The organism is Alteribacillus sp. HJP-4, from assembly GCF_042139015.1.
Classification (GTDB): Bacteria; Bacillota; Bacilli; order Bacillales; family Marinococcaceae; genus JBHIKY01.
In genome coordinates this window covers 1-54,787 of sequence record NZ_JBHIKY010000026.1, presented here as the reverse complement: position 1 = coordinate 54,787, position 54,787 = coordinate 1, and the positions used below count along the sequence as shown (strand labels likewise).

Genomic DNA, 54,787 nt, shown 5'->3' with positions numbered 1-54,787 from the left:
GGCTTCCCGCGCTCGACTTGCATGTATTAGGCACGCCGCCAGCGTTCGTCCTGAGCCAGGATCAAACTCTCCAATAAATAGTAGAGTACTGACTCTTCTTGCTTTGTCCATCTGAATTAGATGGGGGATGTTACTTTAATTAAACGCTTGACTTTCATTCAATTTTCAAAGGACAATCTGTGCTGCCGCTCAATTGGCGACTTTCTTATATTAACACCTGCCAAAATGAGTGTCAATATTATTTTTTATTTACATCCAATAAATTTTTAGAATGGAAATAGTTGTTTTTGAACAACGGATAATAATATATCATCGTTTTAGTAATCGCACAATAGAAAAAACGCAATTTCCTCCCGGAAAATTCAATACCGATAATTCAGAATTTCCGGACATAATATTTTCTGGTAAAACAGACCGTCAACCGCAGCAAAAAACTAATCAGCAGCCTGACAAGCAAGCCGGGAGTATAAAGATTTTTTCATCTTGATATCAATAAAGAAGGCCCGGCACATGGCCGGACCTTCTTTATTATGGATGAAGCTATTCATTGGATTGTTTACGCATCTGCGGGAATAACAATACATCTCTGATTGATGGAGAATTTGTTAAAAGCATCACCAGTCTGTCAATTCCAATACCCAGGCCTCCAGTTGGGGGAAGGCCGTATTCCATCGATTCAAGATAATCGGTGTCCATCATGTGCGCTTCATCATCGCCCTGCTCCCGCTCTTTTACCTGCGCTTCAAAACGTTCTCTCTGATCGACTGGATCATTCAACTCCGTAAAGGCATTTGCATGTTCACGCCCGACAATAAATAGTTCAAAGCGGTCTGTGAAGCGTCCGTCTTCTGTGCTCTTTTTCGCCAACGGAGATATTGCAATAGGATGTCCGTATACAAACGTTGGCTGGATAAGCTTGTCTTCAACGAAATGCTCGAAGAATTCATTCACTACATGCCCAAATGTCATAGAATCTTTGACAGGGACATTATGTGTCTTAGCAAGAGTCCGCGCCTCTTCATCGGTCATCTCACTCCAGAAGTCAACTCCGGTCTCTTCTTTGACGGCATCTACCATGTGAACACGCCGCCACGCTGGAGTCAGATCAACATCTTCTTCGGCATACTTAATTTTTGTGGTGCCGAGAACTTCCTGGGAAATATGAGCAATCAGATTTTCTGTAAGATCCATGATATCTTTATAATCAGCATATGCTTCGTAAAGTTCAATCATCGTAAATTCAGGGTTGTGTCTTGTAGAAATACCTTCATTTCTAAACACTCGTCCAATTTCATAGACTTTTTCCATGCCGCCGACAATTAACCTTTTTAAATGAAGTTCAATAGCAATCCTAATGTATAACTCCATATCTAAAGCATTATGATGTGTGATAAATGGCTTGGCAGAAGCTCCACCCGGTATGGTATGAAGCATTGGCGTTTCCACCTCCAGGTAGCCCTGGTCATCAAGGTACCGGCGCATTGATTGGAGGATCCGGCTTCTAACGACAAATGTGTCCCGGACTTCTGGATTTACGATGAGATCGAGATAGCGCTGGCGGTAGCGCTGCTCAACATCCTTTAAGCCATGAAACTTATCTGGAAGCGGACGAAGTGCTTTTGAGAGCATCTCAAACTCAGACACTTTTACGGAAAGCTCCCCCACTTTTGTACGGAATGCGGACCCCTTTACCCCGACAATGTCACCTATATCCACACTTTGAAAAATTTCATATGGCTTCTCGCCAACCTGATCTTTTCGTACATAAATCTGAATTTGGCCGCTTAAATCCTGAATGTGGGCAAAGCCTGCTTTTCCTTTTCCCCGTTTTGTCATTACTCTTCCGGCAAGGACAACGTTGGTTTCTTTTTCTTCAAGATCTTCTTTACTGTCTGCTTCAAATTCTTCATTCATACGTTGGGCACTGTGCGTGCGTTCAAATTTCTGTCCGAACGGATCAATGCCTTCATCAAGAAGCGCCTGCATTTTTTCGCGCCGGACGGAAATCTGGTCATTGTATTCTTGTTCCTCGCTCACGTGTAACCAACTCCTTTTTCGTTGATTTTTATTTTTACAAACGTCAGTGAACATGTAAAGGGACTGACCCTTTTAAACTTTAGGGGCAGCCCCGCATACATATCAGACGGTAACTTTCTCTTCCTCGCGAGCCTCTAGACTCTCCACAAAATCATACAGTGCTTCTGCCACATCGTCGCGGGTGTCGAGGCGGTTAATTAAGTCACGGGCTTTAGAATTACCGCGCATTCCTTTTAGATACCAGCCTGCGTGCTTTCTCATTTCCCTCACGGCAACCGTTTCTCCTTTCAGAGCAATGAGACGGTCCATATGAATCATGCACACATCGATTTTTTCCCGATTGCCTGGCTCCGGTGCAAGCTCACCTGATTCTAGAAAACGGATGGTGCGGTACAGCATCCATGGATTACCGAGGGCGGCCCGGCCGATCATAACGCCGTCAACTCCGGTTTGATCGAGCATTCTTTTCGCATCCTGCGGTGTTTTAACGTCTCCGTTTCCGATGACAGGAATGTTTACCTTTTCCTTTACTTCCTTAATGATATCCCAGTCTGCTGTTCCCTCATACATTTGGAGACGGGTACGCCCGTGCAGAGCTACAGCCTTCCCGCCTGCAGATTCGATTGCCTGGGCGTTTTCGACCGCAAGGATATTGTCTTCGTCCCATCCCATTCTCATTTTTACGGTGACCGGTTTATCTACAGCTTTTACGGCGACAGACACCATTTCATAAATCTTGTCCGGGTTCAGCAGCCATCTGGCGCCTGCATCACATTTCGTAATCTTCGGAACGGGACAGCCCATATTAATATCAATAATATCTGCATTCGTCTGCTGGTCCACCACGCGGGCAGCTGCCGCCATTGTATCCTTGCTGCCGCCGAAGATCTGCAGGCTTAAAGGCTTTTCCCTTTCGTCCACATACAGCATTTGAAGGGACTTTTCATTTTTGTTTAAAATAGCTTTATCGCTGACCATTTCGGCACATACGAGTCCTGCACCGAATTCTTTGGCTATCAGACGGAAAGCCGGATTGCATACTCCAGCCATCGGGGCAAGCACGACTGGGTTTTTCATTTGAATATCACCGATTTTAAGCATCATTTCCACCTCCAGCTTTTATGATTGTAAATCTCTCGTGCTGATTTGCAGAGCACGTGCTGCTTTATCAAGAAAAACCTTATCAGGTACACGGCTGCCGCGCTCGACCTGGCCGAGCACTGTCACAGAGATGCCCATTTTCTCAGCAAGGCTGACTTGTGTGAAGCCTTTTAATTTCCGAAAAGACCGAAGCCTTCTTGAGTAGAGCGGTTCTTCCATATGTGCACACCTTCTTTTTCATTATCTGGCAAGGCGTTAGTAATATCTTCGATGGTTCGTTGAAAGAGCGGATGCATCGTTTGAGGCGCAATCTCGCAAAAAGGAACGAGCACAAACGCTCGTTCGTGCATACGGGGATGAGGGATTGATAATTCGCTCATCTCAATATTTTCATCATTGTAGAGCAAAATGTCAAGGTCTATTGTCCGCGGACCCCATTTTCTTGTGCGGACGCGGTCCAGATTTTCTTCAATTTGCTGTATGAGTTCCAGCAGAGGCAGCGGACTCATGTCTGCCTGCATTTCGACGACCATATTTAAAAATGCTGCTTGATCGGTGACTCCGACCGGCTCTGTTTCATAGATTGACGAAAGCTTCGATAGTCTGAGCAGATCTTTCTCTTCAAGCATTTTTAATGCTTCACGTAAATAATATTCCCGGTCCCCAATGTTGGAACCGAGAGCGATATAGACAGAATGAGTCATTGTCTTCCCCTCACGATTTCAATTGCTACGTGATCGTAATGGCCGGGGATCGGCGGGTCCGGCTTGATGACTTTTACGTTGACACGCTTCAATATGGAAAAGTTTTTAAAAAGATTTGCCGCCACTCCTTCAGCAATCGTTTCCACAAGATCATACTGCTCTTTTTCTACAACATCCTTAACGGCCTCGTAGGCTTCCGCGTAATTAATGCTTTTTTCAATATTGTCCTCTGCCGCAGCTTCTCGTAAATCGGCTTCCATGACAATGTCTACTCTGAAGCGCTGCCCCAGTTTGTTTTCTTCAGAAAAAACACCGTGGTATGCATAAAATTCCATACCCTGCATATGAATCTTATCCAACAGTTTTCACCTTCCCTTTGCCCAGCATGGCATCCATCATTTTCACGGTCCGGCTCATTTCAAGTACATCATGGACGCGGACGATGCTGCAGCCCCGCTCTATTCCAAGACTGACTGTAGCACCAGTTCCTTCCAGCCGGTCGTTCACTGGAAGATCGAGCGTTTTTGCTACAATGGATTTTCTTGAAGTCCCGAGCAGGACGGGATAACCGAGTGAAGTGAATTCTTCCAGACGCCGCATGGCCTCCAGATTTTGTTCATACGTTTTCGCAAAGCCGATACCCGGATCAAGGATAATACGGTTATTCTTCACTCCCGCTGCATGGCAGATGGCAATGCTTTCTTTCATATCATTTATCATGTCAGTCATTAAATCGCCATATTCTGTATTTTCCCGATTGTGCATTAAAATAATCGGGACATCGAAGGCTGCAGCCACATGGGCCATTTCCGGGTCTGCTTTCGCTCCCCACACGTCATTTATAATGGATGCGCCTGCTTCAATGGCCTGTTTGGCCGTTTCGGCTTTATAAGTGTCTATGGAAATTGGCACCTCCACCTGCTTTGCAAGTTCTTTAATGACAGGTACAACGCGGCGCAGTTCTTCTTTCAGGTCAACCTCCACTGCTCCAGGCCTCGTGGATTCTCCCCCGATATCAATAATATCCGCTCCAGCCCGGACCATCTCCTTTGCATGCTTCAGTGCTTCCTCGAGCTGGACGTACCTCCCTCCATCTGAAAAAGAGTCCGGGGTGGCATTTAGTATTCCCATAACATATGTTTTCTTTGAAAAATCAAGAATCCGGCTTCCCCAACTCATGACTTCACTATTCATTGTGATTCTCCCTTTCCTTTTCCTCTATTTCATCCATACTGAACAGCTTTGTTCTGTATTGTCTGTATTTTTTTAGCAATTGTGCTGCAGCTGAGTCATGCATTGTCCCTTCCCATGTTTTATCATCCACCGAAGAAAGCCGGACGATTTCCTGAATCGAATTAGTTACAAAAGCTTCCTCAGCATCAAACAAAGCATCAGGTGAGAATAAACCCTCCCGGACAGTCCAACCTTGAAGCACGGCGAGCCGAATTATCAGAGCTCTCGTGATCCCAGGCAGAATTCCGGTGTCAAGAGAAGGCGTGAAGAGAGTCTTGTTTTTCACCCAGAAAAGGTTGGAAACCACCCCTTCGGCCAGGAAGCCGCCGCTTGTTAAGAACAGGCCCTCTGTGTCAGGATCCGCCCCTATTTCTCTTTTTCCCATAATACTGTTTAAATAGTGATGTGATTTTAATCGGACGTTTGTTTCAGGAGTGTTTCTTTTCACTTGCAGCAGCCTGGCTTTTTTGACTGCTTCTCTGCCTGCAGGCTCTGGGAGCGGCTTCATATAAATTATTACAGTCGGCTGTGTATACTTTTCGACCGTCAGGCCGAGCTCCCCAGGACCGGCTGAAACATTATACCGCACATAGGCATTCGTCCAGCCATTTGCCCGCATCAGCTCCCTCAGCTCTTTTAATACCAGGCCGCGATCGTAGCTCCACATGATGTTCAGCTCTTCGAGGCCTGACTCCAGCCGTCTGAAATGATCATCCAAGAGAAAAGGGTGCCCTTCATAGATACGGAATGTTTCAAACAGTCCAAGCCCGTACATAAATCCATGTTCGAATACAGAAAGGCGAGCATCGCCCGCCTTTTTTATCTCACCGTTTATATTTACATACATCTCTTAAACTCCCTGTGGTGCACGGTAAGCGGCAATAAAATTACGAAGAAGTTTTTTGCCTTCGCCGGTCATGATCGATTCAGGGTGAAATTGGACACCCTCCACAGGAAGGGATTTATGGCGAATTCCCATTATCTCACCTTCATCGGTGTAAGAAGTAATGTCAAAGCAGTCCGGCAGCGTCGGCCTTTCCACTATGAGTGAATGGTAGCGAGTAGCCGTAAAAGGCTGCGGCAGCTCGTTGTACACGGTCTTTCCATCATGGTGGATTTCGGAGGTTTTTCCGTGCATCAAACGCTCTGAGCGGATAACATTTCCTCCAAATACCTGCGCTATTGACTGATGGCCGAGACAGACACCGAATATCGGAATTTTTCCTGCGAAAACGCGGATTGCTTCAAGACTTATACCCGCTTCATTCGGCGTACATGGACCTGGGGAAACCATCAAAAAGTCCGGTGCCATTGCTTCAATTTCCTCTATGGTAATTTCATCGTTTCTGCGTACGACAAGCTCCTCGCCCATTTCACCCAAATATTGAACGAGATTGTACGTAAACGAATCATAATTATCAATCATTAAAATCATTATTAACTCCTCCTCAGCTCTGCTGTTTTTGAAAAATAAACTCTGCTTCACTCGACTCTTTTGCTTTCCAGAGCGCCCTGGCTTTTCGAAGCGACTCTTCATATTCCGCTGCTGGTTTTGAATCAATGACAATCCCTGCCCCTGCCTGGACGTAGGCCGCCCGTTCCTTTGCGATCATCGTACGAATGACAATGTTGAGCTCAAGGTCGCCATCAAAGCCAATCCAGCCGATAGAGCCTGTATACAGCCCTCTTCGCACCGGCTCTAATTCTTCAATAATTTCCATCGTGCGGATTTTAGGGGCCCCGGTAATCGTGCCGCCTGGAAATGCTGCTTTTATCATATCATATCCATCCACCTGATCGGCAAGTATTCCTTTCACATTGGAGACAATGTGCATCACATGGGAATATTTTTCTGTGACCATCAGCTCGTCAACTTCTACTGATCCATACTTACATACCCGGCCGAGATCGTTTCGCTCAAGATCGACAAGCATAATGTGCTCAGCCCGTTCCTTTTCTGTTCCAAACAGTTCCTTTTCAAGGGCCGTATCTTCCGCCTCTGTTTTCCCGCGCGGCCGAGTGCCTGCAATTGGCCTGGTCGAAGCTTCAGCGCCTCGCTTTTTTACGAGAAGCTCCGGAGAACCATTAATAATCTGCTGCCAGGGGGTGTGAATATACCCCATGTATGGAGATGGATTAAGCTCTCTTAATTTCTCATATATATGCAGCGGAGGGGTTCGGAGCGGTTCACTCTCACGGACAGACAGGTTTACTTGAAAAACATCTCCGCTGCGAATGTAGTGCTGAACCTTTTCAACTGCCCGGGAGAAGGCTGCTTGGGAAAACGATGGCTTCATTTTATTTTGATTGGCTATGGAAGTATTCTCTTCGCTGTTCCAGCACCACTCAAACGCTCGAGGCTCGAGCCATTTTTTTTTCCATTCCTCCGCACGCAGGAGGGCCTCTGCTTTTCTGCCTTTTGCGTGATGAATAAGAATCCAAAGCGTTTCTTTCAAATGGTCATATACAAAAACTTCCTGAAACGCAAGAAAACAAAAGTCAGGTGTATCGAGGTCATCCTCTGCGAGATGGGGGAGACGTTCATTACGACGGACGTAATCATAGCTGAAAAAACCAATAAGCCCACTTTGAAAATCAGGAAGGGCCGGCTTGGCGGTGATGGTGTATGGCGAAAGCCAGGTCTTCATTTCTTCAAGGGGCTCTCCTCGTTTTTCAAACTGGCCTGCTGCCGTTTCAATGAACAGCGAATCATCCTTCCCCCGCAATTCTGCAAATGGACAGAAAGCAGCTATGCTGTAGCGCCCTCTCTGTCCGCTTTCTAAAATCGCATGGCGACTCTCTCCCTGGCTTAAGGAGCGATAAGCATAGAAAAAATCGTCTGCGTTATATGTAAAGGAAACCCCTGTAATTTCATAGGATGCGGCACGATCCGGCAAAGGGCAAAAATTCTTTGGCATGTTCTGTCCCTCCTGATGACTGCTTGTACACAATATCCTATCATGCGTTCTTAAATACTACCAGAAAGTAAAAAAGACTACCCTGAGAAGTCAGGGCAGTCCGGGTTTTAATTACTCATCATCTTCAAATTGATACAGCGGCGTGCTGAGGTAACGTTCTCCGTTACTAGGGATAACGGCGATGACTTTTTTGCCTTTACCAAGCTTCTTCGCTTCTTCGAGTGCCGCATATATGGCTGACCCGGAAGAAATACCGCCTAGGATACCTTCTTCTTTTGCAGCACGGCGGGCATATTCGAACGACTGCTCGGTTGTCACAGTAACCACTTCATCATAAATATCAGTATCTAAAATTTCAGGCACAAAACCGGCACCGATCCCTTGAATTTTATGCGGTCCTTTTTGGCCACCGCTCAGTACAGGAGAATCAGCAGGCTCTAATGCAATAATTTTTAAATTTGGATAATGCTCCTTCAAAAGGCCTCCGGCACCAGTTATGGTACCGCCTGTTCCGATCCCGGAAATAAAAGCATCAATTTGTCCGTCCACCTGCTCCAGGAGTTCACGTCCGGTCGTTTCCCGGTGAATAGCAGGATTAGCTTCATTTTCAAATTGCTGGGGCACGAAATAGCCGTTTTCTTTAGCTAATTCATTTGCTTTTGCAATGGCACCGCCCATTCCCGCGGGTCCTGGAGTAAGTACAAGCTCGGCACCAAAAGCACGCAGTAGATTGCGGCGTTCCAGACTCATCGTTTCAGGCATGACGAGAATAGAACGGTATCCTTTAGCGGCCGCTACCATAGCGAGGCCGATTCCTGTGTTCCCGCTTGTCGGCTCTATTAATGTATCGCCGGGCTTTAATTTACCATCACGCTCTGCCGCTTCGATCATTGCTTTGGCGATTCTGTCTTTTACACTGCTGCCAGGATTCATAAATTCAAGCTTTAAATAAACATCAGCATCATTTTCTCCTGTTAAACGATTCAGTTTCACAAGTGGAGTGTTGCCAATAAGCTCAGTAATATTGTTTGCTACTCTCATCAATCGCTTCTCCCTTCGAAATCCCTAGTAATTTTATTGGTTTTGTTGTTAATATACTACCAATGATTCAGAAAAGTGTCAATAAAGTGAGCTGGTTCTTTCTTATTGGACGCTATTCTCTAAACTTCTCGCTTCTTCTAAAATATCCTGCAAATCGTTTTTTGAAAAATGATATTTTTCATTGCAAAAATGACATTGCGTTTCGGCTCCGCCATCTTTTTCAATCATATCGAGTATTTCATCACTTCCCAGGGAAACGAGGGCCGCTGCCACCCGTTCAGCAGAGCAGTGGCAGGAAAATGCAACCGGCTGGGTCGATAACACCTTCACTTCCTCGCCCAGCACCACTGCGAGGATTTCTTCAGGTGTCTTTCCCTTTTCGATCAGCTTTGAAACAGGGGGCATATGTTCAATTTGGTGTTCAAGTCTGTTGATTAACTCATCATCCGCACCCGGAAGGAGCTGCAATATAAAGCCGCCCGCTGCTTTAATTGTGTTGTCCGGGTTTACCAGCACGCCAAGTCCGACAGAGGACGGCACCTGTTCAGAGGAAACAAAATAATAAGTGAAATCCTCCCCAAGCTCCCCTGAAACAATCGGTACACTTCCTGTGAAATGATCCTTCATACCCAGGTCTTTTACTACAGACAGATAACCTTCTGTACCGACCGCTTTTGCTACATCGAGCTTTCCCATTTCATTCAAGTCAAAATGCACCTGCATATTATGAGCGTAGCCTCTTGTGTTGCCAGTAGAATCGCTGTCCACAATAATCGGCCCCATCTCGCCGCCGCCTTCTATTTTTATCGTAAGCTTATCCTCACCCTTCAGCATGGCTCCCATCATTGAACCTGCTGTCATCGCTCTTCCTAGAGCCGCAGCTGCAGTCGGCCAGGCCTGGTGCCTGTGCACAGCTTCATTTACCATCTCAGTCGATTGAATTGCATAAGCTCTTACCTTTGACTCGTAGGCTGTTGCTTTCACAAGATAGTCATTCATTTTACTACTTCCTTTCATCCTTACTTATTTTTTTCGTAAATTATACTCAATCCATGGAGTGTCATGTAAGCATCCACTTTATCGATCGTCTCCGAGGCTTTTGAAATAAACGGTGCGATTCCGCCTGTCGCAATTACAAAGGCATTCTCGCCAACCTGCTTTTTTATACGGCGGATGATCCCGTCCACCATAGCGGCGTGGCCGTAGTATATCCCTGAATGCATCGCATCAATCGTATTTCTTCCAATCAATCCTGCCGGTTTCTTTAGTTCCACCCGCGGCAGCTTTGCCGCCTGCTCATATAACGCTTCGGCTGAAATATTTAATCCAGGGGAGATAATCCCCCCAATATATTGATTGTTGCCATCAACATAACAAAATGTGGTCGCTGTGCCAAAATCAACAATAATGAACGGCCCATTCTGCTCCTGAAGAGCCGCAACCGCATTGACGATTCGATCCGCTCCGACTTCGCGCGGGTTTTCATAGCGGATATTCAGGCCCGTTTTTATTCCGGGTCCGATAATTAACGGATCACAGCCCAGGTATTTTTTGCATGCCTGTTTTACAGGAAACACCAGCGGCGGTACAACAGAGGATATGATTACACCCTCCACGGAATCTTTTGAGACTTGCGCACTTTGCAAAAGCGACAGCAGCTGGAGCCCGAAGTCATCCTCCGTTTTGCCGCGGTCTGCGGCCGTACGCCAGGAGCTGACCAGCTTCTTCTCTTTATATAATCCTGAGGAAATATTTGTATTACCAATATTCATGACAAATATCATACGATGAAGCCTCCTTTTTGGCAACTGATCGGCTTTTAAAAGAGTATAAGCGCCGCTCTGGCAGAAAAAGCCCAGTGGACGGAAAAAGAAATTCTGAACGGCAGCTGGAAGGTAAATATGCCACTCATCTCTGTATCAGCATATTCACTGATAAAGAAAAGGGATGCCGGTGTGAAGGCATCCCAAGTTCTTATTATGGTTCGTTATTTTCTATCGCTGTCATCAGAAGAGCTGTTATTATCTGTATCTGTCCGGTCGTTTGCAGTATCACTGGTGTCCGTTTCTGAAGAACGATCTTCCGGATTCTTTTCTTCCTCCGGAGCGGCAGGCTGGTCAGAATCAGATTTAGATTGAATGTTCACTTTCACATCATCATCCTTGCGGACCGTCTGCACTTCGTCATCACTTTTTGTAGTGTGATGGTCGTCCGGTAGTTTTCCATCCTCTACGAGTGACTGAATCTGCTCAGCATCCAAGGTTTCGAGTTCAAGGAGGTTTTGCGCGACCAGCTCGAGTCTATCCTTGTACTGTGTCAGAATCTGCTTACAGCGTGCATACGAATCTTTAACAATCCGTTGAACTTCCTGGTCGATTTCGTAGGCAATCGCATCACTGTAATTCTGTTCATTTTGAATATCACGTCCAAGAAATACCTGTCCGCCGGAATTCGAGCCGAACTGAAGCGGCCCCAGCTTTTCGCTCATTCCATATTCAGTCACCATTTTACGGGCAATAGCAGTGGCACGCTGGAAGTCATTATGGGCCCCGGTGCTCACCTCATTAAACATTACTTCCTCTGCCACACGGCCGCCAAGCAGTCCGACAATCTTGTCGAGAAGCTCAGGCTTTGTCATGAAGTAACGATCTTCTCTCGGCAGCATCACGGCATAACCGCCTGCCTGTCCACGGGGGACAATGGTTACCTTGTGCACCATATCCGCATTTTTAAGCTTAACCCCAACGACAGTGTGTCCAGCTTCATGGTGAGCCACAATACCTTTTTCTTTTTCAGATATAACACGGCTTTTCTTGGCAGGCCCGGCAATGACACGGTCAATGGCTTCCTCCACATGAACCATTCTGACCTTATCCATATCAGAGCGCGCTGCTACTAGAGCCGCTTCGTTCAACAGATTCTCAAGATCCGCCCCGGAAAATCCAGGGGTCCTCTGGGCAATCGCCTTCAGATTAACGTCATCGGCCAATGGCTTGTTGCGGGAATGTACGCCAAGAATTTCTTCACGGCCTTTCACATCCGGGCGGCCAACCATGATCTGGCGGTCAAAACGGCCAGGACGGAGCAGCGCAGGGTCGAGAACATCGGAACGGTTTGTTGCAGCGATAATGATAATTCCTTCGTTTTCGCTGAAGCCGTCCATTTCAACGAGAAGCTGGTTCAGGGTCTGCTCCCTTTCATCATGTCCTCCGCCTAAGCCGGCTCCACGCTGGCGGCCGACCGCATCAATTTCATCGATAAAAATGATACATGGAGCATTTTTCTTTGCGTTTTCAAATAAATCACGCACACGGGAGGCCCCGACCCCGACGAACATTTCAACAAAGTCCGACCCGCTGATCGAGAAGAAAGGCACGCCTGCTTCTCCGGCCACAGCACGGGCAATTAAAGTTTTCCCTGTACCCGGCGGTCCTACGAGCAGCACCCCTTTAGGAATACGGGCTCCGATAGCCGCAAATTTACGGGGATCCTTCAGGAAATCGACAACTTCCATCAGCTCCTGCTTCTCTTCATCGGCCCCTGCAACATCTTTAAAGCGGGCTTTCTTTTTATCTTCCTGAACAAGCTTGGCTTTACTTTTACCAAAGTTCATAACGCGGCTTCCGCCGCCCTGCGCCTGGCTTAACAGGAAGAAGAACAATATAAAGATAATCACAAACGGAATGATGGATGTAAAGAAGGTGACCCATGCACTGGGCTCTTCGGCCGGCTCCGTCTGAAATTCAAGCGGCCCGTCCGGTCCTTCAGCCGTCATTAGTGTTTGTGTTGTGTTTTCTGAAATTGGTAAATATACCTCATAGGTTTCTTCCTCAGATGCGCCAGCTTCCTGGCCTGTAATAAGGTACACTTCCCCTTCAGGCTGCACTGTAACAGATGCTATTTCATTATTTTCCAATTTTGTTAAAAATTCATCTGATGACATCGGTTCCGTTTCATTCTGATCACTGCTCAGAAAACTGATAATACCGATGATCACAAGAAATAATAGTAAATAAAAAACGGTATTTCGAAAAATCCGGTTCATTCGCGACCTCCTCCTGCGAGCATTGACAGCTTAGATAATAGTACCATATTTGTTTTCCTTCTCACAATCATGAACCCTTATAAATTTCTGGCTTTAAGATACCGATATAAGGGAGATTTCGGTACTTTTCTGCGTAGTCCAGTCCGTAGCCGACTACAAATTCGTCCGGGACGGTAAATCCGACCATATCCGGCACAATCTCAACTTTTCTTCCCTCTGGTTTATCAAGCAGCGTTACGATCTTTAATGATTTAGCTCCACGGTGTTTGATCAGGCTGACCAGATAACTGAGAGTTAATCCGCTGTCGATAATGTCTTCAAGGATAATTACATCGCGGCCTTCCACGGTCGTATCGAGGTCCTTGATGATTTTTACCTCACCAGAAGTTACAGTTCCTCTTCCGTAGCTGGACACATCCATAAAATCAATCTCAATATGCGTCTCAATCCGCTTTGTAATATCAGCCATAAACGGCAGGGCTCCTTTGAGCACCCCGATGATCAATGGAAACCGGCCATCGTACTCTTCCGTAAGTGCTTTGCCTAACTGACTGACCTTTTCCTGCAGTTTCTCTTCACTAATAAGTATTCTCTCTATCTCGTTGTGCATAAAGCTTCTTTTACCCTCCCAGGTGCAATATAAAAATCGCCCTATTTCATTATATTCTTTACAGCAGTGATCATGGCTAAACTTTTTGTCGGCGAATCAGGATTGCGGACATGAAAGGTCGACTTTTTAACAAATGGAACCCACAGAATCTGTCCCCCGTTGTCTATGAGGATAGGAGCTGTTTCTCTTTGAGTCCGGTCTATCTTCTCATCGATAAATACCCGGCTGAGCTTCTTTTCTCCACGCATGCCGAGAGGATGCATCCGATCTCCCGGTCTTTTTGTTCTTAGCATGAGCGGCCCGGTGATATCTTCCGGTGAATATATGAACGTATCCATATTCGCACTTTTATTGAATGGCGCGTACCAGCCGTTCTCAAAAAAATAGTTATCAAAAACTGCTGTTCCAGGCAGCTCCAGTTTAACAGCAGAGGCTTCCGCTGCCGGCTGGTTACCTGGTAATGCTTCGGCAAAAGTACCTTTATTATATGAACGGATAAACTGAAGGGCACCCGGGAGATCAAGCCGCGCAGAAGGGTTGTCTTCGTTTAATAGAGATATAATTTTATCGATATGTAAAACAGACGTATTGTTCTGTTTTGCACAAAGATACCCTAATAGTAGATGAATCACCCTTCTTTGTAAAGGGAGGGCAAGCTCCATTAATGCGCTCACGGAAAACGTCACGGAATGTTCATCTTCTTCCGTAATGAGCATGCCGAGCTGATGCCTGGCCTGCTCTTCTATGTATACCCTATCGGCCTTTGTCCATTCATAGTATTGCTGAAAAGCTTCATGAGCATTCGGATTTTCTTTTGTAATGAATGGAAGGGCGTTCTGCCTGAAGCGATTCCGTGTATATTTTTGTGATTGATTGCTTTCATCCGTTTCAAATGGGACGCGGTGTTCTCTGCAATAATCATAAATCTCTTTTTTCTGCATAGAAAGCAGTGGCCGGATCAATCTTCCCGCTCCAAAACACCGCTGTTCAGCGATGCCCGGATCACCTAAAAGCGCGCGGCCGCCTGCCTGCTTCATTAACATAGTCTCTATTTGATCATCGGCATGATGGCCTGTGGCAAGCACGGTATATCCTTGTTCCCTCATTACCCGTTCGAAGAATTCATAGCGAAGCCGCCGTGCTTGATCCTGCAGAGAACCGCCTTCTTTTTCCATTACTCCGAGAAGTGGAAGGACCGTTTCAAAGTAGGGAATTTCATGCTGCTCACACCAGCCGCGGACAAGATCCGCTTCCTGAGCAGCTTTTTTCCGCAGTCCATGGTTCGCATGTGCTGCTGCAAGCGGAATGTTGTCTGCTTTTAGCGTTTCATGTAGGATATTCAGCAGAGCCATGGAATCTGGTCCGCCTGAAACCGCCGCCAATACAGCATCCCCAGAATTTATCAGGTGTCTATTCCGAAGCCTTCGTTCAATCTGTTTCATAACGCTGCCCTACTCCCTTACCAAATGAAAATATCGACAGGGCAAATACTAGCCCTGCAGCAATCGAGCCTGCCTGCAGCAAGGTTTCGACTCCAAGCTCCAGACCCTGCAAATAATCTTCTTCCACAAAAGCAAGCATCGTCGAATAAGCCCGGCCGCCGGGAACGAGCGGAATGATGCCGGGAATCGTAAACATCGTGACAGGCACACGGATCCACTTCGCAAGCCAGTGCGAAGTAAAAGCAGCTGCAAATGCTGCTGTTGCTGCCGCAAACACGTCTGTAAAGTCGTAGATCGGAAGAGTGCTGTAAATAAACCAGGCAAGAACGCCAATCAGGCCGCCCCACCAGAGCAGGCGCAGTGGAATATTAAAAATAATGCCGAAAGTAGCTGTCGCAACAAAGCATAGAAACAATTCAAGGATTATCAATCATAACACCCCTAATATAGAAACACACGCACTTAACAATGCAGAATAATTAAGACAACCTAATAACAGCCTGGACGCTTTCTATAAGTAACAGCTTGAGAGGGAAAGCAGCGTACATGGTAGAGTTATCCGGACACTGGTTCCGCTACCAGCCGTATGAAGATCAGTTTCTCTTCTTATTCAGCAAATAGCATACCCTATGTCCGCCAACTCAAAAAGAGCAATATTGATAGAATAACGGATCTCTTGTCCACACACAGCGCTATGGAAAAGCCGTTGCACCCCACTCATTGGAAGCCGCAGACACCCATATAGAATTTTTGCGACGCACAACTTATCTATTTTTTTATCTTTATACGATAAAAAGTGACAAAGAAACAGCCACACCTGCAGCAATTGATAAGGAGGTAACACCTGCTTCGGCCCCCCTGGCAACACCTGCGACCAGGTCTCCAGACATTAAGTCACGGACTGAGTTTGTTAAAGGCACACCAGGAACAAGCGGAATAATAGTTCCTATCATTACTTGGTCTATATTTGTCCCAATTCCTGTTTGCACCATCACGAGTGCTATCAGGCCGCCGCTTAAAGCAGCCAAAAACTCTGAAAAAAACTTAACCTTCAGGTAACGCTGATAGAGAACCAGGGTGACTGTTGTAATCAATCCGCCGATAAAGGCAGGGAGCATATCAAACACACTTCCCCCGATTAAATAGGAAAAAGCACCGCCACCCATCCCGGAAGCTAAATATATAAGCCAGAGCGGGTAATTCATCGGTGATTTTTCTATTTCCCGAAGCTTGTCTCTCACGCTTTCTATATGAAGTTCTCCGTTTACAAATTCACGGGAAACTTGATTGACCTCCGTAACTTTGCTGAGATCCTGATACCTCTCAATTACACGAATCATCTGCATGATATCGTGTCCTTCTTCTGTCTTGTAGGACAAAAAAATACCTGTGGTCGTCACAAAACTATTAACCTTGCGCATCCCGGCTGCCTGAGCCATTCTTTTCATTGTATCCTCTACACGGTATGTCTCTGCTCCATAACGAAGCATCAGCTTCCCGCCCAGCAGACACACTTCCATAACTTCTTCTGCTCTGCCCATCGGCCACACACCTTTTCTTTCGTTACAGCCATTGTCCCATAAAGTATAGAACAGATGAGAGCAAGAGAAAAGAGGCAGTTAAAATAATTTCTAATTTATAGGAGGCTTCCTTTATTTTTTTATTTTTCGTTGGCCTCACCCTCTGGCGGACATGTGTGTTTGATCGCACCGACACAGGCTCCTTCGACTGTCGCGGCTGCTTTTGCTGCTTTCTTTCAATTGCATCCATCACATCTCTGCGCATCAATTGGGCATTCGAATAATGACCTTTTAATGCCGAAACAAGTATTTTTCTAAATGGAGCAAGTGCGGGAGCGCTGTCGATTTTACGTACTAGAAATTCGAAACTGGAAGCAGCCGGACGATCGAACCTCTTCGGATACGCCGTTTGAATAAAAATCATGGCAGCAGCAAATAAGTCATAGGAAGGCTCTGCTTTTCTGTCCCCCAGCCCCCAGTAGCCGCGATCATAAAATTCGGTATATTCTTTAATGCCCCTGCCCAGTTTTGTCGTCCCTCCCACGTCAAACCAGCGTACGCGCGGCGGCGGCCCGGTAACCATCAAATTTTCCGGCTTTAAATCACCAAAAATCCACCCTTCCCGGTGAAGCCGATCCAGGTCGCCAAGCAGCTGAACAAGCAGGACGGGTGCCCATTCCTTGCCTTTTCTGCTGAGAAAATCCAATATAAATTCACCTTTTAAATATTCCATACAAAAAAATGGATACACTTCCCCGTTCACTTCTATATCATCAACATCCAGCAGAGAAGGCCCGAGGACGTTCCCGCGGACCTGGCTGAAATGCTTTAATACATTCACTTCGGATGTCAGGGAGGCTTTATTGCCCCCAATTTTCACGGCAGCTTGTCCGTGTTGAGTTTCTGCAAGGTAAACAGAGCCGGTGGCTCCATTGCCCAGCTTCTTAATTACCCGGTATGGATTTTTATTCCATTTCCCAAGCCATTTCATTCCCGGCATAAAATTAGGTGCCTGATTCTTCAATGAAGACGCCATCCTCTCCATCACCTAGCAAGCGTTTTTTTCTGCCATCCTTTTCGAAGGAAGAAAGTGCAGCCTTCAATGCAGGGCCAGTTGGTGTTACTCCCCCCATTTTTATTCGTGAGAAGGCATCCTGAAGGGAAGAAAGGCGCGGAGTCCATGAAATAACTTTTTCCGCATCATTTCTTTTCCCGGGAAATAAATACAAAGAAAAACGGTTATTGCCTGAACGGGAAGTTAAACTGATAGATAAATCATCCAGCGCTTCCTTAACCATTGGAAGTTTAGATTTCATACTCGCACTCGTGTCAACAAGGATTAAGATTTCCAGATCGACTGTTTCACCGAGTTCATCTACGACCTCCATAACTTCCCCGCGTTTGTCCGGAGGCAGGTCCTCCATTTCACGATTTTGACCGAGGATTTGCTGGAGTTCTTTATGAACTACGCCGTGAAGGGTCTGGGTCATCGCTTGTCTTGTGACCATCTGAACCGTGCGGGCTAATTGATTTGCATATACGACCTGGCTGACGCCGCCGCCTGCCATCGCAATTTCCTCTACTTCTCTCATTCCATGGTTCTGGGCTGCTCCCTCCTCTAAAATTCCAATAACGTTGACCGTTATTCCTTTTTCCCGTGCGTAGGACGCCACCGAGGACGGATCTTCACCCTGATTCGAGCATCCATCGGTCAACAGTAAGATTTGTTTCACTTTTCCCGTACTCATTTTATCCTGCTCCCCCCTAATTACTGGTATTATTTTCATTTTTGACGAATGGGTCAAAATATATACCAGCCTGTTTTAGGGGGGCGCCAGGTTATATTTATGCTTTTTTCTTCAGGTTCCCCCGCTGCCTGACCGGGATCGCCGCCCACCTCGGGGTATTCCTCCTGATTCTTGCTGCCAGAATTGTCATGTCATCGGTAATATTTCCGTCCGATACTCTCATCACCTCTTCCAGCAGAAGATCCGCCGCCTCCTGTGGATCATCTGTATCAAGCTGCGAAAGCAACCTTTTAATCCATATCTCTTTATTTTCAATCGGTCCTGGGATCTCCAAAATGCCGTCACTGACCATAATCAGCAGGTCCCCCTCTTTCAGCTGTTCATTGATGACATCCACCTCAGCATGCTCAATCATCCCGATAGGTAAATTTTGGGCTTCTACCTGCTTTATTTTCTTGCCACGGCAGATAAATGTTGGAAGTGAACCGATTTTTATAAAACGCCCCTGCGCTTCCTGTAGATCAATCATGACGAGGTCAAGCGTTGAATACATTTCCTCGGCAGAGCGCAAAGACAGTATTGAGTTAATCGACCGTATGGCCGTCGTTTCATCCATGCCGGATGCTAGAATCGTCTGGAGAAGCTGCAGGGCAGAATTGCTTTCTTGATATGCTTTTTGGCCGCTTCCCATGCCGTCACTTAACGCTACGATATACTTACCGGCACTTATTTCAGTAGCTACATGGCTGTCTCCCGATAACCATCCTCCCCCTTTTGCAACGGATGCCGTGCCAGTATCCACTGTATACGTGCGTGCCGATGCAAATGTAAAGTTCGAATAATCAGACAGCTCTTCGTGCATTTCTTCTTTCTCTACAATAATGTGCTCCTTTAAGACGTCTGAAAGCAGGGGAGCAATGATTTTTTCTGCGCGTTCGGCTCCAGCCTGCTTCGGCACACTCATTTCAATTTCAACACCCCCTTCATTCAGGCGGTAGACTTCAATATGGCCAATGTCCACGCCTACATCATGTAACGCATCATAAATCTGTTCTTCCTGGAGAAAATGCGTTTCTTTGTCTCGCTGAATATCCTTGGCAAAGTTCTCCATAACTTCTGATACTCCCCTGAGCTGATCCGCCACCAGTCTCCTGCTTTCCTGCACCTGCCTTGACACCACTTTTCTAGCCTGGTCCTGCTTGATTTCTTCCTTCATCACCTCCGTCACTCTTTTTGCATAATGACATTGCTCCTTCCAGCTTTTCATCACCGATGAAGTGACCCGCCCTGTTTCTTCTATGTCGTCAAGCATTTGCGTCATGCCATCATATGTCTCCTGAAATTGGTTCACCCAGCACCTTTCCTTGCGAAAACACGTCTGACACGTCTTTTCCGTAATTTTGCTTAATAATTCATCCGTATCCTGCTGCAGCGTAATTTCTTCATGAGGCGCAGGATGCGTTAAGAAGCTTTTCGATAATGTTTTGAAAAGCTGGGAGAATTGATCCACTTTTAAGGAAGTAATATCTTTCATTTTCTGCATGTGTTTTTGCTGTTCACGGGCATATTCCGGCGTACCTGGAATATACCTTTCTATAAAGGCAGTTAACGCCTTTGGAGTGAGGATAAATAAAGCAATGGCCGCGGCAGACTCCGCCAAAGTCAGACTGGCCCCATTCATACCATCTCCATAAAGAGCGATAAGAGCCGTTCCAAGCAGCATACCTATGCTGACACCGATTTTTTTGCCCTCTTTTAATAGGCCGCCAAGTAAACCAGCAAAGGCAAGCAGACTCATTTGATATAAATTGGCTACGGAAGCCAGGCTAAGCACCAGTCCGGTGACTACTCCTACCGGCGCGCCAATCGCAGCCCCGCCAGTGAAGGCAAAAATTAACACGAGATAGCGGGCAAGTATATGTTCCGCCGCCATTCCGTAAATAACCCATCCTATGGCCCCTGTCATTACTGACGCAAGTAATATAATGAAGCAGACGATTTCTTCATGCTTCAAAGGCTGCTTTCGTTTTTTTGTCATCAGTAATGGAAGGCTCTGTAAAAAAATCATCGTCAATATAAAGCTTAATCCGCCCTCCACCCCAGCAATTACCCCTTCGTATGGAGTAATGCTCCCCTGATCAAGCCACCCTGTCCCAAGCCTCGCCCCCGCAGTGGCAAAGAACACAGTCACCGGCAGTGCCCAGGAGGTGCGCCACCCGTACCTGGTGATCCATTCATATAAGAAGATAAATATTGATATAGCTGCTACGATAAAGGCCCCGTGAAAGATAGCTCCGGAGAATGTTCCAACTACCACCCCAGAGGCGGCGATAATTCCTTTATCTCTGCGCCACGCGTAAACCGCTGCAAAGAACGGCAGAGCGAAAGGAAACAATTCAGCCAGCAGCACGGCTCGTCCAAGCAGAATACCAAGCAGAAATATGAGTCCGCCCCAAGCGATAAAGAAAATAGAAACACCTCTGAATAATTGATTTTTTCGATGATTGGCTCTGATCTTCATGTTCTTCCATATTAAAATCGATGTTGCCGTCATATCATTGGTGTGCTTTGCGAGTTCTTTCTGGTACATGCTATCCCACCTGCCCCCATTGATTTGATTTTTATTATAGCGGTCGTGAATCTCAATGTTTGTCAAAATTACCAACAAGGCAAAAAAAAGTCTTCGACTATTTTTGGATGCTCTTAAACCAGTATGGATAAAGGAGAAGAACTAATTCCTGCTATGAAAAGAGAAATTTTCAAGTTATTTTTAAGCGGAATGATGGAAGGTAAAGAAGAATACTGGGGCAGTTTGGACAAACTGGAAAAAAATTCAACTAGTCTTTTCTGTTTTTCTACCTTTCCCGTCGAATGCGTGTCTGGATGTTCGAGGATTGCTGAATGAGAAAAGATCAACCAACTCTTTTTTAAACTTGTAGAGGAGTGGAGGAAATAGAGGAATCAGGGTCCGGAGAACCGGTGGTGGCATACGGCAGTCATTTCTAATAGAAGCCTTAAGCTTCAATCAAAAGCACTCATAATATTGAATCAAGCACAAAAAGGGGCTTTAGCAAAAGCCCCTTTTTATAAAATAAGTAGTATCCTAAATAGAAGATAGCAGGGGACAAGTCCGAAGACTCCAGTGGAAAGAGCAGCGGCTGAAGATCCGCCGGGCGCGGGTTTCGCCCGGTTAGCTGAAGCGCTGCCCACGGAAAGCGAAGGACTTGTCCACTGCTTTTTTTACCATGCAAAAGGGGCGTGTATCATTTATGATACACGCCCCTTGTTTTCAATTAAGAAATGGTAGCGGCGGAGGGAATCGAACCCCCGACCTCACGGGTATGAACCGTACGCTCTAGCCAGCTGAGCTACACCGCCAATTTTTGCGACATTGTTAATTGTATACTGGTTAACCAGCTTAGTCAACTAATTTTTACATTCACTAGTTTGGTCATAGAGAAAGGGCCGCACTGGCAGGGTTACGCACCTATACCAGCCTGGCCCTTTATTTATTGGGACATGCCTTCAGCAAGTTTACTTACGGGAGCGCCCTCCGCGTTTAGAATCCGTTTGCTTGCGTAGTGAAGCAAGACGTTCTTCGCTGTCTTTCATGAAACGGCTCATTTTATCCTCAAAAGAAAGCGGGCGTTGACTACGGCCTGTTCCGCCACGTTTATCGCCTCCACGGGGACGGTCTCCGCGCGGGCGGTCACTGCGTGGACGGTCTCCCTGCGGACGTTCTTCTTTTGGGCGGTCTTGAGCTTTACGGATGGATAGGCCAATTTTGCCGTCATCTTCTACCTTCATAACCTTGACAGTGACTTCATCACCAACGCTTATAAATTCATTAATGTCCTGTACATACTTATCAGCTACTTCGCTGATGTGAACGAGCCCTGTTTTTCCATCCGGCAATTCAACAAACGCTCCAAAATGGGTAATACCCGTCACTTTCCCCTGTAACTTGCTGCCTACTTCGATTGACATGTAAAAAATGCTCCTCCTTGTGTTTCTATCATTAAAATAAAAGATAAAGGTTGACTTAAAAAGGGAATAGGAAAGCAGCTACGCCAAACAGTGATCACATCCGGAAACGTATTCACTCTGTAACAGTCTGATTCACCTGAAACACCTCTTCAAAATCATTCTTATTATACTCGAACAGTAAAAAAAGTGTCAATCAGCGGATTCATCAGGAACTTTATACAATGTTTCCCCCGGCTTTGTTAAATAATAATCTCTTCTGGCTATTTCAGCTATGTAGTCGAGATCATTATAATTTTTTACATCCTGTTTTAATTGTATTTCTTCTGCCTGCATTTGTTCATACTGATTTTCCATTTCGGCCTTTTCACTTTTCTTTGCTTCCATTGTCGACCACTGAGATACAAGAATCACAGTAAACACGATTGCAATCAGGGCAGCTACTGCCGCTAAGGCAGTCATCCTCCGAATAAGGCCGCGCCGCCTTTTTTCAGCATACGCCTCTTGACGCTGCTGTTCGCGCTTTTGTTCCTTAACATAGGGCTTGTTTATCTCAGTAACTTTCTTCTTATTCGATAACAATAATAATCACCCCGGCTTATTTAAAAGTCCACCATTCCTTTACCCTTTTTAGAACCGCATGAAAAGCTTTTCTCAGTCTGATAGTTAAAGATTCAGGAAGGAGGCGTCGAAAAAACGGAGCAAACGGTTGAAGTATCCATTTCATTGGAAGAAGGAGACATGATATTAAAAACCAGATCAATTTTGAAATAACTGTTAATCCTATCATAACGGAGGATGATAACAGTTTCAATACGAATTTCACTGGAATACCGATAAAAACGCGGAATGTATTGATCAGCAGCCTCCGCATCCATTGACCCGTGCGGAAAATAGTCTCCATCCCCCGCAGAAACTTATGCCTCCCATATTTTCGATATACAATAAAACCGGCGAGCAGACCAGGATAAATATATATTCTTATTTCTCCTTCGTTAATTCGAAGCAGCAGATAAAACACGAGCAGTGCCTGCACAACCCAAAAAAGAATGTCCCAGACAAATCTGCTCCAGACAGCTTTTACAAATGAAACTGTAGAACGATGATAAATATCCAGATTCATTCCTATTAATCCGCCGGCCGTCAGCATGGCAATCATTGTTTGAAATTGAACAGACAGACTCACTTGAATAACTTCCCTATAAACCCTTTTGTTTTCATGTTGGTCTGATCAATGTAGACAAGGTCGTCCACTTTGCCTTCAATAGAAACAATTCCCTCGGATACATCGAGATTCTTCATATGCAGGTTATGGCCGCGCACAGATAAAAAACCCATTACTGTTTCGAGCAGAAATTCTTCATTGTCGAAGCTTTCTACTTCTTTTACTCCGGTTATTTCCAGTGTCTTTCGGCCCTTCATAATAATTTCATGGGCGGCCTGGGAACGCTGCTGGTATAATGGCTCTTCTTTATAGTTCATCTCTTCAACACCCTTTCAGGATAGCTTGTTTCATTCTATGTTCCTGAAAGAGAGCTTATTCCTTAAAAGTTGTTACCAGTGCTCTGTAACTCCAAAGCAAGAGGAAAAGGACTCAGTCCAAAATGGGGAGCCTGCATTCATCCTTATTGTCCGCTGTTCACCAATTCTTCTTTTACTACAGTATACATTGATTCTGCTTCTTCTTTTTTCGTTGTATCCTTTAAAGCGTCAATCTTTACTGTAACAAGCTTAGAGCCGAACCGTATGACAAGCTCGTCGCCGACCTGTACCTCTGTCCCGGCTTTTGCGGTATTTCCATTCACCGTTATTCGTCCCTGTGCCGCGACTTCCTTCGCGAGTGTTCTTCGCTTAATTAACCGGGAGACTTTTAGAAATTTATCAATTCTCATTCTTCGTTTCTCCTTTCTACTGTCTGTTTTTTTGCTTCTTCCCAAAGTTCATCCATTTCTTCGAGCGAGACATTTTCGGCTTTTTGTCCTCGGGCTCTCAGGGTTGTTTCTATATATGAAAACCTATCCTTGAACTTTCGGTTGGTCATGTGGAGAGCTTCTTCCGGGTGAATTTTGTAATATCGGCCAAGATTCACAAGCACAAATAGAATATCCCCAAATTCTTTGTTCATTGCTTTCTTGTTGCCGTACTTTATTTCCTCCAGCCACTCGGCAGTTTCCTCCTGCAGTTTTTTCCACATCGGGGCGTCGTCGTCCCAGTCAAACCCCACCTTCGCCGCTTGTTTTTGCAGCTCGTATGCCTTCATTAACGAAGGCATTGAATCAGGTACAGCTGATAATAAGCCCCCAATTTCGACTCCATTCTTTTCCGTTTTCTTGATCGCCTCCCAGTTTTCTATTACCTGCTCAGAGGTTTTCGCTGAAGTATCCCCGAAGACATGCGGGTGTCTGCGAATCATTTTTTCCGTTAAGACTTTGATAACATCGTCAATGGAAAAATAACCGTTATCTTCCCCTATTTGGGCATGCAGCATAACCTGCAGCAGCACGTCACCAAGTTCCTCGATTAGGTGATCATCATCCTCTTCATCAATCGCATCCAGCACTTCATAGGATTCTTCAAGTAAATATCGTTTTAACGATTCATGGGTCTGTTTCTTATCCCACGGGCACCCATTTGGACCTCGCAGCGTTGCAATTACGTTTCGAAGAGAGGAAAACTCCTGATAAAGCTCCGCTTCGTTTTTGACTGGAGGAAGATACAGTGCTGTTACATTGTTCGTTTGCACATTCCTGTCAAGCTCAAACAGCTTGACTCTTGTGAGCTTCTCCTGCTTTGTTCCGGCAGCAGTAACAAGCACAGCTTCATGTTCATCCGGGTATCTTTCCATCAATGTCAGCTTAACATCCGAGGCTATCATCGAATCGTACAGCTGGCTGATAATAACATGCTGTGTCAAAACAGGTTCTTCTTTGCTGAGCGAAGTAGCATCCAGCAGCTGAAACCCATCGTTTGGATCAATCCGGAGTGCTGTAAACATCGGATCGAGAAAACTCTGTCCCCCTAAAACATTCGCTGTGATGACCCCTTTTTCCTGTTCTTTCAATAAAAGCTGAATGGTCGTTTCTGCAGTAAGCGGGTGCCCAGGCACCGCATACAGTATTTCTCCATGCTTCTCAGCTGCAGTTACAAGATTAGTGACGATATCTTCATATACCGCTGGAAAGCTGTCGTGTTTCTCATATAGCTCATCAAAGCTTTCAAATAGTATATTATCTGCTGTTAATTCCTTAACAGCCGGATGATCAGCTGTACGCACATAGCGCAGCCGTTCTTTTTTACATTCTTTATAGATACCCAGCGGCATCTGATCAAGTTCTCCTGCGCCCAGTCCGACGATATTAATGTGAGGCCGGGATTTCTCTGATTTACTCATTGTCACCGTTCCTTTCTCGAAAAAAAGCGTTCCAGTTTTTGTGCCCCAGGAATAAACGCCAGCTCCGTTTCTGTGAATAATGACAAAGCACGCGACATACCTGCGAATATTAAAACCCCCGCTCCAGAGGCTGTCAAGGCTAAAAGAGACTCCCACAATCGTCCTTCCGGCAGCACAGCACTGAAAATAGTAATAATTCCGCTCACCGCCGCAAGCATAATTAGCAGCGCGGCGCCGCTTCTGCCGTACCATGACTTTTTTATGCTTGAAACCAATGATTTCTTCCAAAGATAAGAAACATTCAGAACCGCCGTAAGGAGAAGGCCCGCCACCGTGGCTCCAGCGGCTCCCATTGTTCCCCAGACAGGAATAAGAAGTAAATTGGCGGTTATTTTCAATACCAGCCCTGCAGCGAGATGCAAAGCCGGTTTCCAAAAATAATCATGACTCTGCAGAACCGCGGCGGAGGTCATGGTAACCCCGCTGAACAATAAAGCAGCAGCATGGATTTTTAACACTTCCGTGCCCTCATTATTTTCAAAAAGCATATGATTAGCAGGCTCTGCCACAGCGGCTAATCCAACTGCAGCGGCTCCTCCAATGAGGAGGCTGACACGAAGGATAGACGTTCCATAGTTTTTATACGCTTCTATATTTCCGGAAGTTTTTTCTCTCGTAAGGATGGGCACAATCGCCATTGCAAGAGAAGATGCAATCACACTTCCAAATTGAAGAAGCGGCATGGCCCGGTCAAAAATTCCTTTTTCCAGCTTGGCTGTGGCTGCAGGCAGTCCACTCTGCTGAAGCTCCCGTACCACAGTGAATGCATCTGCCATTTGATATAAAATAAAAACCATGGCACCAGCACAGACGAGCAGGCCCTGCTGAAGCAGAAGCCGGTGTTGAAGTACTTTCGATAAAATGTGCTTATTAAATATTTTGCGAAAGGGGATCTGCTTTTTTTTCAAGGTAAAGATTAATAAAGCAGCTCCTGCAAAAGCTCCTAATAGGGAACCCAGTGCCGCCCCCTGCCCTGCTCCGTATGGCCCTTTTTCTAAAGAAACCGCGAGCGCAGCAAGCAGTAAGATGGCAGCTACACGTATAAATTGTTCCAGTAGATGGGAATAAGCTGTCGGTTTCAAGTCATCCACACCTTGAAAATACCCTCTGCCGCCTGAAAGATACGGCACCACCACAAAGGCCAGAGCAGTAATTTGGAGCGGACCTGTCAGCTGAATATCCCCCATTGCTCCTGCGATCGGACCGGCAAGAAAATACAGACATCCGGACACAAAAAAAGATAAGACTGCAAGCATAATAAAGGCTGCAGCTGCCGTCTCCTGCGCATAATGAATCCCCTTTTTTTCCCGTGCTTCCGCCACCAGCTTCGACAAAATGACTGGAAAGCCATACATCGAAATCATCATCGCCGCTCCGTAAAATGGATATACCTGCTGATAAACGTAATAGCCGATATCACCGGTGATATTTTGATATGGTACCCGGTAAAGAGCGCTTAAAACTTTACCGAGCAGCGCCACTCCTGACACCAGCGCAGCACCCTTTAAGAGATCACGGCTTTTTATGTATTCTTCAGACATGCTTGACTTCCTTTCCACATCTCCCAGTATATCACAGCCAAAACTTCGTAAAAAAATGCTTTTGCCGGCCGCCGGGGGATCCATGGGGAAGGGTTTAGATTCGCTGTGCAGGGCTCATCTCAGAAAGTATAAAAAAACGCCGTTTTCGAGCCCCGGCAGAAATGCAGGGCCAAAAACGGCGGTCGCACGAATTATTGTTCCATTTGTCTTGCCAGGAAGCCGGCTGCAGTCTCCAAAAGCTTGCCGGAAATGACTTCATCGACTTTGTCTTCCTTTGCCACCATAACAACGGCACCAATCGGATCTCCATTTGCAATGATGGGGGCCACAGCAAAGCCTCTCATCATCTCTTTATGATCACTTACGATGTTGTACTCACCCTTTGTGGACTCAACCTTCGACTGGCGCTGATTAATCGCTTCCTCGACAACCTCTCCGATACTTTTATTCGCATAATCTTTTTTCGAACCGCCGGAGACGGCAATATACGTATCTCTGTCGGCTACGAGTACAGGATGGCGCAGGGATTCATACAGTGCTTCAGCGTATTCCTTTGCGAAATCACCTAATTCTGATATGGGGGAGTACTTTTTCAAAATCACTTCTCCGTCGCGGTCGACAAAGATTTCAAGCGGATCTCCTTCACGGATACGGAGGGTGCGGCGGATTTCCTTGGGAATAACCACCCTTCCAAGATCATCAATACGGCGGACAATACCTGTAGCTTTCATCATGCAGATGACTTCCTTTCTTCTCGTGTTTTCTATGATGGGATAGAGACAAATTTAGAAAATAACGCCTCTTTTTTGCTGTTTTTATTATCCGCCGCCAGAAAATAACTATTCATGTTATTTAGAAAAACTTCCCTTTTTTTTATCGAGAGCTGGAAGCTGCGCTTGCCGCCTCATTTTTTGTGGCCGGAAGCCGCTCGATTAATGCACTCAGCAAACGAATAAAATCCTTTTCCTTTAAGCGATTCTGGTGAATGACCAGTTTAATTTTTTGGTCACTTGTTCCGACGCCCACTTCTCTGCCCAGCTCATTCACCAGCTCGAACAGCTTGGCGCCATCCGTATTCTGACTGACTGGTTCACTAATAAGAATGGTGGTTTTGCTGCCTTCCTGCACGATGGACTCCACACCATATTTTCGGCCGAGAATTTTTATTTTGGAAAGCTCGAAAAGCTCCCTTGTTTCTTCTGGATATTCACCAAAACGGTCAATCACCTCATCCTGCAGATCCTGCAGATCTTCCATCGTTTCAAGTCCCTTAAAGCGTTTATACATTTCAATCTTCTGTTTAGAATCACTGATAAAGCTCGCAGGAATATAGGCGTCCACCTTTACATCAAGTTCCATTTCCGCCGGTTTATCCACTGCCTTCGATCCTTTTCTTTCTTCAATTGCTTCTTTGAGCATTTGGGAGTATAGATCAAAACCGACCGATTCAATGTACCCGTGCTGCTCTGCCCCGAGCAGATTACCGGTGCCGCGGATAGACAAATCACGCATCGCAATTTTAAAGCCTGAGCCAAGCTCTGTAAATTCTTTAATTGCCTGAAGACGTTTTTCGGCGACTTCTGTCAGCACTTTGTCGCGTTCGTAGGTAAAATAGGCATAGGCCACCCGATTGGAACGCCCGACTCTTCCACGGATTTGGTAGAGCTGCGACAGCCCCATTTTATCCGCATTGTGTATGATAAGTGTATTTACATTCGGGATGTCGACGCCCGTTTCAATAATGGTCGTCGTAACAAGCACATCCTTATTCCCCTCGAGAAAATCGATCATGACTGATTCGAGCTCTTGTTCATTCATCTGGCCGTGGGCATAGGCCACCTCTGCATCAGGCACAAGCATTTGTATTTGATCGGCCATTCTGCTGATTGTATCGACTCTGTTGTACAGAAAATAGACCTGGCCTCCCCGGCTTAACTCACGCTCCACCGCTTCTTTCATTAACGATGCGTTATAGTCGAGTACATACGTCTGTATGGGGAAGCGGTTTTCCGGCGGTGTTTCAATCACAGATAAATCCCTGACCCCAAGCATGGACATATGAAGCGTTCTTGGGATCGGTGTTGCGGTTAACGTCAGCACATCAATGTTTGATTTAATCTGTTTAATTTTTTCTTTATGAGTCACACCGAAACGCTGCTCTTCATCCACAATCAAAAGACCCAGATCTTTAAAGGTTACATCCTTGGAAAGGACGCGGTGTGTTCCGACAACCAGATCAATGCCGCCTGTTTTCAAGCTTTTAATTGTCTGATTCTGCTGTTTTTTCGTTCGGAACCGGCTTAACAGCCCTATATTGATTGGATGTTCAGCAAAACGTTCCGATATGGTATCAAAGTGCTGCTGCGCCAGAATAGTCGTTGGCACTAAAATAGCAACCTGCTTTCCGTCAAGAATGGCTTTGAATGCTGCCCGGATGGCTACCTCCGTTTTGCCGTACCCAACATCCCCGCAGAGAAGCCGGTCCATCGGACGTTCGCGCTCCATATCTTCTCTGATTTCCTCAATAGATTTCAGCTGATCTTCCGTCTCTTGATAGGGAAAAGAAGAGGCAAAAGCCTGCTCCTCCGCTTCACTACGCGAAAAAGCATGCCCTTTTGAGGCTTCGCGTTCAGCATAGAGTTTTATTAGATCATCCGCAATATCTTCAACAGAAGATTTCACCCGGCGTTTGACCTTCTTCCACTCGCTGCCGCCGAGCTTATAGATTTTTGGTTCTTTTTCCTCTGAACCGACATATTTCTGCACCTGATCAATCTGCTCAACCGGTACGTAAAGCTTGTCGTTCCCGGCATAGGAAACGTTTAAATAATCCTTGTGAATACCGTTTACTTCGAGTGTTTCAATACCTAAATATTTGCCGATCCCGTGGTTTACATGCACAACTAAATCTCCGACCTTGAGTTCGGAGTGAGTTTTTATACGCTCTGCATTGGAAAGCTTCTGCCTGCGCCTTGACCGGTTTACTTTTTTCGTAAACGTTTCCTGTTCAGTGATTACTGCAAGCTTTTCCGTCGTCAGCTCAAATCCATTATTCAAGCTGCCAAGAACAATTGCCGGCCGTTCAACCCGAAATGCGCCGTTTCTGTCAGTTCGATCCGCTTCCACCCCGTAATCATCCAAAATGTGCTGTAGCCGATTTGCCCGTTCCTCATCGCCAACGACAAAAACGATCGTATACCCGCTCTTCTGCCAGCGCTGAATTTCATTTTTTAAAACTGGCATCTGCCCGTGAAACTGCTGCATCGCTTTGCAGGATAAATTGGCAATGTTCTGAGGCTGAAAGGAGGGGATGCTTCGTAAAAATAAAGAAAAATACACCCGCGGCCCGTCATGCTCTTTGAATAATTCATGAAATTCTATAGACAAAGATAAATCGACAGGCACCTCCCCGGTCTCGAGGAGAGTTGTTTTCCATTCCGCTTCTTCTTTATCAAGCCGTTCCGCCATCTCCTGAACTCTGCTTACTTCATCCATAAAAACTATGGAATCACCGCTGAAATAAGAGAGAAGCGTGGCTGGATTTTCATAAAAATATTCCATATATTTATAAATTCCCTGAAACCTGGTCTGTTCATCGAGCTGTTCGATTTCATACTGCAGATGCTCCTGCAGCTTTTCCTTAATGGAGGAATCCTTAACTTTTTTCAAAGACTGGGAGAGTCCTTTTTTCAGCTTGTCCGATGCCCGGGTAAACTGCTCGCTGTACAGAATGGTTTCATAAGCAGGTCCGATCGTTATTTCCTGGAGCTGCTCAAGTGAGCGCTGGTCATCGACTTGAAAAAAACGAAGGGAGTCCACTTCGGTGTCAAACAGCTCTACCCGTACCGGGTGTTCTTCTGTGAGAGGATAAATATCAATAATACCTCCCCGCACACTGTATTCCCCCGGCGCAGAAACCATATCCGCCCTTTGATAGCCGAGAGCAATCAGGGAGGAAAGGAAGCTTTCGACATCTACATCTTCTCCGGTATGCAGGCGAAACTGAGCTTTTTTCCACAATTCCGCCGGAGGAAGCAGTCTTCTAACTCCCGCTACCGGAGCGATAATAATTCCTTTTTTTCCCTGCACGAGATGATCAAGCACTTCTATACGCTGTGCTCTCATTTCCGGACTAGCGATAGCGATTTCCGATGATATTAACTCATTTACAGGATAAAGATAGACATTCTCCCCTTCAAGGTCCACTAAATCTTCATAGAGCTTTTGAGCCTGATAGAGAGTATGTGTGACAACGAGCTGAGACCTCTCTGTCTCCTGGCTGGCTAAAGACATAACAAAAGGCCGCGCCGAACCGCTTAGTCCTGCCACAAGTTGTTCTTTCATATTTTTTTCTATGCCGTCAAGAATGGAACGTACATGATCATTCTTTAAAAGGGCGTTTTGTAATCCCTTCATTTCTTCCTTTCCCCCTTCTCCCGATAACAATGCTTTAGCGCCCTGAACCACCTGCACCAGCAGAAAACAGGGCTGACCTTATCTCTGACGCATGGCAAAGAATTAATCAGACCCAGTTTACCTTTATGTTTAAGCTTACAATACTATTTTTACGTTAATGAATCCAGCGGTCCATACCGTAAAAATCTGGATTGTGTTCAAGTGCTTCTTCGCAATCTTCACATGTGACACGGATATGCACGTTTCCATCAGAGCCGTAATGGATAATCTCCTGCTGCTCTTCATCCGTAAGCTGATCTAAGCCCAGCTGCGGGGACACGAGCAGTTTTTCATCGTCGAGTGCCCCTATGTTTGTGCCGCAATGTCTGCAATAGTAACGGATAGCCATTATCATGCACCTCTTTGTTCATACTAAAACGTTATTCTAGTATGAACGTCAAAAACGGGCACTATACAATCTATTCAGGCATTTTTTTATTATACTCATTCATTACATCGTGAAACGGTAAAGTAAACCAGGCTTCGGCTGCTTTTGCCGCCCGCTCCGCAGCATTCTTAACTTCTGCTTTTTCCTCCGGAGCAAAGGTTCCGAGAACATGAGCCGTTACAGAAATGCCTGGCTCCGGCTTCCCGACTCCGATACGCATTCTCTTGAAATCCTTTGTATTGAGATGGGCGATGAGTGATTTAATCCCGTTATGTCCGCCGTGACCGCCTTTTAAACGAAGACGCAGCACTCCTGGATCCAGGTCTAAATCATCGTAAATTACGAGGAGGTCCTCCGGTGTACACTTATAATAATCAAGCAGCGGCCGGATGGCTTCTCCGGATAAATTCATAAACGTAAGGGGCTTTACGAGAAATATTTTTTCTCCCGCTGCATTTGCTTCTGCGATTAAGCTTTTATGCTTCCCTTCTTTCCATTGGACCCCGAGCTGCTCTGCCAGTAAATTAACAGCTTCAAATCCAACATTATGTCGGGTCCCGGCATACTTGATTCCTGGGTTCCCTAGTCCTGCAACCACCTTCATAGAATTCCTTCCTTCCATCCGGCACATGTTTTCCATAGAATGGATTCATAAGTCAATTTCACAAAAAAAATGCGATGTTCCCTATTTCATTCGACTTTCGCTTCAAGCTAACGCTTGTCAGTAAAGCACTTATGAAGTTGAACCATATACTTTAAAAAAGGCATAACCGTAAACACGGCTATACCTTTTCAGCAGTTATAAATTTAGTCGTTTTTCTCTTCAGAATCATTTTCTTCTTCAGAGTCGCTGTCTTCAGCACCGACTAATTCTGGTTCTGTTTCTTCTTCTTCTTCAGCATCAGGATCTTCTTCCTGTTCTGGAGGAAGTACAGTGACCACTGTTTCTTCCGGTTCATTCGTAAACTCAAAGTCTTTTCCGGATTTTAAGTCACCAATTTGAACGGAGTCACCAATATTCAATTCAGAAATATCCACTGTGATTTCTTCTGGAATATCAGTTGGCAGCGCCCGAACCGTAACGGTGTAGAGCAGGTGAGAAACAATGCCTCCGTCTTTCTCCCCAGGGGCATCCCCGACGAGATTAACGTTAACATCTGCTTCCATTTCAGATTTAAGGTCGACTTCAAAGAAATCAATATGAATGAGGAAGTCCTTTATCGGGTCAACCTGCATATCATGTACGATTACTTTGTGCTTGCCTTTTTGTCCTTCCACGTCAAGCTCAATAATACCGTTACGTCCTACTTCACGAATGGTTTTAATAAAAGTTACGTTCGGCACGGAGACCGGCGTACTTTCCGTTTTCTTCCCGTAAAGAACGGCAGGTATATTTCCGCTTTGGCGCAGCTTTTTAGTTTCTGATCTTCTCAGATCACTGCGTGTCTTGGCTTCTAAAACTGTAGCCATGATTTATTCACCTCTTAATAGATTGTCATCGCAGGGCATTTCATTTTTAACCCACTTGAAACGGGATTTTACCAGTTTGTCATGCAAAAATCAAGCATTTACCATTTTAGCTGTTTATTCGAAAAGTGTGCTGACAGATGTCTGCTCATGCACACGTATAATCGCCTCAGCCATTAAAGGCGCAACTGACAACTGCTTAATCTTGTCAATTTTCTTTTCTTCCGGCAGTACAATTGTGTTTGTCACAGTCAGTTCTTTAATACTTGAATTTTGAATGCGTTCAATCGCCGGTCCAGAGAGCACTGGGTGGGTGCTCGCAGCATACACTTCTTTTGCACCAGACTCGAGAAGGGCATCAGCAGCGAGTGTCATTGTTCCTGCTGTATCAATTATGTCATCAATAATAATCGCGGTCTTATTTTCGACTGTTCCCACAATATTCATCACTTCCGAGACGTTTGGCCGAGGTCTGCGTTTGTCAATAATTGCGATAGGGGCCTTCAGCCGGTCAGCCATTTTACGGGCACGGACCACTCCGCCGTGATCTGGAGAGACGATAACAATGTCATCTAATCCTTTCTCCGCAAAATGCTTTGACAAAATAGGTTCGCCAAGCAGTTGATCGACAGGAATATCGAAAAATCCCTGAATTTGAGTTGCATGAAGATCCAGGCCTAGAATTCGAGTTGCCCCGGCTGTTTCAAGGAGATTTGCTACAAGCTTAGCTGTGATCGGTTCCCGGGACCGCGCTTTTCTATCCTGGCGCGCGTATCCGTAATATGGAATTACGACGTTAATCGTTTCTGCAGAAGCACGTTTCATCGCATCAATCATAATCAGCAGCTCCATTAGATGTTCATTAGCTGGGTCTGAGGTTGATTGTACGAGGAATACGTCACAGCCGCGGATGCTCTCTTCAATGTTTATTTGAACTTCTCCGTCGCTGAAGCGCTTAACTGAACTCTTTCCTATCTCCATCCCGATTTGATTGGTAATTTCTTTGGCTAAACCAGGATTGGAATTTAAGGTAAAGACCTTCAAATATGGATCATCGTACGTTGGCATGAAAATATTCCCTCCGTCAAATAAAATTAATGAGATCAGTCTGGTTACTTTACATAATTTTCTTTATTTGTCTGTCTGGCCCGTGCAATGGATAATGATTTGCCTGGAACATCGTCAGTGATGGTAGAGCCGGCGGCAACATATGCCCCTTCCCCAACCGTCACTGGTGCAATTAAATTCGCGTTACAGCCGACAAATGCATTATCTTCTATTTTTGTTAAATACTTTTGCTTCCCGTCATAATTTACGGTAATCGACCCGCAGCCGAGGTTCACATTGTCACCAACTTCTGCATCGCCGATATAGCTCAGATGAGAGGCTTTGCTTCCTTTGCCAAAGGCAGCTTTCTTTATTTCGACAAAATTACCTATTTTTACATCATCTTCAATTGTAGACGATGGACGGATGTGAGCAAAAGGACCAATTTTTACCGAATTGCCGACCTGACTGTCTGTAATTACAGACTGATGTACTTCTGTCTCGTTGCCGATCTCACTATTGGAAATGTCGGAGTTCTGCCCTATCATACACCTTTCACCAATCTTCACCCGTCCCTGTAGCATCGTTCCGGGGTATAAGACGGTGTCCCTGCCGATTTCGGAATCGGCAGAAATGTATGTATTGTCCGGATCAATGATGCTGACTCCCTGGCGCATCCAGTACTCATTAACTCTTTCTTTAAATGCCTTTTCTGCCTTAGCAAGTGCAACCCTGTCGTTTACCCCGATGGTCTCGGCAAAGTCCGGCGTATGCCATGCAGATAGGGTTTCCCCCTGCTGCTTTAGAATTCCGATTACATCAGGCAGGTAATATTCTCCTTGAACATTATCATTGCCGACACGCTGAAGCGCGTTGAACAGCGTCCTGTTATCAAAGCAGTACGTCCCGGTGTTAATTTCTGAAATCGATCGTTGTTTATCTGTGGCATCTTTATGCTCTACAATGTTTGTCAGATTTCCATTATTCTCGTCCCGGATGATACGGCCATATCCGGATGGATCATTGGCTGTCGCTGTCAAAACGGTCGCTTTTGCGTTAGTTTTTTCATGATGATCCATCAGTGCTTCCATCGTTTCGGCACGAATCAACGGCGTATCCCCGCAGAGCACGACGGTGACGCCATCTTTATCAGCAAGCAGGTCTTTCGCCTGCAAAACGGCATGGCCCGTACCGAGCTGATCTTCCTGCAGCACATAAGATACACGCTCACCAAGATGATCTTTCACCGCATCGGCGCCGTGTCCAATCACTGCAACTACTTCACTCAGGCCCGCTTTCGTCACCTGATCAAAAACGTGTTCCACCATCGGCTTGCCGCCTACCGGATGAAGCACTTTATATAAATCTGATTTCATTCGCGTTCCTTGACCTGCGGCAAGGACAACCGCGTAGCGATTTTTCATTATCCAACCTCCATATCTCCGGTTTTCCCTTACGAATATATCCTAAACAACGGTTTATTTCAAGGCTTCCGTAGAGATTGAACCGGGATAATCTAAGTCCAGAAAAACGAGAACTTCAAAATAATTCAAAAAATGTATGCGATTGCATAATAAACAACGGATAGAATACACAACAGGCCCAGTACGGAAGGAATTTTACGGAACTGGCAAAAAACAAGACGGTCCGCCCGTTAGACGTCCGTCTGTCAAGTAAGTATAATTACAATTTGGTTACGTGTAGAACTCAGGAAGCTCCTGCTTCTTCAAATTCTGGCTTTTCGTATTCTCCCTGACGTTTGTATTCACCCAAAACAGCAGTTTGGATTTTTTCCCGCGTTTGCGATGAAATGGGGTGGGCGATGTCTCTGAACTCCCCGTCCGGAGTTCGTTTGCTTGGCATCGCAACAAACAGGCCATTATTGCCATCGATGACTCGGATGTCGTGTACAACAAACTCTCCATCGATTGTTATTGAAGCGATAGCACGCATGCGACCTTCCGTATTTACCCGGCGGAGTCTTACGTCTGTTACTTCCATTCTTTCACCACCTTTTTCCAGTTAAAAATTCTACTGGCTAATATTTCAACGGCAGGGGGAGTATTTCCTTCTTTCCATTCTAAAAAAAATTAGAAAAATTTAAAAATTACTTAGGACCTCAGTCCGTTATTCTATATGTGTCTTGTTACCATCGGTTTCTATGCATAGAATTTGTCGCAGATTTGTACGGTCACGGTGAAGAACTTTTGTTTCAGCAGTATGCACTCTAGATGCTTCCCGAACCTTCGAGCAGCCGGCATCGGGAATGATTTCTCAGGTCCACTATATCCGCCAGCCACTCGAAATATGCCCTTTTTGGTGGAATAACGAAACTCTTGTCCACCTCTGCAAAAAGAACCTGTTATGGCCTCATATCAACATAACAGGTTCTTGAAATTGTTACTGAATTAGCTGCTTTTTAAGAAGTAAGAGCAATGACTTCAATCTCGATTAACACGTCTTTTGGGAGACGCGCAACCTCTACGCAGGAACGAGCCGGCTGGTGCTCGCTGAAGTACTCGCCGTATATTTCATTGATGACTGGGAACTCCTCCATATTTTTAATAAACACTGTCGCTTTTACTACATTTTCAAGAGAAGATCCTGCTTCCTCGAGCACAGCTTTCAGGTTTTGAAACACCTGGTGAGTTTGTTCCTTAACCCCACCTGCTACTAATTGTCCATCTGCCAGCAGGGGAATCTGTCCTGAGCTGTAGAACATATTATTAACGATGATTCCTTGAGAATAAGGCCCGATGGCTTCTGGTGCTTTATTGGTAAATATTTTTTTCATTTTTGTGTCACCTCTTTTAGTTTATCTAAGAAATTGCCAGGTACCGCCTGAACTCTGTTTTCCTTTTGGTTTACTTCAGCGAGCCGTGCGATCGACACGTAATCATCAACGAGGCGTTCCTCCACATCCTGGGCTTCAACGAGAACACCGATTCCTACAACGTTCGCTTTAAATTCCGCCAGAAGGTCCATCATACCTCTTGCCGTTCCGCCCGCTTTCATGAAGTCATCGACAATCAGCACATTCGATCCTTCCGGCAGACTTCTTCTGGCGAGTGACATCGTTTGTATACGCTTTGCGGAGCCGGAGACGTAATTAATGCTCACCATCGACCCTTCTGTCACACGGTGGTCCCTGCGGACGATACTGACCGGCACGTCAAGGTGGGAAGCGATTGCATAAGCGAGCGGGATGCCCTTCATCGCGACGGTCATGACCGCGTCAATTTTCTGCTGGGAAAACACAGCGGCAAATAAGCGGCCGATTTCGTTCAGGTGCTTTGGCCTTCCTAGTATGTCCATCATATATAAATATCCGCCTGGAAGCAGCCGTTCTTTATCCTCAAGCTTTTCGCACAATTCTTTCACCAGCTGCCTGCCCTCTTGTTCATTGACCATCGGTACGTATTTCACGCCTCCGCTTGCTCCGGCGGTCGTTAACAGTGAACCAATCCCCTGGGATTCAAATATTTCCTTTACAATCGTTAAGTCTTCGCTGATCGAAGATTTAGCTGATTGATACCGTTCTGAAAAATAACTGAGGGAGACAAGCTGATGAGGGCGCTGGATTAAAAAGTAGGTCATATCTACCAGCCTGCCGCTTCGTTTTATCTTTTTCATGAAAACCTCCGTAAATCCGAATAATGTATATGAAATATACCATTTTTATACGGTTTTTTTCAAGGTTTCTTCTCTGTGATAAGCCTGACGGCAAATACTTGTTCGCAGAATCCCCGCAGTGCATTGTAAACACGATGAACTCTTGCCTCTTTTTTTACAAGACCAAATACGGTGGGACCGCTGCCGCTCATTAAAGAGGCATCCGCTCCGGAGGCGAGCATTCGTTCTTTGATCCGGCTGACTTCCGGATGCATCTGCAGTGTTACTTCTTCAAGTGCATTGTAAAGGTTTTCGCAGATGGCATGGTAATCCTGGCGTTCAATGGCTTCAGCTATCTGGTCTGATTTACCAGTGCGTGAGTCATTTGGCTTCAGCCTTTTATACACTTCGCCGGTGGCCACTCCAATTGGAGGCTTCGCCAGGATGACCCAACATGGCGGCGGGGAGGCGATTGGCTGAATGATTTCACCTCTCCCTGTAGCCAGGGCCGTGCCGCCATATACACAAAACGAAACGTCCGATCCAATTTCAGAACCAAGCTCTGCAAGTTCCCGGGTCGAGAGATGTAAGCCCCAAAGTTCGTTCAACCCATTTAAAGTAGCTGCGGCATCACTGCTGCCTCCTGCCATTCCTGCAGCAACGGGGATTTGTTTATGTATAAAAATATGAACACCGGCATCTACTTGAAAACGCTTCTGAAGAAGAGAAGCTGCCTGATGGGCAAGATTTCGGTGATCCGATGGCAGAAAGCCCTCTGACATATCAATCTTAATTACGTTATCTTCGAGCAGGGTCAATTCAATTCTGTCTGCAAGGTCCACTTGCGTCATAACCATGGACACTTCATGGTAGCCGTCATCACGCTTTCCTAGAACATCCAACGATAAATTAATTTTTGCAGGTGCGTTGATCGTCCGTTTCACCTTTCATTCTCCTTCATTGCTCCGTATTAGAGTGGCGAATTATCTCTGTACATTTTAGTCGAAATTTGCGTTTCTGTACAGGTTTACGAAAATCACATTACGCAGCGTAAAAAAGCACCCGGAAATACATCCGGATGCCCCCCCGCAAAAATTTACTGCATGTTATTTGTTTTGATTCATCATCTGTTGTTCCGCAATCTCTATTGCACGCTTTACCATGTTGCCGGCATCTCTTGATTTTATCCCGCCCCAGCCTTCTTTTTGCACGGTATCATAAAAACCAAGTTCTTTTGCAATCTCCTCTTTTAGATGATCTGACATTATGCCTCGTCTGCGACTCATCTTCCACCATCTCCCGGAATGAACGTATTCGTTTTACGGGGCATTCTTAGCATAACCCCGCGTAAAATAAATATAGCTCTCTGTCCTAAAGAACAGAAAGCTAATTCACACCGTTTATGGAACGGATCTCCAACTATAAATTAAGCCTGCAGTTCCTCTTCTTCAAGAAGAGTCAGCTGTACCGTCTTGGTGAGTACATCTGTGTAACTATAAGATATACGTTCGACAGGATGCTTGTCCCTGTCTAACTTAACAATAAAAACGGAAGGATATGTTTCTTCAAGAAAGCCAGATCGTTCAATGGTCTTTCTGCGGCCTCCGTTTGCTACAACCGTGACACGTTTTCCAACTTTGGCATCTAGTGCTTGTTTGATTTCAACCAGCGTTTTTCCCATATGTCAGACCCACCTCACTCAGATTCAATAATAACATCCCTGCCCACGATTGTCAAATAAAGTTTTTAATTATATCAATGTTTTGATTTTCTTGTCAACCTGAAAACATTAAAATACGATAAAAATTTTAAGTGAGAGGCTTGTTCATTTTCTCAACTGCCATTATGCGAGCACGATTATTCAGCTGGCGCTCGCATTAGTATACGCAAACCTTAACTTTTCATTCATCGTTTGGGGAATTGGAAAATGATATTCCTTCTTGTTTCCATGGCAGGCCTCTTCGCATCACACCTTTTGTTTCAATGCCTCCAAGACCTTCACGCCCTGTCAGGGTGTGGTGGAGTATCTGCAGAACACTGACACGGTCCATAAACGGAGTCAGACTAAGCTTCGCTGCAATATAAACGGGGTCAAGCGCATGAATGTTTACACGATCAGGGGAGCTTGCAAAGTTTGAGCCGGCCTTTAACAGCCATTCAAAATAGGATTGACAGGCACCGGCAAAAATAATTAATTGATCGAGCTGGGGAACGATGTTTCTCGCTTCGCGGACTGCCTGCCCGAATGCTTTTGAGTGACGATAGGCTTTTAGTTCGTTTTCCGGTCCGCGTGAGGGCTGGTAAGCGTCATGACCTGTAATAACTAATATATCAGGACGGACAATGTGTATTAGAGAAGCGACTTGTGCGGGCATTTCTTTTTCAGGCAGGTGGACCCCGTAGACGGGAATACCGAGACGTTCGTACAACATCGTGCATTTTTCAAGATAATGGGGATCGCCGTCCAAATGAAGGACACGTCCTCTCATTTCAAAATAAGATGTATCTTCCTTGTAGCCGTCAGAGGTTTCATACCTATTTCGTTCTTTCATCAGTTTCGCTTCCTGCCGAAAGAGCCGATAGCTGACTTCCTCCTTTTCACGTGAGCGCTTCTGCAGATCTTTGCGTTCTTGATCCGGGAGCTTGATTAAGTCCTCAAGCGGAGCATCTGCGGCAAGCCTGAGTTCTTCGCCGGCAAGCTCTGCCTCGCCTTTGTTGATGGCCGTAATGCGAAAGACGATATCACTGTCATAGGAGGATCGCGTGACAAGATCTCCAACATTAAACTCCATGGCTCCTCCTCTCTGCTCAACACCTAAGCATAAAAAAACACTGTTCTAGAGCCTATGCGCGAACAGTGGAAAACATGACGTTTTATTCAAAAATAAGCCTGTAAAGACAGCTCGACAACCGTGCAAACTCCTCCATGCTGAGAGTTTCACCTCTGCGCTGCGGGTCAATCCCGGTCTCTGAAAATGCAGAGCGCAGTGTTTCCTTTTTCTCCTTTTCAACCAGATTGTGCTGTAGGTTATTCCAGATAGTTTTTCGCCGCATCGAAAACGAGGCGCGGACCACTTGAAAGAAAAATCGTTCATCTGCAAGCTCTACCGGCGGCTGCTCCCTGATTTCAAGCTTAATAATGGCAGAATCTACGTTTGGCTTCGGCATAAAAACGGTCTTAGGCACGATGATTTCCTTCGTTGCTTCTGCATAAAATTGAGCGGCTATTGATAGCGAACCATATTCTTTGGTTCCAGGACCTGCAGTAATCCGATCAGCCACTTCTTTTTGCATCATCGCGACGATTCGTTTCACAGGAAGGCGCTCTTCCAGGAGCTGCATGAGTATAGGTGTCGTGACATAATAAGGCAGATTTCCTGCAACAGCGATCTCCTTTACATCAATCATTCTTTCTTCCACCATTTTTTTAATGTTTGCTTTTAGAACATCCTGATGATGAATATGGACGTTCGGATAGGAAGCCAGCGTATCGGATAGTATCGGAAGAAGCCGTCCGTCAATTTCGTATGCTTCCACCTGTTGCACGCGTCGTGCGAGCTGCTCAGTCAATGCGCCGATGCCCGGCCCAATTTCGATAATTCCATCCTTTTCACCCATACCGGTAACTTCCACTATATTTTTTAAAACATTCACATCGATAAGAAAATTTTGTCCAAGACTTTTTTTAAAGGAAAAACCGTGTTTTTCAAGAATTGCTTTTGTTCGAATCGGTGTTGCTATATCTTTTACCACGTCGCTGCTCCTCCTCAAGTACCTCTTTCATCGCGGCTGCGAATTCCCGCCGATGTATTGCAAACGTGTGCAGTCTTTTTAAAAATTGCTTACCGTTTGCATACCCGATATTTAAACGTTCTCCCATTTTTTCACGCCGAATCCGCGAATGTGTCCCTGCCAGCATTCCTGCATCAATCAGATCTTCCTTTGTCACTAGTTCATGCAGCGGAAGCGCTTCCTGCAGACGTTCTTCTCTGACTTCAAGCAGAGCCCGTTGAATAGCTTCAGGAGAGGCATTCTCAATGCCAAGATTATCCTTTGCAGGAGACAGCGCCTGTTGTTTTGTTAAAAAAGCGTGCTTGCAGCCCGGTACCTTTTCACTGACAATTCTGCGAATTCGCTCACCGGGTAAGTCCGGGTCTGTGAATATAATGACCCCGCGCCTTTCCTGTGCAAGGGCGACCCTTTTCAATACACTTTCTCCAATCGCCGAGCCGTTTGTCTCAATAGTATCTGCTTCCACAGCTCGTTTCACCGCGGCAGTGTCATCTTTTCCTTCTACGACTATGAATTCTTGTATTTTTAACATAGCCTTGTCTGCCCTCCTGTCTATTCAAAAAGTCATTATACTACGTTTGCAGAACAGAAAAAAGCGGAGAACGGCTGGTAAGAAAGGCCGGCCGCTCTCCGCGCTAATTTATATCCTGTTTAAACAAATACTTTTACTTGAACGGTCTTACCCATCGACAGCTTTAGACTATTTTCAACAACAGCTGCAGTCAAGTGATGCAAAATAGCTTATTGGCATTCGCTGTGGTCTGCTGGGCAATTTCTTCTAAGGAGAGCTCTTTTAACTCTGCAATCTGTTCTGCCACCAGCTTTACATAAGAAGGTTCATTGCGTTTTCCCCGGTAAGGATGCGGCGCCAGAAAAGGGCAGTCTGTTTCCACAAGCAGTTTATCCATTGGAATCTCTTTGGCCACCTGCTTCGGCCGTTTTGCATTTTTAAACGTAACCGGTCCGCCAAATGATATATAAAAATTCATTTTCATGCATTCTTTCGCAATTTCGAGACTCCCGCCAAAACAGTGCATAATACCGCCTACGTCTTCGGCGTGCTCTTCCTTTAACAAATCGACAATATCCTGGTCTGCGTCCCTATTGTGAATGATAATGGGAAGCTTTACTTTTTTAGCCAAATGAATTTGCTTTCGAAATACTTCCTTTTGCACGTCCTTTGGTGACTTATCCCAATGATAATCGAGACCCATCTCCCCTAATGCCACCACCTTGGGATGTCCGGCGAGTTCTTCGATCCATTGCAGGTCTTCCTCGGTCATATCTACTGCATCGACAGGGTGCCAGCCTACAGAAGCGTAAATAAATTCATACTTCTCAGCAAGCTCCACCGCTCTTTTTATAGTTTTCCGGTCAAAACCGATACAATTCATCCATTCGATGCCTTCACTTTTAGCTCGTTCAATCACTTCGTCAACATCGTCCTCGAATTGATCTGCATTTAAATGCACATGTGTATCAAATAACATGGAATACTGCACCCTTTCAATATATAAAAATAATATAGAAGAAAAGCATAACAATTCGGCAAAGAACTGTCGGGCAGGAACAGCTGGTTATGCGGGGTCTGCGGACTCTGGCCGTTATTCGCTCCAAACAGCCTCATTTTATGGTTCTGCCGGATCGGTTCTTTTAATGGCCAAAAAGAATGCCATATTCCCCGCCATTATGGCAAATAGAGTACCTGATGTCCGTCAACCCCTCAAAAAGAGCGACATTTTATAAAATAACGGATCTCATTCCGCCTGCAGCGTATGTTTTTTTAAAGAAAGGGCCGCCATTTTTCAATCGGCGGCGGCCATCCCTTTATGAGCGGGTATTTAATTTACGTCTGATCCATTGGGGAGCTCGGCATCAATAGTTGCGAGCGTCAGATTCTTTCCTTTAGAGGCAGCGAGAATCATGCCTTCAGACAACTCGCCGCGTAATTTTACAGGCTTCAGGTTGGTCACACAGATCACTTTTTTCCCTACTAACTCGTCCGGGTTATAATATTCTGCAATTCCAGACACTACCTGGCGCTGCTCATAGCCAAGATCGAGCTTGATTTTTAGAAGCTTATTCGTTTTTTTCACCGGCTCCGCTTTCAGTACCTCAGCTACTTTAAGATTTACCTTTGAGAAGTCGTCTATCGTTATTTCCAGCTGATCCTCTGTAGTAGCTTCTTCTTCTTCCTGCTGTTCATTTTCTGTTTTTACTGTACCGCCCATGTCTTTAATAATATTTGCAACTTCGTCCTCTACTTCAAGGCGCGGGAATAACGGTGTGCCTTTTTTCGCAACGGTGGTTCCTTCCTTTGTCTGGCCGAAGCTGCGCATTGATTCCCAGCCGGTGACATCCTCTGATAATCCAAGCTGTTCCCAGATTTTTTGAGGGGTTTTTGTCATAAATGGCTGAATCATAATCGAAATATAACGAAGAGATTCGGTTAAATGGTACATTACCGCATTCAGCTGGACGCTGCTTTCTTCGGCTCGCGCGAGCATCCACGGCTGGGTTTCATCAATATACTTATTGGTGCGGCTGATCAGCTGCCATATTGCAGTCAGGGCCACAGAGAATTCCATATCCTCCATCGCGTTTTCGACCTTAACCACAGTAGCATCCACTAGATCAACGAGCGAAGCATCATATGGGGTGCCGTCTCTTTCATAAGCCGGAAGCCTGCCCCCGCAGTACTTGTTGACCATGGCCACTGTCCGGTTCAACAGGTTACCGAGATCGTTGGCGAGGTCATAATTAAGACGGTCGACAAACCCTTCCGGTGTGAAAACGCCATCCGAACCAAATGGTACTTCACGAAGCAGATAGTAACGGAGGGCATCGAGGCCGTACCGTTCAATTAGTGGCACTGGATCGACAACATTTCCTTTTGATTTCGACATTTTTCCGTCTTTCATCAACAGCCATCCGTGGCCAAACACTTTTTTCGGAAGAGGCTGATCAAGCGCCATCAGCATAATCGGCCAATAAATCGTGTGAAAGCGGACAATTTCTTTTCCGACTAAATGAACATCGGCTGGCCAGTAGTTTTTATAGGCTTCATCATTTTCTGAGCTGTACCCAAGCGCGGTAATATAGTTGGACAACGCATCAATCCACACGTATATGACGTGTTCCGGATCACTATTAATTGGGACTCCCCAAGTAAACGCGGTCCGTGAAACAGCTAAATCTTCCAGTCCCGGCTTGATGAAGTTATTAATCATTTCATTCTTCCGTGATTCGGGCTGGATGAATTCAGGGTTTTCCTCATAGTATTTCAACAGCCGGTCCGCATATTTACTCATCCGGAAAAAATAAGACTTTTCCCTGACCCATTCTACCGGGTGCCCGCTGTCCGGACTTTTTCCTCCGACAATTTTTTCACCATCATAAACAGGATCCTCGAGCTGCCTTTCGGTATAGAACGTTTCATCCGGCACTGAATACCAGCCTTCGTATTCATCAAGATAAATATCGCCGTTTTCCTTCAGTTTTTCAAAAATAATCTGCACTGCTTTTTTATGGCGTTTCTCAGTAGTCCGGATAAAATCATCATACGAAATGTCGAGCTTATCCCAGAGCTGCTTTATGCCATCCACTATATCGTCCACAAACTTCTGCGGAGATATCCCTTTCTCTGCTGCTTTTCTTTCAATTTTCTGACCGTGCTCATCGGTGCCGGTTAAATAGCGGACATCAAAGCCTCTCAACCGTTTGTAGCGTGCCATTGCATCACCAGCAACCGTCGTATAGGCATGGCCGATATGCAATTTATCGCTCGGGTAATAAATAGGAGTTGTTAAATAAAACGTATTTTTTCTTTCTTCCATATTACATTCCTCCAGGTGTAAACTAAGTGATAACAATATAAAAAACCCTCATCCTGACAAGGGACGAGAGTATAACTCACGCGGTACCACCCAAATTTCTCCGTCTTATTACAGGACGGAGCTCATTGCTTCCAGTCGCTTACTGATCTGATCCTATAGCGGCCGGGTTCACGCTGCTCTTTAACGCAGAGTACGTTCCCTTCTCACAGGCTGCTCGAAAGAAAATTCCTCCCGGGACCATGTTCAAAAGCGCTCACTGTACCGGTTTCCACCATTCCGGTTCTCTGGACCAGGCGTTCTTTTTACTTATCCCTTCATCGGAAAAAAGTATTTAAGTATTCTCCTTATGACTATAACGAAGGCGAAAACCTGTGTCAAGATTGGCTCCGCAAGGTATAAGAACATCATAAGTATCTACAAATTGCAGTATTAAAAATTCCCCTCTAAAAATATGATACGAACCTTTGTTTTAATTCAACATATTTCTACATTTTTATTTTTATTTTTATTTTTCGACATTTTGTTACACGGTTATTCGTTTTAAAATATAACTATGTTCATTAAATCGAATTTTCCCTTGTCATCTTAAGCATTTCTCTATATATTAAAGTAAGATAAACCCTTTTCATTCCTTATATGACAGGTTTCATGTACAAATAGAAAATTTTTCAAAGTTTCTCAGTGATTTTAACTGAAAAGAATTGACGTGATTTGCAAAGATTGGTATTCTAGGTTCAGAGAGAGAGAAAATTTTGTCGAATTTTGCTTTTAAATTTAAGGAGGAACCACGATGAAATCTACAGGTATCGTACGTAAGGTAGACGAGCTTGGCCGCGTTGTCATTCCAATTGAACTTCGACGCACGCTGGACATTGCGGAAAAGGATGCACTTGAAATTTATGTTGATAACGATCGGATTGTACTGAAAAAGTACAAGCCTAACATGACCTGTCAGGTCACCGGTGAAGTATCTGACGACAACCTTTCCCTTGCGGACGGGAAGATTATTCTTTCCCCTGAAGGCGCAGAAAATATTCTAAAGGATCTCCAACAATACGTAACAAAACAGAGCTAGATAGGAAGTGTGAAGCCGCAGGCAAGTACTGCACTTTCCAATATCATAAGAAAGGACGGGCCCTCTCAGTAGCGGCTCGCCTTTTTATTCTATTTCGTGGTAAACAGCGTACACTTCCCGTTTCGGAACCCCCCGGTCTTTCGCCGCAAGCTTAATCGCTTCTTTCGAGGACATTCCGCCCTTCATGTAGGCATTGACGTGGGAAGAGATGTCGAATTCCTCCCACCATGGCGTTTTTTCCTGCCCATCGGCACTGCCTCCCTCAACAATCAAGCAGCATTCTCCTTTTATTTGATTCACATCCAGGTAATCCTTAATTTCCGGAAGTGTGCCGCGCAGGAACTCTTCGTATTTTTTTGTCAGCTCTCTTGCAAGCACCGCCTTCCGCTCTCCCCACACTTCAGCTGCATGCTTTACAGTTTCTTTCAGCCGGTGAGGTGCTTCATAAAAAATCAGCGGGGCTTCCATGTAAGAAAGCTCCTCTAGCACCAATCCGCGTTCTTTTTTCTTTCTCGGTAAAAATCCGTAAAAATAAAAGGGGCCGCCCCCCAGTCCGGAAGCAGAAAGAGACGTTAAAGCAGCATTGGCACCAGGGAGAGGAATTACCGGCACATTCTCTTTTATACAGCGCTGCACGATTTCACGGCCGGGATCAGAAAGGAGCGGCATGCCGGCATCGCTGACAAGCGCAATATTTTTGCCCTGCAGCATAAGGGCAATCATTTTTTCTTCCTTTATCTCTTTATTATGTTCATGATAGCTGTCCATAGGAGCCGTTATGTCGAAATGCGTGCACAGCTTTCTCGTCTGCCGTGTATCCTCAGCAAAAATTGTATCCACTTCATTTAAGAGGCGGACAGCACGAAACGTCATATCCTCAAGATTTCCGATCGGGGTCGGAATAAGATAGAGCGATCCTATCTCATCCTGCTTCTGAAAGCTCTTCTGCTGCTTCATAGGCCGCTCTCTCCTTTGATAGTTACTTGAGATATCAATGCTTTCTTAGCAGCGCGCGACAGCTGCTTCATCATATATTCTGCCTGCAGTGCTTCCTTTTTTGTAGTATACCCTTGTTGATAGATCAGTTTAAACGGTCCGCGGCCTCTCGTATATTTTGCCCCTTTTCCAGATTCATGAACAGACAGTCGTTTTTCTATGTCATTCGTATAGCCGGTATAATAAGAACCGTCGGCACACTCCAATACATACACGTAATGCTCAGTTTTCTCCATCATAATACTGCCTAAACTCCTTTGTGTACGATCCATTTTCATGATACACCACTAATGGCGGAAGGATGGACATTCCCTTTTTGCCGCATTTTATTCCTTCGAGCAGGATCATATTTGCTTCTTTAGAAGACTTCGGATGCACACACTTCATCCGCTTTGGCTCAATACGAAACGTTCGGAACGCGTTCATCAGCTCAAGCAGACGCTCAGGACGAAGCACCATAGCCACTTTTCCTTTTTCCTTGACCGATTGGCTCGCTGTACGAACAAAATCGAGGAGAACTCCGTTTCTTTCGTGCCTCGCCTTTAATAAATAAGGGTTATTATTCTCTTCATTTCTCCCCGGTGTTGCAAAATAAGGCGGATTGCAGGTAACCAGATCTGCAGCACCGCCAATGTCCTCGAGATGGAGCTCACGAACATCCTTTTCTAAAAAAGACACCTGCGGAGCAGTTTGATTTATAACGGCACTGCGTTCAGCCATATCACAAAGCCGCTTCTGCAGCTCGACACCGATAATAGGCACTGAGCTTCTCTGTGTTAATACAAACGGTATCACCCCGTTGCCGCTGCACAAATCAACGATTCTGCCCTTCGTTTTTGGAACATAACAAAACCTGGCAAGCAGCACAGCATCGATGGAAAATGAAAAAACGTCTTCGCTTTGAATAATCAGTAATTCCTCCGTTATGTAATCGAGTCGTTCTCCCATTCGCATGCTTCCTTTCTGCCGCAGAAAAATACCATAATGATTTCTAGGGAAGAGCAGCACGTATACACTGCTGTCTTCCTCCTCATTTTAGCAAATAAAGGAGCTCATTCCCACAAGTCCCGGCATCAAAAGTAGTGTCATAAAAACGAAGAGCTGCCCCGGCATCCGGGAACAGCTCTGTATATTCCTCACTTTTGATTTAAAAATGACAGGCAGAACAGGCAGTCGCCATCAGACCTTAAGCTGCCGTAATGCAGGTTGCAGATATGAAATCCTTCATGATAAAGCCTTGCAAGGTTATCATACCCTTCGCCCACATTCATTTTGCCCGCATCTTGGTTCTTCTTCTCTTCATCTTTGAGGGTGACCTCTTCTTTTTCTTCTAAACGCTTGCGCAGATGCTGGTTTTCGAGAGCGAGTCCCTGGTTCTCTTCGATCAGCATGGCAAGCTGCTCCTTTAATTCTCCGAGTTCATCATGAAGAGCGCCAATCCTCTCTTCCATATGAATAACCTGAGAAAAAATTTCTTTTTTTTCCACGTGCACCCCCACCTCAATCACTTTCGGGTTCAGCTTACCGTAAATCCTTCATCCATCAACTCATCAAGGCTGTATTCCAGGGTGCGCTCTGCCTCTGGAAGCTCGACCTCCACCAGACGCTCCAGAATGTTAATGCCGACAACTTTTCCATTTCCATCAGGCGTTTCGATCTTCTTTCCAATATCGGGAAGATCTTTTTTGGCCTGCTCATAGTGGTCATTTTCATACTTCAGACAGCACATCAGCCGTCCGCAAAGACCGGAAATCTTGGCTGGGTTCAAAGAAAGGTTTTGATCTTTAGCCATTTTTATAGAAACCGGCTCGAAATCTCCAAGGAAGGAGGAGCAGCACAAAACGCGTCCGCACGGGCCAATTCCTCCAAGCATCTTCGCTTCATCCCTTACCCCGATCTGCCGGAGTTCGATACGTGTGCGGAATACCGATGCTAAGTCCTTGACGAGGGCACGAAAGTCTATTCTGCCATCAGCAGTAAAATAAAATAATACTTTATTGCGGTCGAATGTATATTCTACATCGACAAGCTTCATGTCGAGACTATGTTCTTCAATTTTCGCAGAGCAGACTTCATACGCTTTGTCCGCAAGCTCTTTATTTTCTTCGACTGTCAGCTTGTCCTTCGTGTTGGCAAGGCGGAGAACTTTCTTTAAAGGAAGAACTACGTCTTCGCCACTGACCTGCTTTTTGCCTAAAACAACTTTGCCGAACTCAATGCCGCGGGCTGTTTCGACAACAACCCATTGATCTTTCTCTATGTCGAGGTCGCCGGGAGAGAAATAATAAATCTTCCCTGCTTTTTTAAACCTAACTCCTACAACTTCATGCAATGTTACGATCCCTCCTGTAAGCGGAGCAGTAAATGCTCCATCATCAGCTGGGCATTCACATTGGCGCGGAGACGTCGTTTCGCCTCCAGGATCCACTGCAGCCGGTCGGCAACCTCCTTTTCTGTCAAATGGAGGGAGGCTTGTTCTAACTTTTCTTTTTGGTCCGGGTAGGCAAGGTCCTCCTTTTCCATTTTTACAGTCAGAATGTCGCGGTACCAGAAAAGCAGTAAATCCAAACCGATGTCCAGCTCTTCTCTATCCGTAAAATGGTCGAGCCATTTTTCCTGAAGTGTCAAAAGCATCTGCTGAGGGCGATTCTGCGCCTCTTCCGTTAATTGTATCACTAGTGTTCTTCCCTGTACAATCCACTCTTTCTTCTCTTCTGCAAACGTTTCCGCTAGCTGATCCGGAAGTCTTGCTAACAAAGCTGAAACTGCCTCTCCCGCCCCTTGTTCTGTGTACATTCTGATCCGTTTTTGCAGTGGAGGAGGTGCAAAAGTTATCTTTTGTGAGCGTGAAATAATAGTATCGAGCAGGAAGTGGACATTTTCGGTCAACAAAAGAGCCAGTGTAGGGCTCTCCGGCTCTTCTAAGAATTTCAGCAGACTGTTGGCAGCACTTGCCGTCATTTTGTCCGCATCGTCCACGATATACACTTTAGTGGAAGCTTCCATACCTTTATACGTAAATTCTTTTTGAAGGCTTTCCACCTGGGCTTTTTTAATAGAAGCCCCATCTGCTTCAAGCATCATGACATCCGGGTGATTACCATGGTCTATGCGGCGGCATTCCGCGCAGGAATCACACGGTTTTACACCTTGTTTCTCACGGCAGAATAAACTTTTCGCAAGCAGCTCCGCCGCTTCCTTTTTGCCTGTACCGCGCATGCCTTCAAAAATATAGGCGTGAGCGAGACGGTTTTTTTCCACGCTTTTCGTCAGCAGGTTCATGACCAGCGGCTGTTCTTCCTGCAATACGTTCCAACTCATCGCTATCCCTCTATTACCATTTACTGGATATTAAACCATGATTAAAACTGTTCAAATTGCTCCACCTCTAAAATAAATACGGTCGCACCGCCCACCTGCACTTCCACCGGGTACGGCACATAAGAATCTGCGTTGCCGCCCATTGGTGACACTGGCGCCACGAGCTGCTCTCTGGCTTTACAATTATCCTGTATGATCTGCAGCACCTGATCGATGTGATTATCCTCCACCCCAATCAAAAAGGTGGTATTACCGGCTTTTAAGAAACCCCCTGTACTAGCAAGCTTTGTCGCGCGAAAATCCTCATCAACGAGCGCGTTCGAAAGCCGATTGCTGTCCTTGTCCTGTACAACGGCAACAATGAGCTTCATTTGAACCCCTTCTTTCTTCCGCTGTGCCGAGCGGATCTCTTTCTTTTTATTTTACTGGAAAAAAGATAAAAAAGAAAATTTATTTGAAATGCTTAACTAAATAGGCTGTCAAAACGGCCCCGACTTCTGCTGCCACTTCCTCTGCCGGACGATTTGCATCTATTTTATGTATACGTTCCGGAAAGCGTGCAGAAATCTCCTGATAAGCCTCATATACCTTATGATGAAATTCCATTTTCTCTCTATCAAGCCTGTTATATTCTCTGTTTTCATTTCCATGGATCCTTGCCATGCCATCCTCAGGCTTTATATCAAGCAGCAGGGTCAAATCCGGCATTTGATTTTCAATTGCAAATGCATTAATTGAAAATACTTCATCTATACCTATCCCGCGCGCAGCCCCCTGATAGGCAAGTGAGCTGTCAACAAATCGGTCGCATAACACAATGTAACCTTCCTGAAGGGCAGGCAGGACCTTTTCAATTAAGTGCTGCCGTCTTGCTGCTGCATACAGCAGCGCTTCTGTACGAGCCTCCATCGCCGTGTGCTCCGGATCCAGAATGATGGTACGAATCTTCTCTGCAATATCAATACCCCCAGGCTCGCGCGTTTTCATGACGCGCCATCCTTTAGCAACCAGCAGTTCAAATATCAACTCTGCGACAGTGGTTTTCCCTGCCCCTTCGCCGCCTTCAAGCGACACAAATACTCCTCGTTCTCTCATATAGTTTCCTTCCTTTTATATACATCTATGCACCAATGACCGCGAAAATCTTTTTTTATTCCCTGAGCCCTGCCCCCGCCTTTCAGCCATTGCAGCAAAAACGAATATCTCCTTTCATCGATCTGTTCGTTTTTTAAAAACAAAGGCACACCGGGTGGATAAGGGGTAATATCAACAGCAGGATATTCCCCGATTGCTGACGAAAGCGTTATTGTCTTGGTTTCCTTCTGCTCAAATATACCATAGCTCAAATCCGCTTCGATCAAAGGAAGCTCCTCCAGCTGAAATGGTACCTGTTCGTCATTAACGGCAGGCTTGGTCTTTTTAAGCAACCGTGCCGCACACTGAAGTCGTCCCAGCACCTCCTCTGAGAGAGGCTCGGTGCTCAGTCCAAGCAAAAGCAGCACATGACGGGTATCAGCCAGTTCTGAATAAATTCCGTTCTTTTCTAAACAGCGCTGAAGCGTGAAGCCATCATACCCTGCAGGGGCTGTTAGTATCAGTTTCAGCAAGTCCTGCTTTACACCATAAGGAGGAGTGGCAGCCTCCAGCCCTGTCGCTTCTAAGATTTGATTTCTTGTATGCAATAAGTGCGGCTCCAACGCTTCCCGGTTCTGACATTTCAATTGGTAAGCATAATGCCTGGCACTATCAAGGGATGCCATGATTACGTAAGAAGGACTGCTGGACTGAAGCAGCGCAGCACATTCCTTTAGTCTTGCTTCATCTACCATACTTTGAGAACCCACATGCAGAAAGGCTCCCATAGTTAGTGCCGGAAGCGTCTTGTGAGCAGAATGTACGGCTGCATCTACCCCCTCCTGCAGGGAGGATGGAGGGAAACACTCATTTGTGATGAAATGAGCGCCATGTGCTTCATCCACCAGCACTGCCGCCCCATGCTGATGAGCGGTCTCAATAAGCTCACTGACTTTTGCGGTCCACCCATAATAGCTTGGTGATGTTATAATAAGTCCTTTTGCATCCCTATAAGTGGAAAAAGCCTGCTGGACAGTCTTCGGATTCAGGCCGGTCGGAAGCTGTGTAACGCTATCATATTCTGAAAAAATAAAAACCGGTTTTACACCGGCGAGCCTCAGTCCATTCAACACAGATTTATGGGCATCTCTCTGCACGAGCACTCGGTCCCCGCGCTGAAAGCTGGCAAGTATCATTGCCTGATTCCCCGACGTAGAACCACCTGTCAGAAAAAAACTCCGTTTGGCACCATAAAGGGAAGCTGTCAGCTCCTGTGCCTCCAGGATAGCTTCTGCCGGATCATGAAGGTCATCAAGCCCACAAAGCTCTGTCTGGTCAAGAAGAAGAGCGTCCGAGAACAAATTTTTCACCCCGTCAGGCATCAGCCGGCCATTTTTATGGCCGGGCACATGAAAAGAAACTGGCTTTTGCTTAATATGACGGCGCAGCGCACCAAGAAGCGGCATTTTATCTTGATTCATAAGGTCGCCTCATTTATCGCGTAAAGTATCTAATTTGAATTATGACGAAAAGTTGGTGCTGATGCAATTATTGTCACGATAATAATTTTTTTGCCCGTATTTTTCTAAGCTTTCTGACAGCCTGGATATACAATGTCTCTCCCGGTTCAAGCTGCAGCAGGCGGCTTTCACAGCTCTTGCAAATAAATGCGTCTACTACGTGAATTCCCTCCTGATGCTCCTCTTCACAAAGCACACATAGTTCCTGCCAATTTTCCGCTGTTTGTTTATTAATAGCCATACTTTTTCACCTCCCGCGTATTTACCTATGAAACTTAGTTTCTCCTAAATTGGGAAGGTTTATTCTTGCAGGCTGGATAAATGGCAGGATCGTCCCCATCTCGGGATTCCCAGTTATTATTCGTCAATAATGATGTGTTGTTTATCTATTTTTCTCTTCTTATCTATTACTATTTTCAGAGAGGGTTGTGCATACATGACAAATGAATCTTTTTCCTTTTCCCGCTTCGGGAGAACAACTCACACTTTGAAAGCTGCTTTCCCTCGTCGTTCAGTTCGAATATCCCATGCTTGAAATAATTTTCCACCATTGGGGCGTCGTTTCACGGTTTGTGGGCAGCTTTTCACTTCTTGGAAAGTGCGTTTCCACCGATGGCGTGCGCTTTTCCACTGATAAGCTCACTCTTTCCACCTGCCCATTCTCGATTTCCCGCCATGCTCGTTTCCCATCACGGGGTGGGGTTTCCCCCGGACCACAAGCTTATCCCTTTCTCTTTGAAGGTATCCCCCTTTTCGAAGTCAACGCAGAAGGCAGCCCATACAAAAAAGCCGCCGGAACTCGAAGTTCTGGCGGCTTTTTCTATCGTGC

The 54,787-nt window shown here is 45.6% G+C and carries 57 protein-coding genes, 1 tRNA gene and 1 rRNA gene; 1 reads left to right on the top strand and 58 read right to left on the bottom strand.

Annotation, left to right across the window (positions count from 1 at the left end):
• The 47 genes from ACE4RR_RS18120 to metG all read right to left on the bottom strand — a co-directional run.
• Positions 1–77: ribosomal RNA gene (locus ACE4RR_RS18120) — 16S ribosomal RNA — on the bottom strand; the annotation flags it as partial.
• Between the two features lie 463 nt (positions 78–540).
• Positions 541–2,037 carry a lysine--tRNA ligase gene (lysS, locus tag ACE4RR_RS18115; protein ID WP_375536855.1) on the bottom strand — a complete coding sequence of 499 codons (1,497 nt, stop codon included), beginning with the start codon at positions 2,035–2,037 and terminating at the stop codon, positions 541–543.
• A 102-nt stretch (positions 2,038–2,139) separates the two neighbouring features.
• Positions 2,140–3,138 carry a tRNA dihydrouridine synthase DusB gene (dusB, locus tag ACE4RR_RS18110; protein WP_375536859.1) on the bottom strand — a complete coding sequence of 333 codons (999 nt, stop codon included), beginning with the start codon at positions 3,136–3,138 and terminating at the stop codon, positions 2,140–2,142.
• Positions 3,139–3,156: 18 nt separating this feature from the next.
• A complete protein-coding gene (locus ACE4RR_RS18105; RefSeq protein ID WP_375536854.1) occupies positions 3,157–3,357 on the bottom strand; it encodes a helix-turn-helix domain-containing protein in 201 nt (66 codons plus the stop codon).
• Entirely contained in the window at positions 3,309–3,842 is a 534-nt protein-coding gene (folK, locus tag ACE4RR_RS18100; RefSeq protein WP_375536853.1) for a 2-amino-4-hydroxy-6-hydroxymethyldihydropteridine diphosphokinase, read from the bottom strand. The genes ACE4RR_RS18105 and folK overlap by 49 nt, the downstream gene beginning before the upstream one ends.
• Positions 3,839–4,201, bottom strand: a complete 363-nt coding sequence (folB, locus tag ACE4RR_RS18095; protein ID WP_375536852.1) for a dihydroneopterin aldolase — start codon at positions 4,199–4,201, stop codon at positions 3,839–3,841. Before folB ends, folK begins: the two co-directional genes overlap by 4 nt.
• On the bottom strand, positions 4,194–5,036 hold the full coding sequence (gene folP, locus ACE4RR_RS18090; RefSeq protein ID WP_375536851.1) for a dihydropteroate synthase: 843 nt from the start codon (positions 5,034–5,036) through the stop codon (positions 4,194–4,196). The genes folB and folP overlap by 8 nt, the downstream gene beginning before the upstream one ends.
• The gene (pabC, locus tag ACE4RR_RS18085) at positions 5,029–5,922 is read right to left on the bottom strand and encodes an aminodeoxychorismate lyase (RefSeq protein ID WP_375536850.1); all 894 of its coding nucleotides are present in this window, start codon (positions 5,920–5,922) and stop codon (positions 5,029–5,031) included. The genes folP and pabC overlap by 8 nt, the downstream gene beginning before the upstream one ends.
• A 3-nt stretch (positions 5,923–5,925) precedes the next feature.
• Positions 5,926–6,510 (bottom strand): aminodeoxychorismate/anthranilate synthase component II, encoded by a 585-nt coding sequence (gene pabA, locus ACE4RR_RS18080; RefSeq protein ID WP_375536849.1) that lies wholly within the window; start codon positions 6,508–6,510, stop codon positions 5,926–5,928.
• A 13-nt stretch (positions 6,511–6,523) separates the two neighbouring features.
• Entirely contained in the window at positions 6,524–7,993 is a 1,470-nt protein-coding gene (locus ACE4RR_RS18075; RefSeq protein ID WP_375536848.1) for an anthranilate synthase component I family protein, read from the bottom strand.
• Positions 7,994–8,104: 111 nt separating this feature from the next.
• Complete coding sequence (cysK, locus tag ACE4RR_RS18070; RefSeq protein WP_375536847.1) at positions 8,105–9,034, bottom strand: cysteine synthase A; 930 nt, start codon at positions 9,032–9,034, stop codon at positions 8,105–8,107.
• 102 nt (positions 9,035–9,136) lie between these two features.
• Positions 9,137–10,033 (bottom strand): Hsp33 family molecular chaperone HslO, encoded by an 897-nt coding sequence (hslO, locus tag ACE4RR_RS18065; RefSeq protein WP_375536846.1) that lies wholly within the window; start codon positions 10,031–10,033, stop codon positions 9,137–9,139.
• Positions 10,034–10,053: 20 nt separating this feature from the next.
• Entirely contained in the window at positions 10,054–10,818 is a 765-nt protein-coding gene (locus tag ACE4RR_RS18060; RefSeq protein WP_375536845.1) for a type III pantothenate kinase, read from the bottom strand.
• Between the two features lie 203 nt (positions 10,819–11,021).
• Positions 11,022–13,079 carry an ATP-dependent zinc metalloprotease FtsH gene (gene ftsH / locus ACE4RR_RS18055; protein ID WP_375536844.1) on the bottom strand — a complete coding sequence of 686 codons (2,058 nt, stop codon included), beginning with the start codon at positions 13,077–13,079 and terminating at the stop codon, positions 11,022–11,024.
• Between the two features lie 67 nt (positions 13,080–13,146).
• Positions 13,147–13,689, bottom strand: a complete 543-nt coding sequence (gene hpt, locus ACE4RR_RS18050) for a hypoxanthine phosphoribosyltransferase (RefSeq protein ID WP_375536843.1) — start codon at positions 13,687–13,689, stop codon at positions 13,147–13,149.
• A 41-nt stretch (positions 13,690–13,730) separates the two neighbouring features.
• Positions 13,731–15,131, bottom strand: a complete 1,401-nt coding sequence (gene tilS / locus ACE4RR_RS18045; RefSeq protein WP_375536842.1) for a tRNA lysidine(34) synthetase TilS — start codon at positions 15,129–15,131, stop codon at positions 13,731–13,733.
• Complete coding sequence (locus ACE4RR_RS18040; protein ID WP_375536841.1) at positions 15,118–15,561, bottom strand: threonine/serine exporter family protein; 444 nt, start codon at positions 15,559–15,561, stop codon at positions 15,118–15,120. The genes tilS and ACE4RR_RS18040 overlap by 14 nt, the downstream gene beginning before the upstream one ends.
• A 352-nt stretch (positions 15,562–15,913) precedes the next feature.
• The gene (locus ACE4RR_RS18035) at positions 15,914–16,672 is read right to left on the bottom strand and encodes a threonine/serine exporter family protein (protein ID WP_375536840.1); all 759 of its coding nucleotides are present in this window, start codon (positions 16,670–16,672) and stop codon (positions 15,914–15,916) included.
• 22 nt (positions 16,673–16,694) lie between these two features.
• Entirely contained in the window at positions 16,695–17,675 is a 981-nt protein-coding gene (locus ACE4RR_RS18030; protein WP_375536839.1) for a protein kinase domain-containing protein, read from the bottom strand.
• Positions 17,656–18,399 (bottom strand): vWA domain-containing protein, encoded by a 744-nt coding sequence (locus ACE4RR_RS18025; RefSeq protein ID WP_375536838.1) that lies wholly within the window; start codon positions 18,397–18,399, stop codon positions 17,656–17,658. The genes ACE4RR_RS18030 and ACE4RR_RS18025 overlap by 20 nt, the downstream gene beginning before the upstream one ends.
• Before the next feature lie 97 nt (positions 18,400–18,496).
• Positions 18,497–20,989: a stage II sporulation protein E gene (spoIIE, locus tag ACE4RR_RS18020; RefSeq protein WP_375536837.1), complete on the bottom strand. Its 2,493-nt coding sequence runs from the start codon at positions 20,987–20,989 to the stop codon at positions 18,497–18,499.
• Between the two features lie 711 nt (positions 20,990–21,700).
• Positions 21,701–21,777, bottom strand: a tRNA-Met gene (locus ACE4RR_RS18015).
• Between the two features lie 156 nt (positions 21,778–21,933).
• A complete protein-coding gene (locus ACE4RR_RS18010; RefSeq protein ID WP_375536836.1) occupies positions 21,934–22,386 on the bottom strand; it encodes a S1 domain-containing RNA-binding protein in 453 nt (150 codons plus the stop codon).
• A gap of 189 nt (positions 22,387–22,575) precedes the next feature.
• A complete protein-coding gene (locus tag ACE4RR_RS18005) occupies positions 22,576–22,965 on the bottom strand; it encodes an FtsB family cell division protein (protein WP_375536835.1) in 390 nt (129 codons plus the stop codon).
• Between the two features lie 16 nt (positions 22,966–22,981).
• Positions 22,982–23,569: a spore cortex biosynthesis protein YabQ gene (gene yabQ, locus ACE4RR_RS18000; RefSeq protein WP_375536834.1), complete on the bottom strand. Its 588-nt coding sequence runs from the start codon at positions 23,567–23,569 to the stop codon at positions 22,982–22,984.
• Positions 23,566–23,865: a sporulation protein YabP gene (gene yabP / locus ACE4RR_RS17995; protein WP_375536833.1), complete on the bottom strand. Its 300-nt coding sequence runs from the start codon at positions 23,863–23,865 to the stop codon at positions 23,566–23,568. The genes yabQ and yabP overlap by 4 nt, the downstream gene beginning before the upstream one ends.
• 143 nt (positions 23,866–24,008) lie before the next feature.
• Positions 24,009–24,275 carry an RNA-binding S4 domain-containing protein gene (locus ACE4RR_RS17990; protein ID WP_375536832.1) on the bottom strand — a complete coding sequence of 89 codons (267 nt, stop codon included), beginning with the start codon at positions 24,273–24,275 and terminating at the stop codon, positions 24,009–24,011.
• Positions 24,272–25,774: a bifunctional methyltransferase/pyrophosphohydrolase YabN gene (gene yabN / locus ACE4RR_RS17985; RefSeq protein WP_375536831.1), complete on the bottom strand. Its 1,503-nt coding sequence runs from the start codon at positions 25,772–25,774 to the stop codon at positions 24,272–24,274. Before yabN ends, ACE4RR_RS17990 begins: the two co-directional genes overlap by 4 nt.
• 2 nt (positions 25,775–25,776) lie before the next feature.
• Complete coding sequence (locus tag ACE4RR_RS17980) at positions 25,777–27,375, bottom strand: putative polysaccharide biosynthesis protein (RefSeq protein WP_375536830.1); 1,599 nt, start codon at positions 27,373–27,375, stop codon at positions 25,777–25,779.
• 191 nt (positions 27,376–27,566) lie between these two features.
• A complete protein-coding gene (gene spoVT / locus ACE4RR_RS17975) occupies positions 27,567–28,106 on the bottom strand; it encodes a stage V sporulation protein T (RefSeq protein WP_375536858.1) in 540 nt (179 codons plus the stop codon).
• A 142-nt stretch (positions 28,107–28,248) separates the two neighbouring features.
• Positions 28,249–31,791, bottom strand: coding sequence for a transcription-repair coupling factor (gene mfd, locus ACE4RR_RS17970; RefSeq protein WP_375536829.1), 3,543 nt, complete (start codon positions 31,789–31,791; stop codon positions 28,249–28,251).
• 154 nt (positions 31,792–31,945) lie between these two features.
• Entirely contained in the window at positions 31,946–32,179 is a 234-nt protein-coding gene (gene fin / locus ACE4RR_RS17965; RefSeq protein WP_375536828.1) for an anti-sigma-F factor Fin, read from the bottom strand.
• Between the two features lie 70 nt (positions 32,180–32,249).
• Positions 32,250–32,822 carry an aminoacyl-tRNA hydrolase gene (gene pth / locus ACE4RR_RS17960; protein WP_375536827.1) on the bottom strand — a complete coding sequence of 191 codons (573 nt, stop codon included), beginning with the start codon at positions 32,820–32,822 and terminating at the stop codon, positions 32,250–32,252.
• Between the two features lie 203 nt (positions 32,823–33,025).
• A complete protein-coding gene (locus tag ACE4RR_RS17955) occupies positions 33,026–33,688 on the bottom strand; it encodes a 50S ribosomal protein L25/general stress protein Ctc (protein WP_375536826.1) in 663 nt (220 codons plus the stop codon).
• Positions 33,689–33,802: 114 nt separating this feature from the next.
• Positions 33,803–34,753: a ribose-phosphate diphosphokinase gene (locus ACE4RR_RS17950; RefSeq protein WP_375536825.1), complete on the bottom strand. Its 951-nt coding sequence runs from the start codon at positions 34,751–34,753 to the stop codon at positions 33,803–33,805.
• A 44-nt stretch (positions 34,754–34,797) separates the two neighbouring features.
• Positions 34,798–36,156, bottom strand: coding sequence for a bifunctional UDP-N-acetylglucosamine diphosphorylase/glucosamine-1-phosphate N-acetyltransferase GlmU (glmU, locus tag ACE4RR_RS17945; protein ID WP_375536824.1), 1,359 nt, complete (start codon positions 36,154–36,156; stop codon positions 34,798–34,800).
• Between the two features lie 283 nt (positions 36,157–36,439).
• Entirely contained in the window at positions 36,440–36,733 is a 294-nt protein-coding gene (gene spoVG, locus ACE4RR_RS17940) for a septation regulator SpoVG (protein WP_375536823.1), read from the bottom strand.
• A gap of 418 nt (positions 36,734–37,151) precedes the next feature.
• Entirely contained in the window at positions 37,152–37,526 is a 375-nt protein-coding gene (locus ACE4RR_RS17935) for a RidA family protein (protein WP_375536822.1), read from the bottom strand.
• Positions 37,523–38,365 carry a pur operon repressor gene (gene purR / locus ACE4RR_RS17930; protein WP_375536821.1) on the bottom strand — a complete coding sequence of 281 codons (843 nt, stop codon included), beginning with the start codon at positions 38,363–38,365 and terminating at the stop codon, positions 37,523–37,525. The genes ACE4RR_RS17935 and purR overlap by 4 nt, the downstream gene beginning before the upstream one ends.
• Positions 38,366–38,424: 59 nt before the next feature.
• Positions 38,425–39,288, bottom strand: a complete 864-nt coding sequence (ispE, locus tag ACE4RR_RS17925) for a 4-(cytidine 5'-diphospho)-2-C-methyl-D-erythritol kinase (RefSeq protein ID WP_375536820.1) — start codon at positions 39,286–39,288, stop codon at positions 38,425–38,427.
• A gap of 162 nt (positions 39,289–39,450) precedes the next feature.
• Positions 39,451–39,630 carry a small, acid-soluble spore protein, alpha/beta type gene (locus ACE4RR_RS17920; protein WP_375536819.1) on the bottom strand — a complete coding sequence of 60 codons (180 nt, stop codon included), beginning with the start codon at positions 39,628–39,630 and terminating at the stop codon, positions 39,451–39,453.
• 140 nt (positions 39,631–39,770) lie between these two features.
• On the bottom strand, positions 39,771–40,025 hold the full coding sequence (locus ACE4RR_RS17915) for a Veg family protein (RefSeq protein ID WP_375536818.1): 255 nt from the start codon (positions 40,023–40,025) through the stop codon (positions 39,771–39,773).
• A gap of 220 nt (positions 40,026–40,245) precedes the next feature.
• The gene (gene yabG / locus ACE4RR_RS17910) at positions 40,246–41,136 is read right to left on the bottom strand and encodes a sporulation peptidase YabG (protein WP_375536817.1); all 891 of its coding nucleotides are present in this window, start codon (positions 41,134–41,136) and stop codon (positions 40,246–40,248) included.
• Between the two features lie 82 nt (positions 41,137–41,218).
• Entirely contained in the window at positions 41,219–42,097 is an 879-nt protein-coding gene (gene rsmA / locus ACE4RR_RS17905) for a 16S rRNA (adenine(1518)-N(6)/adenine(1519)-N(6))-dimethyltransferase RsmA (protein ID WP_375536816.1), read from the bottom strand.
• Positions 42,051–42,668, bottom strand: a complete 618-nt coding sequence (gene rnmV / locus ACE4RR_RS17900; RefSeq protein ID WP_375536815.1) for a ribonuclease M5 — start codon at positions 42,666–42,668, stop codon at positions 42,051–42,053. Before rnmV ends, rsmA begins: the two co-directional genes overlap by 47 nt.
• A gap of 190 nt (positions 42,669–42,858) precedes the next feature.
• Positions 42,859–43,626, bottom strand: a complete 768-nt coding sequence (locus ACE4RR_RS17895; RefSeq protein ID WP_375536814.1) for a TatD family hydrolase — start codon at positions 43,624–43,626, stop codon at positions 42,859–42,861.
• Between the two features lie 351 nt (positions 43,627–43,977).
• A complete protein-coding gene (gene metG, locus ACE4RR_RS17890; RefSeq protein ID WP_375536813.1) occupies positions 43,978–45,972 on the bottom strand; it encodes a methionine--tRNA ligase in 1,995 nt (664 codons plus the stop codon).
• A gap of 790 nt (positions 45,973–46,762) precedes the next feature.
• On the opposite strand from metG, the gene ACE4RR_RS17885 reads away from it, so the two are divergent.
• Positions 46,763–47,047, top strand: coding sequence for a transition state genes transcriptional regulator AbrB (locus tag ACE4RR_RS17885; RefSeq protein WP_375536812.1), 285 nt, complete (start codon positions 46,763–46,765; stop codon positions 47,045–47,047).
• Between the two features lie 84 nt (positions 47,048–47,131).
• On the opposite strand, the gene rsmI is transcribed toward ACE4RR_RS17885, so the two are convergent.
• The 11 genes from rsmI to ACE4RR_RS17830 all read right to left on the bottom strand — a co-directional run bounded on the left by rsmI (position 47,132) and on the right by ACE4RR_RS17830 (position 54,601).
• Complete coding sequence (rsmI, locus tag ACE4RR_RS17880; RefSeq protein WP_375536811.1) at positions 47,132–48,004, bottom strand: 16S rRNA (cytidine(1402)-2'-O)-methyltransferase; 873 nt, start codon at positions 48,002–48,004, stop codon at positions 47,132–47,134.
• Positions 48,001–48,279, bottom strand: a complete 279-nt coding sequence (locus ACE4RR_RS17875; protein WP_375536857.1) for a GIY-YIG nuclease family protein — start codon at positions 48,277–48,279, stop codon at positions 48,001–48,003. Before ACE4RR_RS17875 ends, rsmI begins: the two co-directional genes overlap by 4 nt.
• The gene (locus tag ACE4RR_RS17870; protein ID WP_375536856.1) at positions 48,266–48,997 is read right to left on the bottom strand and encodes a tRNA1(Val) (adenine(37)-N6)-methyltransferase; all 732 of its coding nucleotides are present in this window, start codon (positions 48,995–48,997) and stop codon (positions 48,266–48,268) included. Before ACE4RR_RS17870 ends, ACE4RR_RS17875 begins: the two co-directional genes overlap by 14 nt.
• 182 nt (positions 48,998–49,179) lie before the next feature.
• Positions 49,180–49,530 (bottom strand): DNA replication initiation control protein YabA, encoded by a 351-nt coding sequence (gene yabA, locus ACE4RR_RS17865; RefSeq protein WP_375536810.1) that lies wholly within the window; start codon positions 49,528–49,530, stop codon positions 49,180–49,182.
• A gap of 29 nt (positions 49,531–49,559) precedes the next feature.
• Positions 49,560–50,375 carry a PSP1 domain-containing protein gene (locus ACE4RR_RS17860; protein ID WP_375536809.1) on the bottom strand — a complete coding sequence of 272 codons (816 nt, stop codon included), beginning with the start codon at positions 50,373–50,375 and terminating at the stop codon, positions 49,560–49,562.
• Between the two features lie 2 nt (positions 50,376–50,377).
• The gene (gene holB / locus ACE4RR_RS17855; RefSeq protein WP_375536808.1) at positions 50,378–51,364 is read right to left on the bottom strand and encodes a DNA polymerase III subunit delta'; all 987 of its coding nucleotides are present in this window, start codon (positions 51,362–51,364) and stop codon (positions 50,378–50,380) included.
• A gap of 41 nt (positions 51,365–51,405) precedes the next feature.
• Complete coding sequence (locus ACE4RR_RS17850) at positions 51,406–51,735, bottom strand: cyclic-di-AMP receptor (RefSeq protein WP_375536807.1); 330 nt, start codon at positions 51,733–51,735, stop codon at positions 51,406–51,408.
• A gap of 79 nt (positions 51,736–51,814) precedes the next feature.
• Positions 51,815–52,459, bottom strand: a complete 645-nt coding sequence (gene tmk / locus ACE4RR_RS17845) for a dTMP kinase (protein WP_375536806.1) — start codon at positions 52,457–52,459, stop codon at positions 51,815–51,817.
• Complete coding sequence (locus tag ACE4RR_RS17840; protein ID WP_375536805.1) at positions 52,456–53,919, bottom strand: aminotransferase class I/II-fold pyridoxal phosphate-dependent enzyme; 1,464 nt, start codon at positions 53,917–53,919, stop codon at positions 52,456–52,458. The genes tmk and ACE4RR_RS17840 overlap by 4 nt, the downstream gene beginning before the upstream one ends.
• 73 nt (positions 53,920–53,992) lie before the next feature.
• The gene (locus ACE4RR_RS17835) at positions 53,993–54,199 is read right to left on the bottom strand and encodes a sigma factor G inhibitor Gin (protein WP_375536804.1); all 207 of its coding nucleotides are present in this window, start codon (positions 54,197–54,199) and stop codon (positions 53,993–53,995) included.
• 270 nt (positions 54,200–54,469) lie between these two features.
• Entirely contained in the window at positions 54,470–54,601 is a 132-nt protein-coding gene (locus tag ACE4RR_RS17830; RefSeq protein WP_375536803.1) for a hypothetical protein, read from the bottom strand.
• Positions 54,602–54,787: the final 186 nt, after the last annotated feature.

Bases quoted from the DNA above. Each gene is read 5' to 3' on its own strand.
- dusB (WP_375536859.1), bottom strand. From the start codon at position 3,138: ATGCTTAAAATCGGTGATATTCAAATGAAAAACCCAGTCGTGCTTGCC.
- ACE4RR_RS18105 (WP_375536854.1), bottom strand. From the start codon at position 3,357: ATGGAAGAACCGCTCTACTCAAGAAGGCTTCGGTCTTTTCGGAAATTA.
- folK (WP_375536853.1), bottom strand. From the start codon at position 3,842: ATGACTCATTCTGTCTATATCGCTCTCGGTTCCAACATTGGGGACCGG.
- folP (WP_375536851.1), bottom strand. From the start codon at position 5,036: ATGAATAGTGAAGTCATGAGTTGGGGAAGCCGGATTCTTGATTTTTCA.
- pabC (WP_375536850.1), bottom strand. From the start codon at position 5,922: ATGTATGTAAATATAAACGGTGAGATAAAAAAGGCGGGCGATGCTCGC.
- pabA (WP_375536849.1), bottom strand. From the start codon at position 6,510: ATGATTTTAATGATTGATAATTATGATTCGTTTACGTACAATCTCGTT.
- ACE4RR_RS18075 (WP_375536848.1), bottom strand. From the start codon at position 7,993: ATGCCAAAGAATTTTTGCCCTTTGCCGGATCGTGCCGCATCCTATGAA.
- cysK (WP_375536847.1), bottom strand. From the start codon at position 9,034: ATGAGAGTAGCAAACAATATTACTGAGCTTATTGGCAACACTCCACTT.
- hslO (WP_375536846.1), bottom strand. From the start codon at position 10,033: ATGAATGACTATCTTGTGAAAGCAACAGCCTACGAGTCAAAGGTAAGA.
- ACE4RR_RS18060 (WP_375536845.1), bottom strand. From the start codon at position 10,818: ATGATATTTGTCATGAATATTGGTAATACAAATATTTCCTCAGGATTA.
- ftsH (WP_375536844.1), bottom strand. From the start codon at position 13,079: ATGAACCGGATTTTTCGAAATACCGTTTTTTATTTACTATTATTTCTT.
- hpt (WP_375536843.1), bottom strand. From the start codon at position 13,689: ATGCACAACGAGATAGAGAGAATACTTATTAGTGAAGAGAAACTGCAG.
- tilS (WP_375536842.1), bottom strand. From the start codon at position 15,131: ATGAAACAGATTGAACGAAGGCTTCGGAATAGACACCTGATAAATTCT.
- ACE4RR_RS18035 (WP_375536840.1), bottom strand. From the start codon at position 16,672: ATGGGCAGAGCAGAAGAAGTTATGGAAGTGTGTCTGCTGGGCGGGAAG.
- ACE4RR_RS18025 (WP_375536838.1), bottom strand. From the start codon at position 18,399: ATGAGTACGGGAAAAGTGAAACAAATCTTACTGTTGACCGATGGATGC.
- spoIIE (WP_375536837.1), bottom strand. From the start codon at position 20,989: ATGTACCAGAAAGAACTCGCAAAGCACACCAATGATATGACGGCAACA.
- ACE4RR_RS18010 (WP_375536836.1), bottom strand. From the start codon at position 22,386: ATGTCAATCGAAGTAGGCAGCAAGTTACAGGGGAAAGTGACGGGTATT.
- yabP (WP_375536833.1), bottom strand. From the start codon at position 23,865: ATGAACTATAAAGAAGAGCCATTATACCAGCAGCGTTCCCAGGCCGCC.
- ACE4RR_RS17990 (WP_375536832.1), bottom strand. From the start codon at position 24,275: ATGAGAATTGATAAATTTCTAAAAGTCTCCCGGTTAATTAAGCGAAGA.
- yabN (WP_375536831.1), bottom strand. From the start codon at position 25,774: ATGAGTAAATCAGAGAAATCCCGGCCTCACATTAATATCGTCGGACTG.
- ACE4RR_RS17980 (WP_375536830.1), bottom strand. From the start codon at position 27,375: ATGTCTGAAGAATACATAAAAAGCCGTGATCTCTTAAAGGGTGCTGCG.
- spoVT (WP_375536858.1), bottom strand. From the start codon at position 28,106: ATGAAAGCTACAGGTATTGTCCGCCGTATTGATGATCTTGGAAGGGTG.
- mfd (WP_375536829.1), bottom strand. From the start codon at position 31,791: ATGAAGGGATTACAAAACGCCCTTTTAAAGAATGATCATGTACGTTCC.
- fin (WP_375536828.1), bottom strand. From the start codon at position 32,179: ATGGCTATCCGTTACTATTGCAGACATTGCGGCACAAACATAGGGGCA.
- pth (WP_375536827.1), bottom strand. From the start codon at position 32,822: ATGAAGGTGGTTGCAGGACTAGGGAACCCAGGAATCAAGTATGCCGGG.
- ACE4RR_RS17955 (WP_375536826.1), bottom strand. From the start codon at position 33,688: ATGGCTACAGTTTTAGAAGCCAAGACACGCAGTGATCTGAGAAGATCA.
- ACE4RR_RS17950 (WP_375536825.1), bottom strand. From the start codon at position 34,753: ATGCCAACGTACGATGATCCATATTTGAAGGTCTTTACCTTAAATTCC.
- glmU (WP_375536824.1), bottom strand. From the start codon at position 36,156: ATGAAAAATCGCTACGCGGTTGTCCTTGCCGCAGGTCAAGGAACGCGA.
- spoVG (WP_375536823.1), bottom strand. From the start codon at position 36,733: ATGGAAGTAACAGACGTAAGACTCCGCCGGGTAAATACGGAAGGTCGC.
- ACE4RR_RS17935 (WP_375536822.1), bottom strand. From the start codon at position 37,526: ATGAAAAAAATATTTACCAATAAAGCACCAGAAGCCATCGGGCCTTAT.
- purR (WP_375536821.1), bottom strand. From the start codon at position 38,365: ATGAAAAAGATAAAACGAAGCGGCAGGCTGGTAGATATGACCTACTTT.
- ACE4RR_RS17920 (WP_375536819.1), bottom strand. From the start codon at position 39,630: ATGAGTCGCAGACGAGGCATAATGTCAGATCATCTAAAAGAGGAGATT.
- ACE4RR_RS17915 (WP_375536818.1), bottom strand. From the start codon at position 40,025: ATGGGAAAAACGCTGGTTGAAATCAAACAAGCACTAGATGCCAAAGTT.
- yabG (WP_375536817.1), bottom strand. From the start codon at position 41,136: ATGGAGTTTAATGTTGGAGATCTTGTCACGCGATCCTCCTATGACAGT.
- rnmV (WP_375536815.1), bottom strand. From the start codon at position 42,668: ATGTTAAAAATACAAGAATTCATAGTCGTAGAAGGAAAAGATGACACT.
- ACE4RR_RS17895 (WP_375536814.1), bottom strand. From the start codon at position 43,626: ATGTTATTTGATACACATGTGCATTTAAATGCAGATCAATTCGAGGAC.
- metG (WP_375536813.1), bottom strand. From the start codon at position 45,972: ATGGAAGAAAGAAAAAATACGTTTTATTTAACAACTCCTATTTATTAC.
- ACE4RR_RS17885 (WP_375536812.1), top strand. From the start codon at position 46,763: ATGAAATCTACAGGTATCGTACGTAAGGTAGACGAGCTTGGCCGCGTT.
- rsmI (WP_375536811.1), bottom strand. From the start codon at position 48,004: ATGAAGCAGCAGAAGAGCTTTCAGAAGCAGGATGAGATAGGATCGCTC.
- ACE4RR_RS17875 (WP_375536857.1), bottom strand. From the start codon at position 48,279: ATGGAGAAAACTGAGCATTACGTGTATGTATTGGAGTGTGCCGACGGT.
- ACE4RR_RS17870 (WP_375536856.1), bottom strand. From the start codon at position 48,997: ATGCGAATGGGAGAACGACTCGATTACATAACGGAGGAATTACTGATT.
- holB (WP_375536808.1), bottom strand. From the start codon at position 51,364: ATGAGTTGGAACGTATTGCAGGAAGAACAGCCGCTGGTCATGAACCTG.
- ACE4RR_RS17850 (WP_375536807.1), bottom strand. From the start codon at position 51,735: ATGAAGCTCATTGTTGCCGTTGTACAGGACAAGGACAGCAATCGGCTT.
- tmk (WP_375536806.1), bottom strand. From the start codon at position 52,459: ATGAGAGAACGAGGAGTATTTGTGTCGCTTGAAGGCGGCGAAGGGGCA.
- ACE4RR_RS17840 (WP_375536805.1), bottom strand. From the start codon at position 53,919: ATGAATCAAGATAAAATGCCGCTTCTTGGTGCGCTGCGCCGTCATATT.
- ACE4RR_RS17835 (WP_375536804.1), bottom strand. From the start codon at position 54,199: ATGGCTATTAATAAACAAACAGCGGAAAATTGGCAGGAACTATGTGTG.